This window comes from Flavobacterium sp. LM4 (assembly GCF_002017935.1).
In the GTDB taxonomy this organism is placed as follows: domain Bacteria; phylum Bacteroidota; class Bacteroidia; order Flavobacteriales; family Flavobacteriaceae; genus Flavobacterium; species Flavobacterium chungangense.
In genome coordinates this window covers 1-57,671 of the sequence record NZ_MUFW01000005.1, presented here as the reverse complement: position 1 = coordinate 57,671, position 57,671 = coordinate 1, and the positions used below count along the sequence as shown (strand labels likewise).

58 protein-coding genes and 1 pseudogene (1 of these 59 running past the window's edge) are annotated in these 57,671 nt (G+C 32.1%); 11 read left to right on the top strand and 48 right to left on the bottom strand.

The features are described from left to right. Nucleotides 1–477 carry the 3' portion of a Glu/Leu/Phe/Val dehydrogenase gene (locus BXU10_RS21555; RefSeq protein WP_189328115.1) on the top strand. The gene continues 810 nt to the left of window position 1, outside the view, so 477 of the gene's 1,287 nt are visible here — the last part of the coding sequence; its start codon lies off the left edge, out of view; the stop codon is at nt 475–477. A gap of 139 nt (nt 478–616) precedes the next feature. Continuing rightward, on the top strand, nt 617–1,852 hold the full coding sequence (locus BXU10_RS21550; protein ID WP_078229551.1) for a sterol desaturase family protein: 1,236 nt from the start codon (nt 617–619) through the stop codon (nt 1,850–1,852). Nucleotides 1,853–1,976: 124 nt separating this feature from the next. Here BXU10_RS21550 and BXU10_RS21545 read toward each other — a convergent pair whose 3' ends face one another. The 3 genes from BXU10_RS21545 to BXU10_RS21535 form a co-directional block, all read right to left on the bottom strand. Further along, complete coding sequence (locus BXU10_RS21545; protein WP_078229550.1) at nt 1,977–2,411, bottom strand: DUF6526 family protein; 435 nt, start codon at nt 2,409–2,411, stop codon at nt 1,977–1,979. Nucleotides 2,412–2,491: 80 nt separating this feature from the next. Next, entirely contained in the window at nt 2,492–3,079 is a 588-nt protein-coding gene (locus BXU10_RS21540; protein ID WP_078229549.1) for a DUF4142 domain-containing protein, read from the bottom strand. Nucleotides 3,080–3,171: 92 nt separating this feature from the next. Next, nucleotides 3,172–3,660, bottom strand: coding sequence for a DNA-deoxyinosine glycosylase (locus BXU10_RS21535; RefSeq protein WP_078229548.1), 489 nt, complete (start codon nt 3,658–3,660; stop codon nt 3,172–3,174). Between the two features lie 168 nt (nt 3,661–3,828). On the opposite strand from BXU10_RS21535, the gene BXU10_RS21530 reads away from it, so the two are divergent. Further along, nucleotides 3,829–4,854 carry an AraC family transcriptional regulator gene (locus BXU10_RS21530; protein ID WP_078229547.1) on the top strand — a complete coding sequence of 342 codons (1,026 nt, stop codon included), beginning with the start codon at nt 3,829–3,831 and terminating at the stop codon, nt 4,852–4,854. Nucleotides 4,855–5,145: 291 nt separating this feature from the next. Here the strand turns inward: BXU10_RS21530 and BXU10_RS21525 are convergent, their stop codons facing one another. The 9 genes from BXU10_RS21525 to BXU10_RS21485 form a co-directional block, all read right to left on the bottom strand. Beyond that, the gene (locus BXU10_RS21525; RefSeq protein WP_078229546.1) at nt 5,146–5,919 is read right to left on the bottom strand and encodes a T9SS type A sorting domain-containing protein; all 774 of its coding nucleotides are present in this window, start codon (nt 5,917–5,919) and stop codon (nt 5,146–5,148) included. A gap of 203 nt (nt 5,920–6,122) precedes the next feature. Next, nucleotides 6,123–7,334: a T9SS type A sorting domain-containing protein gene (locus BXU10_RS21520; RefSeq protein WP_123922077.1), complete on the bottom strand. Its 1,212-nt coding sequence runs from the start codon at nt 7,332–7,334 to the stop codon at nt 6,123–6,125. Between the two features lie 309 nt (nt 7,335–7,643). Next, nucleotides 7,644–8,003, bottom strand: a complete 360-nt coding sequence (locus BXU10_RS21515) for a hypothetical protein (protein ID WP_078229544.1) — start codon at nt 8,001–8,003, stop codon at nt 7,644–7,646. Between the two features lie 192 nt (nt 8,004–8,195). Then, nucleotides 8,196–9,395, bottom strand: coding sequence for an FAD-binding oxidoreductase (locus BXU10_RS21510; RefSeq protein ID WP_078229543.1), 1,200 nt, complete (start codon nt 9,393–9,395; stop codon nt 8,196–8,198). A 52-nt stretch (nt 9,396–9,447) separates the two neighbouring features. Beyond that, nucleotides 9,448–12,252 (bottom strand): AsmA family protein, encoded by a 2,805-nt coding sequence (locus tag BXU10_RS21505; protein WP_078229542.1) that lies wholly within the window; start codon nt 12,250–12,252, stop codon nt 9,448–9,450. A 75-nt stretch (nt 12,253–12,327) separates the two neighbouring features. Continuing rightward, the gene (locus tag BXU10_RS21500) at nt 12,328–13,149 is read right to left on the bottom strand and encodes an MlaD family protein (RefSeq protein ID WP_078229541.1); all 822 of its coding nucleotides are present in this window, start codon (nt 13,147–13,149) and stop codon (nt 12,328–12,330) included. A gap of 17 nt (nt 13,150–13,166) precedes the next feature. Beyond that, nucleotides 13,167–13,946: an ABC transporter ATP-binding protein gene (locus BXU10_RS21495; protein WP_078229540.1), complete on the bottom strand. Its 780-nt coding sequence runs from the start codon at nt 13,944–13,946 to the stop codon at nt 13,167–13,169. Nucleotide 13,947: 1 nt separating this feature from the next. Next, nucleotides 13,948–14,706, bottom strand: a complete 759-nt coding sequence (locus tag BXU10_RS21490) for an ABC transporter permease (protein ID WP_078229539.1) — start codon at nt 14,704–14,706, stop codon at nt 13,948–13,950. Nucleotides 14,707–14,946: 240 nt separating this feature from the next. Then, a complete protein-coding gene (locus BXU10_RS21485; RefSeq protein ID WP_078229538.1) occupies nt 14,947–17,217 on the bottom strand; it encodes a glycosyltransferase in 2,271 nt (756 codons plus the stop codon). 447 nt (nt 17,218–17,664) lie between these two features. Here BXU10_RS21485 and BXU10_RS21480 point away from each other — a divergent pair, with 447 nt between their 5' ends. After that, complete coding sequence (locus tag BXU10_RS21480) at nt 17,665–18,756, top strand: DNA topoisomerase IB (protein ID WP_078229537.1); 1,092 nt, start codon at nt 17,665–17,667, stop codon at nt 18,754–18,756. Here the strand turns inward: BXU10_RS21480 and BXU10_RS21475 are convergent. The 12 genes from BXU10_RS21475 to BXU10_RS21420 all read right to left on the bottom strand — a co-directional run bounded on the left by BXU10_RS21475 (nt 18,745) and on the right by BXU10_RS21420 (nt 32,172). Next, nucleotides 18,745–19,212 (bottom strand): DUF1440 domain-containing protein, encoded by a 468-nt coding sequence (locus tag BXU10_RS21475; protein WP_078229536.1) that lies wholly within the window; start codon nt 19,210–19,212, stop codon nt 18,745–18,747. The genes BXU10_RS21480 and BXU10_RS21475 overlap by 12 nt on opposite strands. A gap of 37 nt (nt 19,213–19,249) precedes the next feature. Next, a complete protein-coding gene (locus BXU10_RS21470; protein ID WP_031454761.1) occupies nt 19,250–19,621 on the bottom strand; it encodes a VOC family protein in 372 nt (123 codons plus the stop codon). A gap of 77 nt (nt 19,622–19,698) precedes the next feature. Then, entirely contained in the window at nt 19,699–19,908 is a 210-nt protein-coding gene (locus BXU10_RS21465; RefSeq protein ID WP_078229535.1) for a hypothetical protein, read from the bottom strand. A 10-nt stretch (nt 19,909–19,918) separates the two neighbouring features. Continuing rightward, on the bottom strand, nt 19,919–20,299 hold the full coding sequence (locus BXU10_RS21460) for a DoxX family protein (protein WP_078229534.1): 381 nt from the start codon (nt 20,297–20,299) through the stop codon (nt 19,919–19,921). A 220-nt stretch (nt 20,300–20,519) separates the two neighbouring features. Then, nucleotides 20,520–21,260: a GNAT family N-acetyltransferase gene (locus BXU10_RS21455; protein WP_078229533.1), complete on the bottom strand. Its 741-nt coding sequence runs from the start codon at nt 21,258–21,260 to the stop codon at nt 20,520–20,522. Nucleotides 21,261–21,333: 73 nt separating this feature from the next. Then, nucleotides 21,334–21,939 carry a Crp/Fnr family transcriptional regulator gene (locus tag BXU10_RS21450; RefSeq protein WP_078229532.1) on the bottom strand — a complete coding sequence of 202 codons (606 nt, stop codon included), beginning with the start codon at nt 21,937–21,939 and terminating at the stop codon, nt 21,334–21,336. Between the two features lie 202 nt (nt 21,940–22,141). Next, complete coding sequence (locus BXU10_RS21445; protein WP_123922076.1) at nt 22,142–23,497, bottom strand: hypothetical protein; 1,356 nt, start codon at nt 23,495–23,497, stop codon at nt 22,142–22,144. A 223-nt stretch (nt 23,498–23,720) separates the two neighbouring features. Beyond that, nucleotides 23,721–25,139, bottom strand: a complete 1,419-nt coding sequence (locus BXU10_RS21440) for a TolC family protein (protein ID WP_078229743.1) — start codon at nt 25,137–25,139, stop codon at nt 23,721–23,723. A gap of 129 nt (nt 25,140–25,268) precedes the next feature. After that, nucleotides 25,269–28,433: an efflux RND transporter permease subunit gene (locus tag BXU10_RS21435; RefSeq protein ID WP_078229530.1), complete on the bottom strand. Its 3,165-nt coding sequence runs from the start codon at nt 28,431–28,433 to the stop codon at nt 25,269–25,271. 11 nt (nt 28,434–28,444) lie between these two features. Further along, nucleotides 28,445–29,593 (bottom strand): efflux RND transporter periplasmic adaptor subunit, encoded by a 1,149-nt coding sequence (locus BXU10_RS21430; RefSeq protein ID WP_369803425.1) that lies wholly within the window; start codon nt 29,591–29,593, stop codon nt 28,445–28,447. 309 nt (nt 29,594–29,902) lie between these two features. Next, nucleotides 29,903–30,496 (bottom strand): TetR/AcrR family transcriptional regulator, encoded by a 594-nt coding sequence (locus tag BXU10_RS21425; protein WP_078229528.1) that lies wholly within the window; start codon nt 30,494–30,496, stop codon nt 29,903–29,905. 501 nt (nt 30,497–30,997) lie between these two features. Next, a protein-coding gene (locus BXU10_RS21420; RefSeq protein WP_223255388.1) for an IS3 family transposase occupies nt 30,998–32,172 on the bottom strand; the annotation gives its coding sequence in 2 pieces (ribosomal slippage) (nt 30,998–31,917 and nt 31,917–32,172; 1,176 coding nt in all). Nucleotides 32,173–32,312: 140 nt separating this feature from the next. Between BXU10_RS21420 and BXU10_RS21410 the strand changes: the two genes are divergently transcribed. Continuing rightward, nucleotides 32,313–33,002, top strand: coding sequence for a hypothetical protein (locus tag BXU10_RS21410; protein WP_078229527.1), 690 nt, complete (start codon nt 32,313–32,315; stop codon nt 33,000–33,002). A gap of 251 nt (nt 33,003–33,253) precedes the next feature. On the opposite strand, the gene BXU10_RS21405 is transcribed toward BXU10_RS21410, so the two are convergent. The 4 genes from BXU10_RS21405 to BXU10_RS21390 form a co-directional block, all read right to left on the bottom strand. Continuing rightward, nucleotides 33,254–33,835 carry a YdeI family protein gene (locus tag BXU10_RS21405; RefSeq protein ID WP_078229526.1) on the bottom strand — a complete coding sequence of 194 codons (582 nt, stop codon included), beginning with the start codon at nt 33,833–33,835 and terminating at the stop codon, nt 33,254–33,256. Nucleotides 33,836–34,100: 265 nt separating this feature from the next. Further along, nucleotides 34,101–34,970, bottom strand: a complete 870-nt coding sequence (locus BXU10_RS21400) for a PD40 domain-containing protein (protein WP_078229525.1) — start codon at nt 34,968–34,970, stop codon at nt 34,101–34,103. 362 nt (nt 34,971–35,332) lie between these two features. Then, entirely contained in the window at nt 35,333–35,875 is a 543-nt protein-coding gene (locus BXU10_RS21395; RefSeq protein ID WP_078229524.1) for a hypothetical protein, read from the bottom strand. Nucleotides 35,876–35,925: 50 nt separating this feature from the next. Then, nucleotides 35,926–36,735, bottom strand: coding sequence for a hypothetical protein (locus BXU10_RS21390; protein ID WP_078229523.1), 810 nt, complete (start codon nt 36,733–36,735; stop codon nt 35,926–35,928). A 590-nt stretch (nt 36,736–37,325) separates the two neighbouring features. Between BXU10_RS21390 and BXU10_RS21385 the strand changes: the two genes are divergently transcribed. After that, nucleotides 37,326–38,099 (top strand): T9SS type A sorting domain-containing protein, encoded by a 774-nt coding sequence (locus tag BXU10_RS21385; protein ID WP_078229522.1) that lies wholly within the window; start codon nt 37,326–37,328, stop codon nt 38,097–38,099. 258 nt (nt 38,100–38,357) lie between these two features. Here the strand turns inward: BXU10_RS21385 and BXU10_RS21380 are convergent, their stop codons facing one another. The 3 genes from BXU10_RS21380 to BXU10_RS21370 form a co-directional block, all read right to left on the bottom strand. Beyond that, entirely contained in the window at nt 38,358–38,543 is a 186-nt protein-coding gene (locus BXU10_RS21380) for a hypothetical protein (protein ID WP_189328114.1), read from the bottom strand. Nucleotides 38,544–38,612: 69 nt separating this feature from the next. Beyond that, nucleotides 38,613–39,083, bottom strand: coding sequence for a group II truncated hemoglobin (locus BXU10_RS21375; RefSeq protein WP_078229521.1), 471 nt, complete (start codon nt 39,081–39,083; stop codon nt 38,613–38,615). A 558-nt stretch (nt 39,084–39,641) separates the two neighbouring features. Next, nucleotides 39,642–39,944 (bottom strand): hypothetical protein, encoded by a 303-nt coding sequence (locus tag BXU10_RS21370; RefSeq protein ID WP_369803424.1) that lies wholly within the window; start codon nt 39,942–39,944, stop codon nt 39,642–39,644. A gap of 202 nt (nt 39,945–40,146) precedes the next feature. On the opposite strand from BXU10_RS21370, the gene BXU10_RS21365 reads away from it, so the two are divergent. After that, nucleotides 40,147–40,713 carry a transposase gene (locus BXU10_RS21365; RefSeq protein WP_078229520.1) on the top strand — a complete coding sequence of 189 codons (567 nt, stop codon included), beginning with the start codon at nt 40,147–40,149 and terminating at the stop codon, nt 40,711–40,713. Nucleotides 40,714–41,092: 379 nt separating this feature from the next. Here BXU10_RS21365 and BXU10_RS21360 read toward each other — a convergent pair whose 3' ends face one another. From BXU10_RS21360 to BXU10_RS21325, 7 genes are all read right to left on the bottom strand, one after another. Continuing rightward, on the bottom strand, nt 41,093–41,482 hold the full coding sequence (locus BXU10_RS21360; RefSeq protein ID WP_078229519.1) for an RDD family protein: 390 nt from the start codon (nt 41,480–41,482) through the stop codon (nt 41,093–41,095). Nucleotides 41,483–41,631: 149 nt separating this feature from the next. Continuing rightward, nucleotides 41,632–42,051, bottom strand: a complete 420-nt coding sequence (locus BXU10_RS21355; protein WP_078229518.1) for a hypothetical protein — start codon at nt 42,049–42,051, stop codon at nt 41,632–41,634. Nucleotides 42,052–42,102: 51 nt separating this feature from the next. Further along, nucleotides 42,103–42,717 carry a hypothetical protein gene (locus BXU10_RS21350; protein WP_078229517.1) on the bottom strand — a complete coding sequence of 205 codons (615 nt, stop codon included), beginning with the start codon at nt 42,715–42,717 and terminating at the stop codon, nt 42,103–42,105. A 135-nt stretch (nt 42,718–42,852) separates the two neighbouring features. Continuing rightward, complete coding sequence (locus tag BXU10_RS21345) at nt 42,853–43,182, bottom strand: hypothetical protein (protein WP_189328113.1); 330 nt, start codon at nt 43,180–43,182, stop codon at nt 42,853–42,855. Nucleotides 43,183–43,825: 643 nt separating this feature from the next. Beyond that, nucleotides 43,826–44,236: a helix-turn-helix transcriptional regulator gene (locus tag BXU10_RS21335; RefSeq protein ID WP_078229742.1), complete on the bottom strand. Its 411-nt coding sequence runs from the start codon at nt 44,234–44,236 to the stop codon at nt 43,826–43,828. 201 nt (nt 44,237–44,437) lie between these two features. Further along, on the bottom strand, nt 44,438–44,971 hold the full coding sequence (locus BXU10_RS21330; protein ID WP_123922075.1) for a DUF6252 family protein: 534 nt from the start codon (nt 44,969–44,971) through the stop codon (nt 44,438–44,440). Between the two features lie 89 nt (nt 44,972–45,060). Continuing rightward, the gene (locus BXU10_RS21325) at nt 45,061–45,606 is read right to left on the bottom strand and encodes a hypothetical protein (protein ID WP_123922074.1); all 546 of its coding nucleotides are present in this window, start codon (nt 45,604–45,606) and stop codon (nt 45,061–45,063) included. Nucleotides 45,607–46,072: 466 nt separating this feature from the next. Between BXU10_RS21325 and BXU10_RS21320 the strand changes: the two genes are divergently transcribed. Beyond that, on the top strand, nt 46,073–47,086 hold the full coding sequence (locus BXU10_RS21320; protein WP_078229512.1) for a transposase: 1,014 nt from the start codon (nt 46,073–46,075) through the stop codon (nt 47,084–47,086). Nucleotides 47,087–47,288: 202 nt separating this feature from the next. On the opposite strand, the gene BXU10_RS21315 is transcribed toward BXU10_RS21320, so the two are convergent. The 3 genes from BXU10_RS21315 to BXU10_RS21305 all read right to left on the bottom strand — a co-directional run bounded on the left by BXU10_RS21315 (nt 47,289) and on the right by BXU10_RS21305 (nt 49,640). Next, complete coding sequence (locus tag BXU10_RS21315) at nt 47,289–47,642, bottom strand: hypothetical protein (RefSeq protein WP_078229511.1); 354 nt, start codon at nt 47,640–47,642, stop codon at nt 47,289–47,291. Nucleotides 47,643–47,832: 190 nt separating this feature from the next. Beyond that, the gene (locus tag BXU10_RS21310) at nt 47,833–48,312 is read right to left on the bottom strand and encodes an MlaD family protein (protein ID WP_078229510.1); all 480 of its coding nucleotides are present in this window, start codon (nt 48,310–48,312) and stop codon (nt 47,833–47,835) included. Between the two features lie 875 nt (nt 48,313–49,187). After that, complete coding sequence (locus BXU10_RS21305; protein ID WP_078229509.1) at nt 49,188–49,640, bottom strand: hypothetical protein; 453 nt, start codon at nt 49,638–49,640, stop codon at nt 49,188–49,190. 576 nt (nt 49,641–50,216) lie between these two features. On the opposite strand from BXU10_RS21305, the gene BXU10_RS21295 reads away from it, so the two are divergent. Further along, nucleotides 50,217–51,119, top strand: coding sequence for an IS982 family transposase (locus tag BXU10_RS21295; RefSeq protein WP_078227759.1), 903 nt, complete (start codon nt 50,217–50,219; stop codon nt 51,117–51,119). 23 nt (nt 51,120–51,142) lie between these two features. Here the strand turns inward: BXU10_RS21295 and BXU10_RS21290 are convergent, their stop codons facing one another. From BXU10_RS21290 to BXU10_RS25410, 7 genes and pseudogenes are all read right to left on the bottom strand, one after another. Further along, nucleotides 51,143–51,385 carry a hypothetical protein gene (locus BXU10_RS21290; RefSeq protein ID WP_078229507.1) on the bottom strand — a complete coding sequence of 81 codons (243 nt, stop codon included), beginning with the start codon at nt 51,383–51,385 and terminating at the stop codon, nt 51,143–51,145. Between the two features lie 282 nt (nt 51,386–51,667). Further along, on the bottom strand, nt 51,668–52,360 hold the full coding sequence (locus BXU10_RS21285) for a hypothetical protein (RefSeq protein WP_078229506.1): 693 nt from the start codon (nt 52,358–52,360) through the stop codon (nt 51,668–51,670). A gap of 64 nt (nt 52,361–52,424) precedes the next feature. After that, nucleotides 52,425–52,862, bottom strand: coding sequence for a transposase (locus BXU10_RS25420; protein WP_223255532.1), 438 nt, complete (start codon nt 52,860–52,862; stop codon nt 52,425–52,427). A gap of 30 nt (nt 52,863–52,892) precedes the next feature. Further along, nucleotides 52,893–53,654 (bottom strand): annotated as a pseudogene (locus tag BXU10_RS25415) (transposase); the annotation flags it as partial. Nucleotides 53,655–54,301: 647 nt separating this feature from the next. Continuing rightward, nucleotides 54,302–55,222 (bottom strand): hypothetical protein, encoded by a 921-nt coding sequence (locus BXU10_RS21275; RefSeq protein ID WP_078229505.1) that lies wholly within the window; start codon nt 55,220–55,222, stop codon nt 54,302–54,304. A 424-nt stretch (nt 55,223–55,646) separates the two neighbouring features. Continuing rightward, on the bottom strand, nt 55,647–56,333 hold the full coding sequence (locus BXU10_RS21270; protein ID WP_223255531.1) for a tetratricopeptide repeat protein: 687 nt from the start codon (nt 56,331–56,333) through the stop codon (nt 55,647–55,649). Next, a complete protein-coding gene (locus tag BXU10_RS25410) occupies nt 56,326–56,568 on the bottom strand; it encodes a hypothetical protein (RefSeq protein WP_223255530.1) in 243 nt (80 codons plus the stop codon). Before BXU10_RS25410 ends, BXU10_RS21270 begins: the two co-directional genes overlap by 8 nt. 117 nt (nt 56,569–56,685) lie before the next feature. Between BXU10_RS25410 and BXU10_RS25405 the strand changes: the two genes are divergently transcribed. Both BXU10_RS25405 and BXU10_RS25400 read left to right on the top strand, forming a co-directional pair. Next, complete coding sequence (locus BXU10_RS25405) at nt 56,686–56,859, top strand: hypothetical protein (RefSeq protein WP_223255529.1); 174 nt, start codon at nt 56,686–56,688, stop codon at nt 56,857–56,859. Between the two features lie 13 nt (nt 56,860–56,872). Further along, the gene (locus BXU10_RS25400; protein ID WP_255406216.1) at nt 56,873–57,382 is read left to right on the top strand and encodes a transposase; all 510 of its coding nucleotides are present in this window, start codon (nt 56,873–56,875) and stop codon (nt 57,380–57,382) included. Nucleotides 57,383–57,671 lie beyond the last annotated feature (289 nt).

Genomic DNA, 57,671 nt, shown 5'->3' with positions numbered 1-57,671 from the left:
AGTATCAAAGGCTATCCAAATTCAGTTGCGATCAAACATGAAGAGTTATTGCTTTTGGATGTTGATGTGCTGATTCCTGCTGCGAAAGAAGATGTAATTACACAAAAAAACGCAGGTGATATCAAGGCAAAAATAATAGTAGAAGGTGCTAATGGCCCTGTTTCGTCTGATGCGGATAAAATTCTGCATGATAATAATGTACTGGTTGTTCCGGATATTTTGGCGAATGCAGGTGGGGTAACAGTTTCATACTTCGAATGGCTTCAGAACTCGCTTTTGGAATCCTGGAGAATCCATCAAATTAACAAGCGACTGGAAGATATTTTAGAAAAAGGTTTTGAAACTGTTTTCAGAGTTGCAGCAAAACATAACGTTACGCCTCGTATCGCTGCCTATATTATTGCTTTGCAAAAAGTTGCCGACACACAGTCGGTAAAAGATATAGCCTTAGAAGCGTCAAAATACAAACAGAACTAAGAATTATACATAATAAGAAAAGAATTTTTTATTAATGGAATGTCTGACAGACAGTTAAAATCAATTAATGAAAATTTCTTTTCTTTCATTAACAGAATTGAAAATAAGTTGTTTAGAGTCAAAAAATAATTTTTAAAAAATGGAACATATTAATTTTCTTGCGTTTGCAATGCCTGCGTTTTTCATTTTTTTATTTTTGGAATATAAGCTGATACAGCGCAGAAAAAAACCGGAGATTTTCAATTACGAAAGCTCGGTTTCGAATATTAGTATTGGTATTGCAGAAAGATTAATCAATCTTTTTATTGCTGCAAGTTTTTATCAGTTGTATTATTTTATTTATAACAATTACAGGCTGTTGGATATTCCGAGCAATATTTTTGTATGGTTTGCCTTAATTCTTGCAACTGATTTTGTGTGGTATTGGTATCACAGGCTTGGGCATGAAGTTAATTTTTTCTGGGCGGCACATATTGTACATCACCATAGCGAAGAGTTTAACTTTACTGCTGCTGCCAGAATTACTACTTTTCAGGCTGTCGTAAGAACTGGTTTTTGGTGTGTTCTTCCGCTTGTCGGGTTTCATCCGGCTATGGTTATTACTATGCTGATTGTGCATGGAGCCTATTCATTTTTTACCCATACACAACTTATCGGTAAAATAAAATGGCTGGAATATGTTTTTGTAACACCTTCCATTCACGGAGTACATCACGCCTCTGACGAAAAATATTTAGATAAGAATTACGGAGATATGTTTACTTTTTGGGACCGTATTTTTGGAACTTTTCAAGAGGAGGAGGAGAAACCAAAATACGGTTTAACCCATCCGTTAAAAAGCTATAGTTTTCTGTGGCAGCATACTCATTATTACTTCGAGATTTATGAATTATGGAAACGCTCAAAGGGTTTTAAAGTAAGATGGAAAGCTGTTTTTGGTAGTCCTGCACACATGGATCAGGATATTAGGCCAACATTAGAAAAACGATTTTTGCAGGATAAAAGCAATCCACATCAAAGATTGCGATTTAGAAATTACCTTTATATTCAATTAGGAATCTGTACTTTGATTCTAACTGTTTTTACTTATTATTTTGATCTTTTAGATGGGATTGATAAAGTCTTTGTATTGGCATTTATCCTAATCACATTAGTGAATTGCGGTGCTTTACTGGAACAGCGAAAATGGATGTATTATCTGGAATATGGCCGAATTTTTATTGTAACAACCTATTTTTTATATGAAGAAGACTTAACTTCATTCTTCTTTATTCCATTAGCCATTATGATTTTTGTTGAACAGTTGTTCTCGCTTAGTAAACGTTATCAAAATGTGGTGCTTCAATTGGATAATTCAGAATATGAGGTAGAATAAAAGAAAAAACGAGTCGTTTGATTTACAAAATTAAACGACTCGTTTTTGAAGATTAAAATTATTCGTGCTGAACGCAAAAGTTTTTTATTCTCAATCATACTCAATTAGTAGGTTTCCTGTGTTGTTATACACGATTATAATCCCCCTTCCAATTTACAATAGCTTGTTTGATGGCATCGCCGGATAGATTTTCTGCAAGTGCACGATCAATTAAAGATAGAAACTCAGTATCTGAAGCAAATCGAAAAGCAAAAAGCTGGTCTTCAGTAAATTTATATTCAATAGTTTCAAATCTGGTTCCGGTAAGTACAAAGTAGCGATACCGAAGTTCAAGTTTAACGATTCTGTTTTGTAAAATCAAAGCATAATGCTGGCGCAGCATAAAGGCGAGACAAAAAAGGAATATAAAAATCACGGTTATAAATCCCCATAAAAGTTTCTCAGCAGTTGTAAATGCAAAGTAAATTGCAAAAAGCATGAACATTATCAAAATTGGATAATATACAAAATGATGCGGTGGGTAAAACCGTATATGATTTTTGTAAGATTGTGTTTTCATAATTATTTTCTTGTAAATCTAAAAAAAGCTATCCTAAAATAGAATAGCTTTTAACCTAAATAAATCTAAAGTAACCAATTTTATTTTTTATCTAAATCCTGCTTAAGTTGTTTAGCATGTTGAAGATGTGCAGTCAAAGCGGCAACATTATTTGAAGCCCATGTTTTTATTTCTGGATCGTTTGCTTTTTCTGCGGCTTTAGTGAATTTATTGATTGCTTTTTCGTGACCGTCAATCATCATATCGGCAAATTTTTTATCAAAATCGACACCAGATTTTTCATTTAGTTTATTATATTCTTCTTTTCCTTCTTCAGTAATCGAAGTTGGTAATGAAAAATTTTTGCTGTCTGCAATAGTTTTTACTTCTCCGGCTGACTTTGTATGTTCGTCTACCAGCATTTTACCAAATTTTTTGACTTCGGCATTTGTACTTTTTGATTGAGCAAGTTTTCCAATTTCGATTTCAGCCAGATTTATTTCTGCTGCATCAACTAAAAATTCAGAATCATCTTCTTTTGAATCAATGCTGTCAAATTTAGCTTCATTTTGGTCTTCAGCAACTTCTTTTGGATCTTCTTGTTTTGATTCATTTTTACAAGAATTTAAACTCAATAACAAAATTCCTGTTCCTAAAACTACTTTGCTTATTAAAAGTATCTTTTTCATAATTTATATGTTTAAAATTTATAATGATAAAATTATTTAAACATCTGCCTGATATTTTACATTTTGAATTCATAATGTTATATCATTCAAACCTATATAAATTCTTTGATGGTTTTCCATTCATTGAATTTTGCGTCAAATGATTTGCCGGCGTTGGCAGGACTTGTTGAAGGCATGGTTATAAAATGATAATCATTGATTTTTAATGAAACATGTTTTTTAAAAAAAGCTGCTGCCTTCTGTCCGTTAAAAACAATAGTTTTAATATTGGGGTGCTGCTTAAAAAAAAGTTCAAAATCATTTGTGATTTCATTTTTAATAGCACTGTCCAGACTTCCAATTCTATCACAAAATTGCAAAACATCCCATAAGGCGATTTTATTTTTCAGTAAAAGGGCCTTTCTTATTTTATAATCAGTAGAGAAATCTTCCTCCAAAATTTCAAACATAAATCGCCAGAAATTATTTCTTATATGACCATAATACTGCTGTATTTCAAGTGATTTTGTACCGGGCATTGTTCCTAAAATCAGAATTGTTGCATTGGGTTGAGCAATTGGAGCAAAAGAAAAACTTTTCATATTTAAACGAATAAGAGAATGTTATAGAAGTAATTATAAAACAAAACTCAAAAATTATATAACATAATTAATGGTGTTCTGAACGAATTTTGTAGTTCAGGTTTTTTAATTAAAATAATGGATCTGTTTTGTTGACTAAAGATATATTTAAAATTTAAATCCGCCCAAATGAAAATAGTAACTATACATAACGATAAGATTAAAAATATATTTGAAGAACTAACATTAAGCTTAGGAGGAGAAATAATTTTTGATTCAGATGAATATGGCTTAGAAGTCAGCAATAATTTTGCCAAAGGTAGCATTGTAGGATCCTCTTTCAGTGATTCAGTTTCCTGTTTACAGTTTGATATGACTTTTTCTGAAGATGTAAAAATCAGTATTGGGAATCCGGATATTTTGCCGGTTTATTTTGCTTATTGTTCTAAGGGAAGTTTATCACATAGTTTTGGAATGTCCGGAGTTGAAAGAAAGTTAAAAAAATTTCAGACTGCTATAGTTTCATCAAAGCAAAAAGAAGATAATATTTTATTTTTCGATAAAAACACCAATACCAGAGTTACTTTAATTGTAGTAGGAACTCAAAATACTGATACATCTGAAAATAATTTTTTCAATTTTAAAGTAAAAGAAACTTTCTTTGAAAAAAATAGGGATGGAAATTTTTTCTATCTCGGTTCATATAATTTGAAAATAGCAGAAAAAATAGAACAATTAAATGCTGTTACCCAAACCGGAATTGTTCGGAATTTGTTGAAAGAAGGTATTTTGAAAATTATTCTGGCAATGGAGATTCAGCAGCATTCTGATGATATGAATAATTGTTTGAAAGAAACAAACTGCCTTACTCTAAAGGAAATGGAAGAAATAAAAAAGCTTTCAGATCTTATAAAAGAAACTCCCGAAGAGCAATTTACCATTAAATCGCTTAGCAAGAAATCGGGTTTATCACCAAACAAACTGCAGGAAGGTTTTAAAATGATCCATGACAGAACGGTCAATGATTTTATTACTCATATGCGAATATTAAAAGCCGAAATTTTAATTAAAAATTCAGATTTAAATATTTCCGAAATAGTGTATTGCATTGGTTTTACAAGTAGAAGTTATTTTTCTAAAATCTTCAAGCAAAAATTCAACTGTAGTCCAAAAGAATATAAATTCAATCAAAATCAGGTGGCTATTACGGCATAATTTAAGAACTCTGAGATGCTAAGATTTGGTTATTGATTATTTTTTAACTTTATGTGATGGATAAGTTACTATGTAGATTCTGGTACTACAGCGGGTTTGGGACTAAATTAAGCTCATTATTAGGATTTGCCAGATGAGCGATAGCGTCTTGTGGCTTGTGGCTTGCAGAAGTTGGAGATTTGATCAGCTTAAACTTCGATTAATCAATGAACACAAAAGTACAAAACAATGTGTAAATTCAAGACCAAAGCCCCAATTTTTGCAAACCGCTGTTACCTGATTTTTTTTCTTTTATTTTTTTATAAATCTGTTTGTTTGTCCGTTTAATTTATATGTATAAATACCATTACTTAATTCTGTTACATTCAAATTGATTTCTCCGTTTTCTTCTCCAATTACGTTTTTATTCAAAACTTTTTTTCCATTAATGTCAAAAACTTCTAAAGTTCCATTTTTACCATTTTCTAAATTATTTGTAATTGTTATATTATTTTCTGTTGGATTTGGATATCCTATAAATAAATTTGATTCTCTATTTACTGAAACTGTTCCTAAAGTTGTGCCTGGCAAAGAATATATTTTGTAAATACTATTGTCACCGCCATTTGTATTAATACGATTAGTAGTAACTAGTTTGAAATCATCTGATAAACCTTTAATAATATATGCGTCGTAACATTCTCCAAAATTTTGTAAAACAACACCATTCTGGTCAATTAACACTAACTTATAATCATAATCAATTGTGTTATATGTAAAAACTAAAAATTCAATTGTTGAATTAGTATTAAATAATTTATCTGAAGCACCAATTATGCCATGTAATCTATAATTATTATCTAACGGAATTGATAAGGTATTTGTTAAGTTATGTGAACTATTGTAAATTTTCATTATATTAGTTCCTTCAACAGTATAATAGTTTAATCCAGTTTCTGTTTTAAAAGCATTTGGGAGATCTTTAAATTTGTAATTAGAAGTATATGAATGTTCTAATGTTGCTTGTCCAAATGACAAATTTGAAATTGAAACCGTGGCAATTAAGCCTAAAATAATTTTTCTCATAATTTTCTTTATCCCGACACTATTTGTGTTTTGGCTGTGGGTTTTAATTAGCCGTTAAACGTTATTTTATTCTTTTTTTATTTTTTGCACAATTTTGGTCGAAAATATTAGGTAACAAACAGGCCAGGCAAGTCATCTCAAATACAAAACCAATTTTCTATTAAGCCTATTGCCCAAATCCGCTGTAGCTGTTGTCAGAATATTTAATTTTTAATCAGTTTTTCGTTTGTTTTTTCTCTGTTTTCAGTTTCTATTTGAATGATATAATTCCCTTTTGTTAAACTCTCAATATTTATTTGTTCATTAAATTTAGATTTACCTTTTTTAACAGATCTGCCCGTTATGTCAACAATTTTATATTCAAAATTTGCTTCTGAATTTTTATCGTTCTGTACTGTTATGAAATTGCTTGTAGGATTTGGATATATTTTTAAACTTATATTTTGATTAATTTCTTTTACAGATAGATTTTGTTCTGTTGTGGTTGAAATAATTTCTCCAAAATCAGTAGATGCTTGAGCAGTTATATCAAAACTGCTTTCGGTATTATTAATGAAATCATATTTTACAATTTTATAATCTACAAATGTTACTTGATTTTTTATAATTCCACAAATTTCGTGACTGTCTGCTAAGAATGTTAAACTTTCAATTTTACCATAGTTTATTAAATTTGTTGCGAAAACACGACTGTTGATAACGGATGCATTAGTTGTATTTAGCTCTAATAACGTGTGGACTTGAGGGTTTACACTATAATCTCTCTTTACCACAAAAAGCCTGTTTTCTGCAATAATCATATCTGTATATTCAGTATTTGCATCTATTGGTAATGTTAAAGTAGTTTCTGAACTGGTTAGGATGTTGTACTTATAAATAATATTTCTGGACAAGCCATATATTTCATTTGTGGAACTTGAAAATGATAAATCACGATTGTAAAGTGAAGGAATGCTTGAGTTTAAAGTATATGTACTTATTACATTTCCATTGGTTTGATTGATTTCTTGTAACGAATGAATGTAAGTAGGCGAGTTTGAATAATCCCTTTTAGTTACAAATAATCGATTGTTTGCCATTATTATTCCTCCATAATCTGTTGCTGTTGCTGTTGGTAATGTAAAAGAGGCTTCACTATTGGTGAGGATATTTTTTTTAGTAATGATAACATCCGAGAGACCAAATAGTTCATTTGTTTGAGCATTAAATGTTAAACTTTCGGGAGAATAACTGCTAGGAAAACTTGTTGTAAAATTTTCATTATTTAAAACAGTTCCATTTGATGAATTTAATTTTTGAAGGGAGTGAACATAGGTCGGGGAATTGCTATAATCTCTTTTTGTTACTAATAAATTCTGTGAATAGCTATATAAGCTTACTGTTAATAGAAATACATAAGATAATTTTTTTGTCATACTTTTTTTTGTGTTTATGGTGTAATTTTCAGCCAACGTCTTGGTGTTAGACGTAATTTGTAGCTAAATTAAGCTCTATTTTCGGATTTGCCAAATCTCTCAAATACAAAACCAATTTCCCATTAAGCCTATTGCCTAAATCCGTTGCCGTTATTTTATCTTTCGCATTTTATAGTTTAAGTTTTGATTTCTGAATAATGTTTCCAATTTTAGCCCATCTTTATGAGTTACTAAAAATTCTTATTAATTGATTTTTAGGTATTTAAAACATGAATAATGGTCGCATCCAAAACATAAGTCAATGTATGATCATCTTTTTTCTATATAAATGAATATGGTATGATGTGGCTCAAAACAATAATGACCATCGTATATTAAACTGTCTTTTTTTTGTTTTGAAATAATTTCAATTAGTTCTCCCTTTAATTTCGAATTTAATTGAATTTGTTCTTTTATTATTTTCCTGTTAGGTTTCTCATTTTTTAATAGAGGTCTGATTTTTGTTTTACTGTATCCAGGCTTTTGGATATTCAGCTCAAAATCTTCGTGACTAGTAATTATAACTTTTTCTGAATTTTTTATAAACGTTGTTAAATTTTCATTTGCGTTTTGTGAAAAACTTAAAAGTGAATTTAAAAAGAAATGAAGGATTAATATTTTTTTTATCATAATCTGTAGACAAAAATGGTTCAATAACAGCAAGTTTATTTTAAATATCTAATAAAAAAACTACAATTAAACTACAATTAGATAGATTGTAGTGATTTTTTTCATTTTTTTCAAAAATATTTTTTTGTTATAAATAATGAAACGACATTTTGATAATCCAATTTGTAGGAATTGAGATTTAAACGGATAAAATTACCTTCCAAACCGATAATATTCTAAATCGGGATGCTTTTTTTTGTTGATAGAATCCATAATCGAATTCATTGCCATTATGCTAAAAGTGATGCCGTTACCGCCAAATCCCAAAATATAGTGTTCGTTTTTACCCGGATCCGGTTTCCCAAAATAAGGCAGACCGTCTTTAGTTTCGCCAAATGTTCCAGCCCAGGAGTAATCTATCTTGAAATTGATTCTGGGAAACTTTTTTTGAAATTTATTTAAAAGAAACTTCTCCTTTTTTGGTAGAAATTTGTCTCGCTTTTTTGGGTCTTTAAAATCTTCATCGCCACCGCCCATTATTATTCGATTGTCAGTAGTCGACCTAAAGTATAAATAAGGTTTAGAAGTATCCCAAAAAACAGCATTTTTAAATATACTTGATAAATTAGGAATGCTTTCAGATGCTATAACATACGTACTTTTTAGATTTACGACTTTTTCTGTAAGTGTTTCGGTGCTTTCGTAACCGCTGCAATGTATGATATGATCAGCAACAATATTATATTTATTTTCGGTCTGTGCAATCATCTTACCGTTTAAATCTTTGGTTGAAGTTATATTGGTACGATCAAAAATTTTCATTCCGTTTTCTCTGCAATAAACAAATAAATCCTGCGCAAACCTGTACGGATCCAGAACAGCCGCAGTATTAGATTCGATAGCTGCGATAGCATTTAATCCAAATTTTTCCAAATCCCATCTTTCTAGCCAATTTACATCAAAGCCATACTTTTTTCTTGCAATAAATTCATTTTTTAGAAAAGGAAGGTCTTTTTTAAAAGAACAAAAATAAATACTCTTTTTAAATTCAAATTGGCAGTCACTCTTTATATCATCAATAATGCTTCTTAAATCGAAAATTGCTTTTTTTCCGTTTTTATAACTGTCAACGGCACATTCTAAACCTCTTAAGTTTATTAGCTCATGCAGAGGAACATCAATTTCATATTGAAGCAAGGCAGTACTTGCTGCAGTACTGCCATTAGCTATATCACGTCGGTCGACAAGTACCACCTTTTTTCCTTCATTAATAAGTTTATAAGCGATTAATGCTCCGGTAATTCCACCTCCAATAATTAAAATTTGCGTGTTTATATCTGAATCTATGGATGGATAACTCGTATCCATCGCATGTTTTAGGGGCCAGAAACTTTCTGTTGAACGTAATTTCATGTTTTAGTAGGTTTGACAACGATTTTATATAAATATCTTTTCGTTGATGTTTTTATTTTGCCTTAACTTTTTCTTTCCTGACTACTTTATTGCTTTTTTCATTGTAGACAGCATCTAGTATTTCTTTTCCGGTTTTACTGAATATTTTTATTTTAGGATTCTCATGAGTACCCGTAATGGTAATTGGAAAACCAACAATTCCAAAAGGAGGAAGCCCTAAACGCATTCTAAGATCTAAAAGCCCATCGAAACTGGTCGTTCCTTTTATTGTGGGTTTAAAACTCGCCACGCTAAAAGTAAAAGGAGTAATGTGGATGAGGTTATTATCAATTCTTGATTTGATTTCAATGCCTTGTATATCAGGGTTATTCAATCCATCCTGTCCCGTTTTTGAACTGATTCCGTCAAATAATTTGAGGCCTTTAATTTTTACATCGCGTAAATTTATAGTACCCATTCCTTCAAAAGACTCATAAATAGGACTCATGTTTCCATTTAAATCACCTTTAATTTTATAATCCACAGAGATAATTCCTTCTGCTTTTTCTGCAGCGGTGACCATATCATGAAACATCGGAATTTCTTTGTAGGCTCTTTGAACGCTAAAATCTTTTGCTTTAAAATGAGCATCAAAACGTGCTGCTGTAGGCGATTCATCATTATAGGAAGCATCAACAACCAAGGCACAGTCAATAATATTGAATACAGCATTTTCTAAATAAAAATTTCCTTTAGAAATACCGGTTTTTCCATTAAGTTTATTAAAAACAAGCCCATTGTATTCAATTTTATCAGCATTTGCAGTAAGGTTTACATTTAAGTTTTTTGGTACAATTACTACTCCGCTTAATTTAGGATGATCTTCTTTTGCGTAGGCAACTTCTAAATTCCGATCTTTGTTTTCGCCTTTTCCAAGCGCCATAAATTCGTCAATATTTATAAGTTTGGATTTCATATTGAAATTTCCGCTCAAAGTTCCATTAGATTCTAAAAAATAATTGATTGTATTTATCAGATAACCGTTGATGTCGAAATCGGATTTTCCATAAGAGGCATAAAATTTTTCAAACCACATTTTTTCGTTTTGAAATCTGAAGTTTCCCTGTTTGATAAAAAATGCTTTTGGAAAAAGTTCTGATGTTGTTTTGATATTTTTTAATAAAATAGTGCCCCTGTTATTTAATTTGTCATACTGACCGGATGTAGCGTAACTTTGTTTTCCCTGAAGCGAAAGATCCGCTTTTGCATAACCTGTAACGTTCATTCCTTTTCTGGCAAATACTTTATAAATGTTGCCCACATTAAGTTCACCTTTTACTTTTGCATTATATGCCAGATCATTAAAGTCAGAAAGTGCAGCATTTACATACACTGGATTTCCTTCAAAAACAAAAGAAGCAGGTGCAATAGCTACAATCAGATCCTTATAAGTACCGGCTTTGTTAAGTACATTGGCTACAAAAGTAATGTTAGTAACAGGGTTTGGATAGGAATCCGTTTTTATCCAGCCGTTGTGTAATGCTATTCCGCCTCTTGTTTTAGGAAATAATTTTTTTGAAGCACTAAAAGTACCCTTTGCCTGAATATCAGTTCTCAGGATTCCTTTTAAATCGAGGGAATATAACCCCAAAGCAGCATCAAGTGTAGCGAGATCTAATGCTCCTTTTACACTCGCATCTACATTCATTTCGTTAAAACCTTTGCTTCGTAAATAAGCTGTGAAATAATCTTTTTCGCCAACTTTAAATTTGAAAGTTTTTAAATTGATTAAAAGTTTTTCAATTTCAAGTGAAGGCATAATAGCATTCAGATTCATTTGAAAATCCGTTAATGGGGCAGGAGCATTCTGATAATTAATGGCTCCTTCATTAATTTTCAAATTAAAAGCAAGATCCGGTTTTTGCTTTTTGGCGACATTATAATTTCCTTTAAAAGTAAAAAGTAAATCACTTTTACCTGAAATTTCTGTCTCTTCAAGCCATGTTAAATATTCCGGAGGCATAACCGAGAACAAATCTTTTACAGTTGTATTTTTTGATGCTGCGTTGATATTGATTTTATATCCGTCTCTTAAAATGGTAAATAATCCTGTAAATTCTAAAGGTAATTTGTTGATCTTTAATTCATTTTTTTGAAGAATAAAAGAAAGCGCATGTGTGTTGATTCGGGTAATTAAATCAGCACGCAGTTCTTTTTTTCTAAGATACGCAGTTCTGTCATAATAAAAGTCAATGTTATCAATTTTGGCATCAGTATTCAAGTCGAAAATATCTTCACTTAAATTTCCTTTTCCAATGTAGTTAAAGCCTTTTGCATCTATCAGTATTTTAGCCGAACGATCATTGTATCTTACATGACAGTCTTTTAAATCAATGCGTTCCAACCGAATTGCGGTTCCTTCTTCGGTAGTGCTGGTATCTTTTTTAATGTCCTTTGGGGCGATGTAAATATTATAATTGGCCTGCCCTTTTTGATTTACCATTAAATTTATATCTGCTTTTGAAACATATAGTTTGTTGATTTTTAATTCATTATCAAATAATAATCTTTTAATATTTATTCCAAAAGCAACCTGTTCTGCTTTTAATAAAGTATCCTTTTTAAAAGGTGTTGATCCGGTAAGTGTAACGTCATCGAGGGAGACTGTCAATGATGGAAAATGTGTAAAAAAAGAAAATCTGGATCTTGAAAATTCTATTTTGCTGTCAAGTCTTTCGTTAGCAATTTTTTTAACTTCAGAAGCTACTTTTCCGGGAAAAAGTAACGGAATCAAAAATAGTAACAGCAAAACTGATGCTATTACTATTCCTGAAATTTTGGCAATTTTAAGGCTTATATGTTTCAATTTACTTTGCATATAAAAATTTTTTATTCACTGCTGGGTGAAAAATTATTGAAGCTTGATCTTCATAAGAAGTAGAGTTTAAATCATTTATTTTTTATCTTTTTCTTTTTTGGCTTCTTCAGCCTTTTTTGCTTGCTCCTCTGCTTTTTTCTTTTCTTCTTTTAATTTTTCCTCTTTTTCTTTTTCTTTTTCAAGTTGTTCTTCCTTTTTTTCTTTCGCTTCTTCCAACTTCTCTTCTTTCTCTTTTTCTTTTTTCTTAAAATAACCTTTCAGAAGGAAATTACTTTTAGCTGCTTCCATGTTTTCGCTAAAACCTTTAGTTCCTTTTTCCAGGTTGCTAAGTGTTTTATCCATAGCATTGGCCATTCCCGGATCGCGCATTAGTTTTGCCAAAGCACCATTTCCATTGTTCATGCTATGACTGAAAATAGCCAATTCTTCAGAGATTACGCTTACATTATCCATGCTCTTTTTAACAGTTTTCATGATGTCGTTCATTTCTATTGCACTTAATGAGGCAATTTGTGCATTATTTTCAACTATTTTTTGCGATTTGACGCCAGGTGTGATGGTCAATACTTTATCACCCATTAAACCATCAGAACCAATACTGGCTTTGGCATCTGTTTTAATAAATTCGCGAACATCATCTTTAATTATCATTCCCACTACAACAGTAGAATCGTTTACCAGCTGAATTTCATCTATAGTACCAATGTTGATACCGGAGAATCTTACGTTATTACCAATTTCTAAACCACTCACTGTTTTAAAACTTGATGTAATGCGGAAGGTAGAACCAAAAAGATTTTTTTGTTTTCCGATAAAATAGACCGCCAGTATAAAAATCAGCACACCTATTGTTACAAATATCCCTAATTTCCAAGTATATCCAGATTGCTTCTCCATGATTTTGATTTTATATTTTATTCAAAGAATGAGCGTACCCATTCATCTTCACTTTTTTCTAATTCTTCGTAAGTTCCTTCTGCCTGAATTTTACCTTCTTTTAATACAATTATACGATCTGCAGTCAATTTTGCACAGGCCATATCATGTGTAATAATGATAGAAGTTGTTTTACGTTTGTGTTTGATATCCAGTATCAATTCACTTATTTCTCTTGATGTTATCGTATCCAGACCCGTTGTGGGTTCATCATACAAAATGATTTCGGGCTTTAAAATCAAGGTACGGGCAAGTCCAATTCTTTTGCGCATTCCTCCGGATAATTCTGAAGGCATTTTATCGATTGCCTCACTTAAACCTACATTATCAAGTGCTTCAATAACTTCTTTCTCTACTTCCTCAGGTTTTAAGTCACGTTTGTGTTTTCTTAGTGTAAAAGCCAGATTTTCTCTTACGGTCATGGAATCGTACAAAGCACCACTTTGAAATAAAAAACCAATTTTGACTCTCATTTCGTTCAATTCTGCTTTTGGAAGCTCTAAAATGTTTTCGCCAAATACATTTATTTCACCTTTATCAGGTTGTATTAAACCTACGATACATTTTATCGTCACTGATTTTCCTGAACCGGAACGTCCTAAAACAACTAAATCCTCGCCTTTATAAACAACAAAATCTACCCCTTTTAGAACATGATTATTTTTTCCAAAAGTTTTGTGCAAATCTTTGATTTCTATAATGGCTTGTTTATTGTCTGTATTAGTCGCCTCAGTTGTTATATTTTCTTCTTTTATCATCTTAAAAAAATAAATCGGTTACTTGAACAGCTAACATGTCTATAATAAAAATGCTTAAAGAAGCGGTGACTACAGCAGAATTCGCTGCTTTGCCCACACTTTCTGTACCGTTTGTGGCATTAAAACCTTTGTAGCATCCAATCATTCCAATAAAAAATCCAAAGAAAAAAGTTTTGATTGTCGCCGGAATCAAATCCAGGAACTCAAGTGATTGGAATATTTTGGTGATGTATCTGTAAAAGCTAACATCTCCATGAATATTTATACCCACATATCCACCGAAAATTCCAACAGCATCGGCAAAAAATACCAGAATCGGAACCATTAAAGTGGTAGCTAGGATTCGGGTCACCACTAAATAATTGTAAGGATTAATAGCCGAAACTTCCATGGCATCTATTTGTTCTGTTACTTTCATCGAGCCTAATTCGGCACCTATTCCGGATGATATTTTTCCTGCACAGATCAAAGCAGTAATGACCGGAGCAATTTCACGAATTAAAGAAAGCGCCACCATTCCCGGAAGCCAGGATTCTGCACCAAATTTTACTAACGTTGGCCTTGATTGTAAGGTAAGTACCAAACCCATGATAAAACCTGTTATAGCTACCAGTGGTAAGGATTTATAGCCCATAACATAACATTGTTTCAGAAATTGTCTGGTTTCATAAGGAGGTACAAAAACCTCTCTAAAAAACCTCGTTGCAAATACAGTTGCATTTCCGATTTCTTCGAATGTATTTTTTAAGGTGAGTATCAAAATGTTTCGTGTTTAAAGTTGTGTATAAGCTGAAAATCAGTTTTTTAACAATTTTGGCTTCTCTTTTTATTATAGATGAAAGTTACCTCTATACTTGTTAAAATTCTTTACACAACTTTTAACTAACCTTATATAATTTTCATTCCGTATACTATTTACATTAAAATACCGTTGCACAATTTGCTTAACAAAAAAATCCCTTTTCGTTAAAAAAGGGATTGGTTTACAATGTTTTAGTTTTTATGAATTGATAATCAGATCTGCCTTTGTTTTGATCAAATCAATTACCCGGGATTCAGATTCCTTAAAATTCTCCATCAATAAGCGCGCAGTTAAGAAACAAACTGTCGATTCAGCTCCCTGGTTTAGGTTTACATTTTCTTTTTCAAGACCATCATAACCGCCTCCGCTTATAGGATTGTACATAATTTGATTTAAATGATTTTTTCCTAAAAACCAATTAAAGGCTGTCTTCATATATTCTTTATGCAACGGATTTTTAAAAGCTGTGTAGAAAGAGTTTAAAGTCTGAATAATGTAAGAAACATCAATAGGCTGCTCGCCATACTCCTGTGGTTGAGAATCTTTATGATACCAGCCATTATTTGAAATTACTTTGAAACCTTTTTTAGTAAACATTTTTGAAAGTAAAAATTCAAGCGATTCTAATGCTATTTTTTTATAAATAGGTTTGTTTGTAACCAGATAAGCAAATAACATTGATTCTGGTAAAATACCGTTTCCGTATGTCAGATAATTTTCAAACCATTTCCAGTCTTTTGTTGCATGAATTTCGTAATTGGAAACCAATTTTGAATTCAGTTTATTTATAATTGCAGATACATATAAATTTGGAATTGTGCTGTTGTACAGGTAAAGTCCTTTAGTAGCAAAACCAATTGAACGGGGAGACTGAATGGTTTCAGCCCATTTTAAACTGTTTAAAAAGCTAGTTGAAGCTTTTTGAACGATTCCTTCGGGTAAAATATCTTTTATTGAAATCAAACTTCCCAGAGCCCATACACCTCTTGCATTAGAATCTTCCAGATTTACCTCTGCATTTTGCTCCATATGCTCCCTATTATATTGATCTATATAGTTTGTAAAATCTCCTTCCGGATTTTGACAGCGGATGATAAAATCAAGATAAATTAGTATATAAGGTAAATCGGCTTTGTCGTTTGTCAATTTATAATGCATGCAAAGTGCCACCAATGCTCTGGCGTTGTCATCTAAAGTATAACCTGTTGATAAATCAGGAACAGAAATTTTACTAAACTGAATAATTCCTAAATCGGTTGTCATTTTTTTAACATGAGACAATTCAATAGAAGGGTAGTTAAATTCAATTTCTGATGGGTTAACCATTAGGTTTTTATAGGTTTCCATATGTTTTATGGCAACATTTTCCCAAGATGAAGCTCTGGTTTTACGGAAAGCATTAATACCCATTTCTTCTCTCAGGCTATCATCAGAAAGCAATTTTATAGCAGCTTCTGCAAATTGATCACTATTTCCAATATCAACTAATATTCCGCAATCAGAAGTTAAAACTTCTACAGTATGAGGAATTTTTGATGCCACCAGAGGACATGCACAACTCATTGCATAAGCAAAAGTGCCGCTTACAGCCTGATTAGGATCTTTTGAAGTAAACATGTAAACATCAGTAGCTTTTAGATAGTTTAAAAGTTCGTTGGTATCTAAATATTGATTTATAAATCGAACATTTTTTTCCAGATTTAAATCCTTTACAATACCTTCCAGTTTATCACGATATGCATCTACACCTTCTTCAATCAAATTTGGATGTGTTCTTCCAATGACAAGATATAAAACATTTGGATGGTTTTTGATGATTTTCGGTAATGCGTGTAAACCGGTTTCAATACTTTTACCTTCACCTAAAAGCCCGAAAGTTGACAAAACCATTCTGTCCTGCAAATCAAATTTTGCTTTGGCTTCTTCCGGTTTTTCATAAATTACAATATGGGTTCCATGCGGTACACAAGTAATAATTTCCTTTTGAATGTCATAATCTTTTATCAGAATTTCCTGAGATTTTCTTGTCATTACAAAAACTGAATTACTGTAAGAAAGCAATAGCTTTACAAAAGTCTTTAATTCACTATTTGGATTTTGAATTACACTGTGAAAAGTAAATGTTACCGGCTTTTTTATCACATTTAGAAAATCTAATAAATGATCTCCATAATTACCATCAAATAATCCAAACTCATGTTGAATATGAATCAATTTTACAGCATCATCATTGTTGATTTCATTTGCAACACGTGTATAATCTTCTCTTTTTTTAGTATTTAATGTATAGGCCTGAGTTGGCTTTTCTAAAGGAGATTTTACCAGCTCACAAATTTCACAGGTAATTGAATTTCCGTAAACATCATTAATTCCTTTTATGGTATCCTGCGTGTAAGTAGCTATTCCACATTGTGTAGGTGGAAAAGTAGACATAAAAATTATCTTTGATTTAGCTTGTATCGTTTTCATAGGAATTATTTTTTAGTTCGTTTAATGAATCATTTTGGTTTATACAGAGAGAATTTTACTATTTTAAATACTTAATAAATTTGTCAAATGTTTTGCTAAACTTCCATTTGGATTTCTTTTTAAGTTCAATATTTCGTAGCTAATTTCTTCTTTTAAAAATATTTTCTATAAAATTATTCTACAAATAAGCCTATAATTAATCCAATCGGCTAAAAAATTAACTCAAAAGATTTAATGTGGGAATTATATAATAGAATCAGTGGGTTAAATGAACTTTTATAGTCAATAAAAAATTAAATTAGAATTAAAACAAATCATTTTAATCAATAAAATTTGAGAGACTTAAGAAGCTTTTTTGAGGATAAAATCTTTAATCTCTGTAAGGTACTTAAAATTAGAAGAAGAGTGATAGAAAATGCAAAGTTTCTTATTTAATATAAAAATGTTATGAAAGCAAATATAAAATCTCAGGAAAAATTGATGACCCTTTTAATTACTAAACCTGAATTGGCTATAGAGAAGTTAGATCTGGTTTATATAAGTGATAAATCGATGCCTATAGAAAGATGTAAAGAAGGAGATACTTTTGTTTATAAAAAAAATGGTAGATCTATTAAGCAAAAAAACGAATTAAAACGGATTAATAGTTTGGTGCTTCCACCTGCCTGGGAAAATGTAAGGATTTCAGAATTATCAAACGGACATCTTCAGGCTGTTGGTTTAGATCAAAAAAACAGAAAGCAATATCGGTATCATCCAAGATGGAATTTAATTAGAAACCAGACCAAGTTTTATAAAATAGCAGATTTTGGCACAAGATTACCTGCTATAAGAAAACAAGTAGATGCCGATTTAGAAAAAAAAGAGTGGTCTAAAAATAAGGTTGTAGCACTAGTAATTCGTTTAATGGAGGAAACCCATATCAGGATAGGAAATGAAAAATACGCCAAAGACAATAAATCGTACGGACTTTCTACTTTAAGAAAAAGGCATATTAATATCAATAAAGATGCAATACGTTTTGAATTTATAGGAAAAAAAGGAAAACAGCATTCAATTACGATCAGGAATAAAAAACTGATTAAACTAGTCAGTAAATGCGAGGAGATTCCAGGTTGGGAAGTTTTTAAATATTATGATGAGAATGGGGAGCGAAGAATCCTTGATAGCCATATGGTCAATGTATATCTGCATGAAATATCAGGCGAATATTTTAGTGCCAAAGATTTCAGGACCTGGTCTGCATCTGTGATTTTCTTCGAAACCTTAATGGAATTAGGTATTGCCGAAGATGAAAAAGAAATTAAAAAAAATATTCTTACGGCCTATGATGCTACAGCAGAGGCTTTAGGAAACACAAGAACTGTTTGTCGAAGTTATTATGTACATCCTTTGGTAGTGTCGACATATGAAGACGGATCGATTAAACAGTATTTTGAAAAGGTTAAAAGTTGCCGCAGTAATGAACAATACTTTTCACATACAGAAAGAGCATTTTTAGAATTAATTCAGGATTATCAGCCTGAATTATCTATTTGAAGAATAATATTTTCGTGTTATAAATGCAATAGGAAGTCCGATGCAGAACATCAGAATTAAAATTGATATGATTAAAGGAAAATCCAAATGTTTCTCTGGCAATGCCGGAAATGCAATTGGCAAAACAATAAGATTCATCACAATCCAGACAAAAAATCCGTAAAGCAATCCCGAAATTAAAGTGTTCCTTTTTAAAAACGGCAAATAAGGATAAATTACAAAATAAAACCATGCAAAAGTCATGGCTATTAAGAAGTGCAAACCGAGTCCGTACCAAGCCATTTTTGAGCCGCCTTCGTATGCTTCTTTTTTAAAGATACCACTTGCGATAGACTGAAGGAGTTTTATTGCCGTTGTTTTTTGAAATATAAATGCATAAACCACAATTGCAGCAGTAACATCTAAAGTACCTGCAATTAAACCCGACAAAAAAATAGTTTCGGTTTTTGATTTCATATAAATTTTATTTTACAGATTTTAAAAATCCAATGAATTATACTGATGTAATCCACCACACATTCCCAAACGGATCTGTTACACCGCAAGTTCTGCCGTAATCCTGATCGCTCAGTTTCATTAAAGAAACAGCACCGTTTTCTAATGCTTTTTTATACGTTTCATCTGCATTTGGAACATATACGAATAAATTTGCGGTTTGTTTTGCCCAATCTGTAATTTCATCAGTTACCATTATTGTACTTCCGTTTAGCGTAATTTCGGCATGCATAATAGTTCCGTCTTCCCGAAGTGATTTAGTATTGGTTTCAGTTGCACCAAAAACAATTTTTGTAAAATCGATAAATTTGGAAGCCCCTTGTAAAATTAAATAAGGCATTATTGTCTGATGTTCTGCCGGTATATTCATTTTGTAATATTTTAAAAATTAGTATTCTTAAAATTACAATTTTTATTTTATATTTTGTAAATCAGCTTATTACGGGTTTATAAGAGTACTTCACAATAAAAACCATGCGAATTTAAAAGTTCAATTATTTTATGATTGGAAATAGATGAAGCATGGATCCGCAAAATCTTATCACAATCCTCAAGATCAAAGTTGATAGTGCTGTTTGGAAAATATTCAAGAAGCTCCCCAATAATTATATTGCATTGCTCGGCTTCCTGAATATTTGTTTTGAAAACTTCTACCATGATTTATGGCTTATAAAGCGTTGCTTTTATACCGGCTTATTTTATGATAATAGACATAGGATATTGCTAAAATCACCAGGACAATCAGCGGAAAAAAGCCATCAAAAGTAACTCCGTCAACCACAAAATGACTCATGGAAGCAAAGATAAAATCGAAGCCAAAACCTGCATAAGCCAACTCTTTTACATTCCCGGGAACTTGCGGAATGATTAATGCCAGAACACCTAAAATTTTGAAAACAACTAATGCATTTCCAAAATATTCCGGATAGCCCAAATGTCTGATTCCTTCTTTAGCCATTTCTGATTGTGATGTCAAGGCAGGCATAACGCCTTCAAATAGAAAAATAAGAATTGTTGTGGTCCAAAAAATAATTTTAGCTTTTTTCATGAAATAGTTTTTAATGGTTATCAGTTAATATAATACAAAGTTACACGTTTTGTATTCTGATAAAACGGACATTTCTGACTATTTTAGGGGCATTTGGGACAAGATTATGTGTTGCGTTAACCATAGTTTGTCATCTTCACGAAGGAAGAATCTCCACTAGTACCTCCGTAAAGATTGATTAATTACAAGCAGATATAAACTCTATTGGAAATTGGAATTTTTAAGTATTGGTATTTAAAACATAGTTTTTAATCAAAAATAAATCTTCAAAACCTAATCGCGTATAAATATCTTTTCCCATAGCTGATGCTTGTAAATGTGCAGTTTCAGCATTTAAATCGATACAAAGGTTCATTGCAAATTTCATGATTTCTTCGGCGAATCCTTTTCTGCGCATTTCAGGAATTACGCCAACCCCATGAATACCCATATCTTTTCCGGTTTGGTAAAGCATAAAAGTCCCTATTGGTTTTTTATCTGCAGCAACCAAATAAAAATGCACGTTTTGATAATCCTGAATTAGAATTTCCTTACTGATAACGTAACCAAAAGCATTCGGATAAACATCGGCCCAGATTTTGGCATCTTCTTCAGTAGTAACTTTTTTGAAAGTTAAATTATTTTGAAGCGTGAATTTTTGATTCAGTTTTAAAAACATACCCATTTGTTCGGTTTTGATTTCGAAGCTGTTTTGTTCAAGAAGCTGATTGGAATTACTCTTGAAAATATCCCAATATGGAACTACTAAACCAGGATTTTTATGTACAATTTGAATGATTTTTGAAAGATCTTCAGAAGTAATGTCTTCTTTAAACCATAATTTATTTGGCCAGCCAGAGTTTTCTATTTTACAATACGCAATAGAATCATTTTTACAATAGGCAAGGAAGGGAGTTCCAATGGTTTTCCAGAATCCGGTTAAATTGTCAATATTATCTTTGATGAGGTCTGTGTTTTTCATTTTTGGGAGACGAATTTAAATCATACTGCAAAGATAAATTCAGCCTTTCTGAAAAGCCTTTACATATGTTGATTTACAAATCTTTTTCGAGACTTTTTCTGATTCGGCTTAACTGCGTAGGCGTAATGCCTAAATGTGATGCAATATGCAAGAGCGGAACGCGGTCTGCAATTTCGGGATGTTTTTCAAGAAGTTTAACATATCTTTCAGTGGCGTTTTGCATAACGAGCGCTACTTCTCTTTGTTCTTTTTCAATAATCCAGGTTTTTTCTAAATGAGCAATATAGAAGTTTTTTAGATCGTCATTTTTGTTAATCAACTCCATATATTTTTTATAGCTGATGTTGATTAAAACACAGTCCTCCAGAGCTTCAATTGCAAAATTCGAAGGTGTCTGCAGCATTAATGAAACTTTAGACCCTGCAAATGAATTTTCAAGAAAGAGGTTTTTATTGTAAAAATTTCCCTGCTGGTCTGTAATGAATGCTCTCAGAATTCCTTTTGCTATAAAATGAAGGTTTTTAGCAATTTCTCCATTTTGTAATAGTGTTTCTCCTTTTTTAAGGGTTTGAAATTCTGTGATGTTTTGAATTAGTTTCCATGATTGCTCAGAAATTGGATAATAACTTTCAATAGTTAGTTTTAGATTGTTGAGGTATGTTTCTTTATTGAATGTCATTTTTGTTTTATTGAGTAAATATATGAAATTATAAAAAAGGACATACTGTGAGGAGTTTCTTGTGAAGATCCTTCTTACGTCAGGATGACAAAGCGGATTGCTTCGCCAATTCAGCGTTGCTTCATGTGCAGGACACAGCTCCTAAAAAAAAACGCCATGAAGCTAATGTCTCACAGCGTTTAAAAGTTTTTGTCAGAATGTATTATTCATAACAGGTATAATCTATTTTGATCGTTTTAGCAGTACCATCTTTGGTGAAATTGAAGGAATCTACTAAATTGAAGTCATCTAAATGAAATGTTCCCCATAGTTTGTAATTATCATTTTGATCGGCGCGTTTTGCTTCAGAGTAATATTTATCATAGGTTCTATCGTTTTTTTTCTCTATTTTGGATTTTCTGAACTGCAGAACTTCTTTGTTCTGATAAGAGGTGTAGGTATGAATATACGGAAATTTGTTATTTGGACCACCACAATTATACGACCAGACAACATTATTAATAGAATAGGAGATACAGTTGTTTTCGAATTTTTCTTCTGTAAAAGTATTCATGTATGAAAACTTGTCATCTGTCATTAGGGTATATGATTTTTGTAATAATTTACTATTTTCAAGCCAAAAAACAGTTGTTTCATTGGCATCCCCGATGTTCTCAGTAAATATCATTTTGTTATCATCATAATTAATATAGGAGGCTGTCTGATCCGCTTTTATGATTTTTGTAAGCATGCCATCTTTGTAGATTAATTCTTGTTTACTCTTTTTCTTTCCTTCATCCTCATAGTAAGTTATAATCAAAGGAAAGCCTTCATTGTTGAAAGAAACGCTTTTTAGAGGAACCCGGACTCCTTTCTTTTTAAGAAAATAGGATTCCAGCGTTTTTAATTTTGCAGTTCCCTGCTGAAAAACAGGTACGTTATCTCCTTCAATATCTGGAAAAGGCAACGAATAACCGCTTAACAGTTCTTTCATCACTTCTTTAGATTTTGAAGTGACCTTGTTTTTACCTAATAATGAAGCAACTTCTTTTTTGTATTTTCGAGTATTGATAACATATGAAGATTCTTTTTTTGTTTTCAACTGTTCCGCAACAAATTCAGTAGCCATTCTTTTGCCTTCTTTAATCTGTACTTTATCATCTATTTTTCCGCTCCAGTAAGCAAAAGCCTGAAAAGAATTCCCGTTTCCGGTAATATCTAATGTTTGTTTGTTTTCGAAAAGGACGTAGGTATATTTATTAATGGTTATGATTTCGAGGTTCTCTTTTGGAAAATTGCGTTTCAATTCGGCTTTTTCAGAGTTATCATCATTGCCAGCTTCAACAGTATTTCCTTGTCCGGAAAACTCGCTCACATCGACTAAAAAGACATACTTTTTCCCTTTTTCTATTTGTAGGGTATCCGGCATTATCTTTTCATCTTTCATTTCTATTGTTGGAGTCCCTTCCTGAACTGCAGTAATTTTAGTTTTAGGTATTGGTTTTTTTTTGCCTTTTTTTTGAGAATATCCCTGAAATGAGAATGTTAGAATAAGAAGGATGCTTAATAAGTGTTTCATTTTTAACAAGTTGATATTTTTTATTTATAATTTCTTACAAATATAATTGTTTTAAATGTTAAAAATAATCATTTTCTTATATTTTAAATTATCGGATTCATAGAGAGAAAGATTTTACTTATAATCACTAAAAATGTTTTCTTCCGTTATTTATAGAAATCAGAAAACGCCATGATACCTAAGTTTCACAGCGCTTTCAGAAATAAATAATTAAAAACGGGTATTATCTCCAACCTCCGCCTAATGCACGATATAACTCAGTATTAGCAGATAATTGTTCTCTTTTTATGTTGGCCAGTTCCAGCTCGCTTTGCAATAAATTTGCCTGTGCAGTTATTACTTCCAGATATTCAGCCATTCCGTTTTTGAATAACAAATTCGAATTTTTAATGGCTTGCTGCAAAGTTTTGACTCTTTCTTTAAGGAAACCTTCCTGAAGTTGTAATTTTTCTACTTTTACCAAAGCATCTGAAACTTCGCTAACGGCTACCAAAACCGATTGTCTGAAACTTAAAACTGCTTTTTCCCTTTCGGCAACCGCAATATTATATTGCGTTCTTACTCTTTTATTGTTCAGTAAAGGTTGTGTTAAACCTCCTGCAACCGTTCCGAATAATGAAGCTGGAATGTTAAACCAGTTACTGGTTTCAAAAGAATTTACGCCACCTTGTGCTGTAATTTTAAGCGAAGGATATAAGTCTGCTTTTGTAATTCCAACATTAGCGTTCGCCACTTTCAAAGCCAATTCAGCATTTTTTACATCAGGTCTTCTGCTTACTAAAGAAGAAGGGATTCCGATTGCAGTATTGTTTTTTACCTCAATTGAACTTAACTGAATGCTTCTTTGTTTTGAATTTGGAAAAGAGCCTGTCAAAACACTCAAAGCATTTTCCTGAATGGCAATATTTTGTTCTAGTAATGGAATCAATTGCGCTGAACTTAGCCTTTGTGCTTCAGATTGTTGAATTCCCAAAGAAGTAACTTGTCCGGCATCAAACTTTAACTTGATGATATTGGTTGTACTGTCGTTTAATTGTACATTTTTCTTTGCGATATCCAATTGTGCATCTAACATTAAAAGATTGTAATATCCTTTCGAAACATTCGCAACAATAGTAGTCTGCAATGCTTTTTTTACTTCTTCAGACTGAAGGTAACCGGCATACGCCCCTTTTTTCTGATTGCGGATTTTTCCCCAAATATCAGCTTCCCAGGAAAGTGATGCCCCGGCAGAATAATCATCTATATGTTTTTGACCCAGGGCCTGATTGAGGTTCATTCCGGTAAAACTGTTGTCAGACGGATTGCTTGTACTTGCATTCACAAACAAATTGACCTGAGGAACATTTCCCCATTTAGATTGTGTGAATCTGTATTGTGCAATTTCGATGTTTTTAGTAGCGATTTGTAAATCGTTATTTCTGGCCACCGCGCTGTCAATTAATTGAATAATATCTTTTTCTGTAAAGAAATTTTTCCACTCCAAATCTCCAATACTAGCCGTATCTGTTGAAACCGATGCACTCCTGAAATTTTCAGGAAATGCATCTTTTGGAGTTTCAATATCCTTAGAAACTTTACAGGATATTACTGTGGAGATCAAAATAGCGACCATCACGATTTTGGTTATATATTTTTTCATTTTATAAGATGTCATTAAATTTCTGTACAAGTATCTTTTTTAGCTTCAAGATCTTTTGAGATTCTGTACGATATATAGCCGATGCCCAATAGTATGGTCACCAGAATTGTCGTTATATAATTTTCCATATTATTTTTCTTCGTTATGAATTACAGCTACCGGTTTTCCGGAAACTTTTTCTTGTAAATGCTGGAATACGATAAATAAAACCGGGATGATCAATAACCCAAGAATTACTCCGGAAACCATTCCTCCGGCAGCACCAATACTAATTGAGTGGTTACCCTGAGCCGATGGACCTTTTGCACTCATCATTGGTATTAAACCAACAACGAAAGCCAGTGACGTCATGATAATTGGACGTAAACGTAATTTAGCGGCATCAATAGAAGCTTTGACTAAGGCCTGTCCGGATTTTCGTTTTTGGACGGCGAACTCTACAATCAGAATCGCATTTTTGGCAAGCAATCCGATAAGCATTACCAGTGCAACCTGTACATAAATATTGTTTTCGATTCCGGTTAAACCAATCGCAACAAATACTCCAAATATACCTGCAGGAATCGATAAGATTACAGCCAGAGGCAAAATGTAACTTTCGTACTGTGCAGCAAGTAAGAAATAGATAAAGATCAGACACAGTAAGAAAATAGTTGCCGATTGCCCTCCGGAAGAAATTTCTTCACGGGTTTGTCCTGAGAATTCGTAACTATAGCCTGCAGGTAATTGTTGGGCAGCCACTTCTTCGATTGCTTTAATGGCATCTCCGGAACTAAATCCAGGTTTCGGAATCGCATTAATCGAAATCGAGTTGAACAAATTATATCTTGAAGCAGTTTCAGAACCATAAATACGGCTTAGCTTTACCAAAGTATTTATCGGAACCATTTCGCCATTTTTGTTTTTTACAAACACACGGTCAATTGCTGTCGGATCTGCTCTGTCGGCAATATCAGCCTGAACAACCACTCTGTAATATTTCCCAAATCGATTAAAATCTGATGCCTGTGCACTACCAAAATAAGCCTGCATGGTTTGCAGAATGTCTTTTACTTTGACACCTAACTGATCTGCTTTTTCGTCGTTGATATCCAGTTGTAATTGAGGATAATCGGCTTTAAAACTGGTAAAAGCTACCGCAATTTCAGGGCGTTTCATTAATTCACCAATAAATTGCTGAGAAATTCCACTAAACTTATCCAGTTTACCTCCGGTTTTATCCTGAAGAACCATATCTAAAGCCTCAACGTTACTAAATCCGGGAACAGTTGGGAAACTAAATACGAAGAAACTTCCACCTGAAATCGCACCTAATTTTCCGCGGACTTCATTCATAATTTCGTCAATATTTTTAACGTCTCCACGCTCTTCGTTTGGTTTAAGCAATACGAAAACTACCGCAGATGAGGGGCTAGTAGAGTTTGTCAGCAAGTTGAAACCTGAAATTGCAGTTACAAATCGGGAAGAACTTAAACCTCTTAACGTATTTTCAGCTTCGGTCATTACTTTTTGAGTTCCGTCAAGAGATGTTCCGGATGGCGTATTAACCGCAATTGCGATAAATCCCTGATCTTCTGTTGGAATAAATCCGGCAGGAGTAGTTTTTACCATTACAATCGTAGCGAAAGCAATTAAGGCCAAACCTCCTAAACTTACCCATTTATTACGGATTAAGAATTTTAATCCGCCAACATAACGGTTGGTCAAATTCTCAAAACTGTTATTAAATCCGTTAAAGAACTTTTGTTTAAAACCTTGTTTTACGTATGGAGTTTCACCATTGTGTGCGCCGTGATTATCTTTTAAGAATAAAGCGGCAAGGGCAGGGCTTAAAGTCAAAGCATTTACAGCCGAAATAACAATTGCAATTGCCATGGTGAAAGCAAACTGGCGATAGAAAACTCCAGTCGAACCTTCCATAAAACCAACCGGCAGGAATACAGCAGCCATTACCAGCGTAATCGAGATAATAGCACCCGTTATTTCGTGCATTGCTTCATGTGTGGCTATTTTTGGAGACAAATGTTTATGCTCCATTTTTGCGTGTACGGCCTCGACGACCACAATCGCATCATCGACCACAATACCAATCGCCAGAATTAATGCGAAAAGTGTTAGCAAGTTGATCGAGAATCCAAATAACTGCATGAAGAAGAACGTTCCTAAAATTGCTACAGGTACAGCAATAGCCGGGATTAATGTTGATCTGAAATCTTGCAGGAAGATAAATACCACGATGAAAACTAATATAAAAGCTTCCAGTAAGGTATGTTCAACCTGTTCGATAGATTGGTCTAAAGATACTTTTGTACTATAGAAAATATTGTGTTTTATACCAGATGGAAAATCTTTAGAAGCTTTTTCCATCATTTTATTGATCGCAATCTGAATATCATTTGAGTTAGAACCCGCTAACTGGATAACGCCAATTACAATTCCTTTTTTACCATTTAAACGAGTTAAACTGTTATAAGAATATGCACCCAATTCAACTCTTGCAACGTCTTTTAAGCGAAGTACAGAACCATCAGCATTAGAGCGAATAGCAATGTTTTGATAATCCTCAGGCTTTGTTAGTTTTCCTTTGTATTTGATTACATATTCAAAAACTTCTTTACTTCTTTCTCCAAATTTACCGGGAGCAGCTTCTAAACTTTTGTCCTGGATTGCTGCCATAACTTCATTTGGCGTAACATTATGAGTTGACATTTGTGTAGGGTTTAACCAAACACGCATAGAGTAATCCTTTACACCACCAAAAATACTGGCAGAACCCACACCCGGAATACGTTTTAGTTCCGGAATAATATTAATCTGGGCATAATTGGCAACAAAAGTCTGATCGTATTTTGACTCATCTTCGGTATACATACCGATTGCCATAATAAAACTGTTTTGTTGTTTCGCTGTAATTACCCCCTGCTGCACAACCTCTGTAGGTAGCTGACTTGTCGCCTGAGCGACCCTGTTCTGAACGTTTACAGCAGCCTGATCGGCATCTGTACCTAATTTAAAGAAAACTGTAATCGCTAACGTACCATCGTTACTGGCAGTAGAGCTCATATAAGTCATGTTTTCAACACCATTTATAGATTCTTCCAGAGAAGGTGCCACAGAACGTAAAACCGTTTCTGCGTTTGCTCCCGGGTAAACCGCCGTTACCAAAACTGATGGCGGCGCAATATCAGGAAACTGTTGTAAAGGCAATTTCGTAAGTCCAAGTACTCCCAGAATCACCAGTAAGATGGAGATTACGGTTGCCAGTACGGGTCTTTGTATAAATATTTTGAACATTTTCGTAAAAATTATTTTTTGTTAGTTATTTGAGCAACCTTAGCAGCTTTCTCAGGCTGGATTACTTGTCCTTCCTGAAGTTTGTCAATACCACTTAATACGATTTGGTCACCGGATTTTACACCGTCTTTTATAAGATAGTTTGTACCGCTTTTACCCACTACAGTAATTGGCATTTTTGTAACCTTGTTGTTTTTATCTACCGTAAAGACAAAAACTTTATCCTGCATTTCAATCGTAGCCGATTGCGGAACCAGAATAGCATCATCATGCTGTAATCCTAAACGGATTCTACCTGTGTTTCCTGAACGTAAAGTTCCGTTTGCATTAGGAAAAGTAGCTCTCAGCGTAATAGCACCTGTAGTTTTATCAAACTGACCGTCAACCATATCAATTTTTCCTGTTTGCGGATAGGCGTTGTTATCAGCCAATATCAAAGAAACCGGAGGTAATTTTTTGATTTTGTCTCCAATGCTGTTTCCAGAATATTGAGATTTAAAATTGATAAAATCTGTTTCTCCCAAAGAGAAATAAGCAAAAACTTCATGTACATCCGAAAGTGTAGTTAAAGGTTCAACATCTATTGCAGAAACTAAACTTCCTTGTTTTTTAGGCAATCTTCCGATATATCCGCTAACAGGAGCCGTAACATTCGTATATCCTAAATTAATTTTAGCAGAAGCGACCATTGCTTTTGCCTGCTCGATATTGGCAGCAGCAATTTTTTGAGAAGCTTTCGCTGTTTTTAACTGATAATCAGAAACCACTTTGTTTTGCACTAAAGGAGTTAATTTATCTACTTCTAACTGAGCGTTGATCAAAGCAGCTTCAGCAGCATGAAGACTTGCCAAAGCATTGTTTAATTGCTCACGGAAAGTACGTTCGTTTATTTTGAATAAAGTTTGGCCTTTGCTTACATAAGCGCCTTCATCTACCAAAACACGGTCAAGGTTTCCGCTTACCTGTGGACGGATCTCTACATCTACAGTTCCTTGTATCGAAGCCGGATATTCATTATCAGTAGTTGTATTTTCGCTTGTTATAGCTGCAACAGGTAAAACAGGAGGTGGTGGTGGAGCTGGTACCTGTGATTTATCTGCGCAACTGCTTAGTACAAGTGCCAAAATAAAGCTGGTTATAATTACATTTTTCATTTTCATATTGGTTTTAATTTGTTGGACATTCTCGTTTTTAAAATTTTTATTTTTGGTATGCTTTAGATTCATTTTACGGGTATTAAATTTTCTAACATTGTTAAGTTGATTGATACAAAAAATTAAATAATTGTGTTTTCAGTCTGTTTTATAATCAGTATTAAATTATTTATCAGTGTTAAGTAACGAGCTAAAAAAAAGCCTTTTTTATGTTAATTAAATTATTTATCACTGTTAAGTAAAAGGGTAAAAAAAAGGATTTGCTAAATTAACTATTAAATCATTTACCACTGTTAAGTAAAAATGAAATTTTTTTTATTGAATTGATTTTGTAATGCCACCAATTGCATCTTTCAGAATCTGATTATTGATTGTTTCCATTATATCACTCTTGTTAATGATATTGATTGCAATCAATCCATGAATTACTGAAAAGAAAGTGAAATATTTTTGTTTGATAACTTCTTCAGTTGGGTTATTGTTTTTCATAATCTCTGCAATAACTCCAGTAAATAGTTTATAAGGCGTTTTTGCAGCATCACATTGTTCCGTACAACAATTCATCTGAACACCAAACATTACCTGGTACATCTCAGTATCCGTAAAGGCAAAATCCCAATATGCCATCCACATAGCTTCTATTTGATCTTCAGGTCTTTCAAATTTAGATTTAGCATTTTCCAGCTCTTTTCCCAATTTGATAAAACCTTTACCGGTTAATTCTCTTAGTATTGCATCTTTATTTGAAAAATATTCATATATAATAGGAGCAGTATATTCGATTCTGTCGGCAATTTTACGCATACTCAAACCATTCCAGCCTTCTTCTTTTACGATATCATAAGCAGCGCCAAGAATATTATTTCTTGTCTCTTCTTTTTGTCTTAAAATACGATCTCTACTAGCCATTTTACATAAGTATTAAATTGTTTAACACTGTTAGGCAAATGTAGGGCGATTTTTCGAATTACGCCATAATTTTATCATAATATTTTCTTATCGTACAATAAGCGTGTATAAAATATCTTTGTGGTACCTTGATTTATCTCAATTTTTAGGGTTTTATTTTTTTTTACACCAGAATATTTTTGTGTTTTTAAGGCGTTTTGTCCTGCTCTCCATTATATCTTTTGCGGTTAACCCCACCACAAAAGGATGCCATTTCGATCAGGGCTAGGCGAGAAGCTCTCATTTTTTATAATTTTTAATCCAGATTCTTCTAAGGATATTTCCACATAATAAAGAAAAATTTTGATAGGAATTATAAATTAAATTGAACCGACAAATGAGTTCCATACGAGCAGGATATGTTTAACCGGAAATGAATATGCTTCGATACTACGGATCTTTTTCATATGCTGTTTCTTTATAACCGGATTATGGATATGCAAACAAAAAGTAGAGAAAAAGTTAAGCTACATTTTTGTAATTAGTTAATTTATTAAATTCTTCAATAGTTTTATAGTTCAAAGCAGAGTGCCTTCTTTTTTTATTGTACCAAATTTCGATGTATTCAAAAATTTCAAGTTCCATTTGTTCTTTAGTAATTAGTTTATTCCCATAAATTAATTCTGTTTTTAGTGATTTGAAAAAACTTTCTGCAACAGCATTATCCCAGCAATCTCCTTTACGGCTCATACTTCTAGTGACAGTTTTAAAAGAGTCAAGCATATTAGTAAAGCTTTTATTAGCATATTGAATTCCTCTGTCGGAGTGGAATATTAATTCATTTGTAATTTTTCGATTTTTAAGTGCCATTTTCCAAGCTGTTAATGTAGTTTGTTTAGTACTCAAACCATTGCTTAGACTCCAGCCAATTATTTTTCTGTCGAACAAATCCAAAATAATTGTGAGATACAAAAATCCGTCCTTTGTTTGAATATATGTTATATCTGAAACCCAAGCTTTAGATGGTTCCTTCACCGTAAATTCTCTTTTTAAGATATTTGGAACAACAAAATGATTATGTTTTGAATTGGTTGTTACTTTAAATTTTTTACTCAATTTACTGTACAAACCTAATTGCTTCATGTATTTAGCGACTGTTATTCTAGATATTTGATATCCTATATTTTGAAGTTCTAAAGTAATTCTTGGACTTCCATATCGCTGTTTGGTATTAAAATATATTGAAGTTATTGCTTCTTTTATTAAAATCACTCGTTTTTGCCTTTCTGAAACAATCTGTTTTTTCCATTTATAGTAACTGCTGTTGCTTACTGCTAAAACTTTGCACATCTTTTCAATCGAATATATTTTTTCATGGTCTTTTATGAAAAGATAAATCATCGACCTCCCTTGGAAAAGATGCTTATTGCCTTTTTTAAGATATCACGTTCTAATTCTGCTTCTTTTAATTTTTTTTCAAGTTCATGAATTTTTTCTTGTTCGGGACTTAGTTTTAAATTGCCTTTTCCAGGAAAACTTCCCGTTCCAAATTCTTGATAATCTTGGCGCCATTTATAAAGCAAAGCAGCTGTAATACCAAGTTCCTTGGCAAGTAGAGAGATATTATCTCTTTCATAACTTAATTGGACTGCTTTCTCTTTGAAAATGCGGTCGTAATTTTTACGATTTTCTTTCATAGTCTAAAGTTAAGATTTTGTCCTTAACTAGAACTCCACGCTAAGTTAGCACATCCACTAAACTAAAAATACTCATAAATAGTGATTTTTAATATAATACTAATCTGTATTTTTGTGTTTTGAAATATAAAAAATAACTTATGAAAAAAATTACAATTTCGATTGTATTGCTTTTTACAGCAATCTTTTTTGTTGCATGTAGTGATGATTCTTCAGATTCTACCGCGGATTCTACTGGTGATTACTGGCCAACAAGTGTAGGGAATAACTGGGTTTACACTAAGGATGGTACTGATGCTTCGGCTAAAATAACAGGAGTACAAGAAATAAATGGTACTAAGTATTACGAATTTAATCAATTACCTATATTTAGAACTGGAATTTTTAATGATGGTACAACTTTGTTTATTAAGAAGAATAAAGGCGATTATTATATTAAAGCTGATGAAATCAATAAAACCTACGAAGGTGTTACTACTAAAATCACCGCATATGAATTCCCTTTTTTTAAAGATTATTTAGACGTTAATCAAACCTGGGGAGGAACTTATACTTTTATAGAAACCAGAAGCTCTTCTGATCCCCTTGTTATGGAAACAGAGGTAACCTATACGGGAGAGATTTTAGAAAAAGGAGTTTCATTGACTGTAAACGGAATCGTTTTTAAGGATGTAGTACGATTTAGATTTTCACAAATGATTGACAACAAATATGACGCCTGGCCTACCTGGGATTATACAGCTGATTATTGGATTGCAAAAGATGTTGGTATTATAAAATTTTCAAATGATGACAATATTGGGGAATACAAATCACATGTAATAAAATAACAGGATTAAAAATTTCAATTAAGGGCTCAAATTTTTTTTGGGCTTTTTAATTTTAGAAAAAATCCTAATTGGCTTTTAGGTCATTTGTCGTAAATAAGTTTGTTACACTTGTAAAAGGCTTTAATTCTATACTATTCTTAAAAAATATGGTTATCTACACAAAGCAGTAGTTAAAAAAGTAAACCTTGTCTAAAAACTATATTTTTTATAAAGTCTTACTGTAGCTGACCTTGCTTGTCGTATATACTTTTTTATCGCAAGTGTTTTGGTTTAAGATGCTGTTCTGTATTCTTTACAATTTCGTCAATTCGGTTTTGTCGGGTTTCTTGTCGTTTGGCAACTACAATCCAGCTTAATATTATTTTCCTTGACGATTTACTCAAACTTAGAAAATAGTCTTTTGAACCATTGTGTTTCCGGAATGCATCTTCGAGGTCATTCGGTATTATCAGTTCTTCGACTTCGTCCAAAATAGTCCACGATCCGTTTTGTTTTGCAGTTTCGATACTTTTGTAACCCGCTTTTGTCATTCGTCCGCTATCAATGAGTTGTTTAACTTTTTCTTTGTTAATTTTCGACCAGGTACTATTAGGTTTACGTTTGCTAAAAAACTGAATAAACGACGAATCGTCAATCGTTTTTTTTGTGCTGTCAATCCAGCCAAAGCAAAGTGCTTCCTCAACTGCTTCACTCCAGTTAATTGTTGGAATATTCGACTTTTTTGTATAATAAACAAGCCATACAGACTTTTTTGACTGGTGATTTTTTTCCAGCCATTTTCGCCAGTCAGTTTGGCATTCAGGGCAATATGTTTCTGTTTCTTTTGCAGTCATACTTAATTTCGTAACAGTTTTATGATTTATGACGCAAATGTATATCTGACATGTGACAACCCTATGTCAGGAGTCAAAAAAAATTAGTGACAGTCCCCAAACTATTCTGATAAAGTAATTTTGTGTGATGGAATTTGCTGGCAACTTGAATTTGGCTGGCAATGTTGAAAAAGATTTAAAACTGAAAATCTCAATAGTATTAGTAGTATTTTTTCATGACGAAGATTGTTAATACTCATTTTATTACTTCGTAAAGATTACAGTTTTATTTGTATTTGTTACTGTCAAAGTCAATGAAATATAGATTTTCTTTAAATCGATCGCCGACTTTTTCTTGTCTTGAAAAATAAAGTCTATTCTCTTTTTCGTGAACAAATGGGCAAAATTCTGCAAATTTTGAGTTAATCGGAATGCCTAAATTTTTTGGAGCCGTCCATTTATTTTTTCTGTTAAAAGAAATGTAGAGGTCTACTTCTCCAAATCCCGAATTATCGGAAGAAAAATAGATGATGTATTTTCCATTTGGCGAAATATATGGGTTTGATTCTCTTTCGTTTGTATTAATAGGTAAACCAATATTTTGAGGTTTCTGGTATTTTCCATCCTTTAATATCGAATAATAGATATCAGACAGTCCAGTCTTGTTGTCGTTCTCTTTCATGAAATAAATGGTGCGGTCTTTTGTCATTGAGGCATATGACTCAGAAGCTTCCGAATTAATATTGCCTTCCAGTCTGTAAGGTTCTGACCAGCCTGCATCGGTAAGATGTACTGCCCAAATATCAAAATCTTTCCTGTCAGATGCTCTGTTGGTGTTTCTGTTTGATTGAAAAAGTACCGTTTTGCCATCAGGAGAAAATATAGGATCAATATCTTTCCATTGCCCTGCTGCTGCTGAAAAAGAAGCAATACGGGCTTTAGTCCATTGTCCATTTTCTTTTACAGATTCCATTATGGTCAATGTATCTCTTTTTCCTTTTGACAAAACCCATAGCGCTATTTTGGAATCCGGTGAAATCGTTAAACCAAATACACCATTATTTGAAATGGTATTGGGTTCAAATAGAGTAGGGGTTTGCTGTGCATGTATGTAAAGCGTCAAAAATAGTAGTATAAAAGAAAATGTGATTTTCATATTGTTTTCTATTTATTAAGTATCGTGTCGCTAATTTAAAAAATAATAAATATTAACGTCTTGTGGATTTTCTCAATAGGATGATTTTAATATTTACTTCTAAACATAACCAAAATTCAGCTTATTAATCATAACTAATTGTAATAATAGATTCCCGCGTTTGGATATCTTTAATTTTCGATCCAACTATAGAATTTGATGTTGTTCCAACCGTAAATAGAAATACTGACGCCAGAATTTTTTTAGACATTAATGTCTATTGAATATTGATCGATTTTATCTCAGTTCTTTCCGTTTCGTGTATTTTGTCTAATTTTTTCATTATTGATTGATTTTGATATTTGTAAGAGTGGGAGGTTAGCTTACCCATACCAAAAAAAAACTTTTTCGTATTTCTTTTCCTCAAAACATTTTAAGCTTGATATTATTATTTCTAAATGTTTCTTCAAATCTTCACTTATGTATTTTTTCCATTTTTCAAGATTCTTGGTAGAGTTCTGAGAAACTTTGTCAATATAACTTTCTAATTCAGTAATCAAACTAATTAATTTGCTTGTTGATTGAAGATTTGTTGGTATCCATTCTTCATCATCATTTAAATAAACAATGTTTGTCAAAGGCTGAATATCGATTTTGGAATCAATGGAAATTTGATATAGGCATGATTCTATTTTTGTTTCAAAAAGATACTCTGAAATTAAATTATAATAAGATCGGTCTAAAAAGATGTCACAAGAGATATCTATCTGATTATTCTTGTCAATTGCTCCAATTCCTATATTGAATCCCATAGTTGTTTTTAGTTTAATGCATATCCACCAACGTTCTGGTATTGCAGTAGGTTTGGTAAAATTAAACTCATTATTTGGATTTGACAAATCATTCCAATATAACTCTGGCACCATAAAATACAATTCTCTGTTAACGCTGAGTACATTCTCCCGTTTGGATATCTTTAATTTTCAATCCAACTATAGAATTTGATGTTGTTCCAACCGTAAATAGAAATACTGACACCAGAATTTTTTTCAATATTAGCAGAATAATTATTTAAAGTAGTCGCCAGATTCTTAAATTCCTGAACATTCTTATATTTAAAAAATCTTGAAGGATGATTGACCCAATTTCCGGTAGTTGTTTTAGGATAAGGTATTCTTCCTTCGCCCTCAAATTCAAATTCTGTAAAATCCGCGTTTTGCTTTATCAACGCATAAAAATCAGTATAAATTTGCGTATTATTTTTATTCGTTCCGCACAGATAGGCAAATGAATTTGTCGGAATTCTAAAAGTTTTATTGTATAATGAGCTTGTGAAGTGCTTTTCAATGGTTGCGATAGCTATTTTCTGGTCATTAATGTCTATTGAATAGTGATCGATTTTATCTCCGTTTATAAACGTTATTTTCTCTGTGTTTTCCGGTAAGTCGATGTAAGAGATTGCCGGTCCAATTGCAGTAAAACAGCCACCCGGTTCTGCTATTTTGTCGAATCGCACGATTAGTTCGTTTCCTTTTGAAAACTGAGTAGTGTTTATACCATAATTAATGCATGGAAATTCTTCTTCGGTAATTAGTTTTAATTTTAAAACTGTTGATTTTGAGGCGTCTGCACCAGGATATATTTCTTCCGGCATAAAATTAATAGCTGAGACAATAGACTTTTTGACAATGTAGTCGTCATAGTTGAAGCTATTGTTCTTGTCATCATCAGAACTGCAGGCATTCATCATAAATCCAATCATGATTAGTACTATAATTTTTTTCATAACAGCTGTTTTATTTATATAGATGATTATTTTACAGAAGGTTGCGTAAAATGGCTAAAGTATAAAATTGAAATATAACTTTTTTGCTGGCCTCTTATTTTATTAGAAATACAATTCGCTCTTAAAAGTGTTCTTAGCACTCTAAATGTCTCAATCTGTTGCTCATTTGCAACGAGTATACATTGTATTTATAAAAACTAAATAAAGCGTTTGAAAAAGAGGTTTTTTAGATAGATTGTCTACATAAATATAAAAACTTTTGTTTTAATAACCGTTTTACAAACGCTGGAATTTATCTTTTAATTCACCTAGGTACTCGCTACAAAGGTGTATCAAAGATTCAATCAAATATTTTTTTAATCTTGCACAGATTTTTAAAAAAAAATAAAATACTTTTCCTATTTTAGCGCGAATAATTTTGAAGTGAATCCAAGACAGCATGTACCCTGACAAAGTTTTTGTCATCAGAAATGGAAAAAATATATGATGTATTGATTATTAGTGTAATAGTTCGATATAACGTTAAGTCGGAAAACTGAAACAGCGACTTTAAAAGATCTGAAAGTAGGGCAATTATACAATTTTAATTCATGAAGAAAATTACTTTTTTATTATTAATCAACTTTTTTTTTAACAGTTATTCTTATTCACAGTTAACTTTAGAACATTCGTATAGTTCTGGTATACAAAAATCAAATATGTCAGATGTTCTGGGAATTAATACAGCTAACGGATTAAAGTATTACACATTCAACAGAACGACAAACATTGTAGAAATTTACAGCCAGTCTCATGTCCTTGAAACTTCTTTTACAATTCCTTTAGATGCAGGGCATTTTCTTTCAGAAATTATTTTCATAACAGACAAACTTTTCAATAGTGATAACCAAATTGAGTTTTTGTACAAATCATATAAGATTGGCGACTCTAATAATAGAAAATTATACTTATGTAATGATAGCGGAGTTCTTTTGCAAAATTTCCCCGGTAAGTACTATGCCGGAGTAGTTAAGGATAATTCGAACAATTATAAATTGATTATTACGGGTTCAGAGCAAAATCCTGCCACAAATGCATACGATTATGATGTGTATGGGTTAACAGGAACATTATCAGCTGAGCAACAGGATATTTTAACGAAAAAAGCTTTTGTATTCCCTAACCCGAGTAACAATGTAATCAATATTTCGAACACAAGCAGTACAGGAAAAGCTGCAACACTACAAATATTTTCTGTTGAGGGTAAAAAAATATTAGAAGAAAACCATTCAGAAGAAGAAATTAAAATAGATGTTACCGGATTTCAAAACGGAGTTTACATTTACAAACTTGGGAACAAGTCCGGAAAATTTATAAAAAATTAAATCTGTTGTAATATTGAGTCACTCAAACAGGTTGAGAGGCTTAATATAAAAATCCTGATTGCATATATTGTAGTCGGGATTTTTATTTTTAGTAGTAGATAAGAATCATAAATGACTAACGTACATCTTTTTTTCTTCAAACATCTTCCCATGCGCTCCTGCACGTATGGATTTGTGCGGGAGCGAGGCAGTTTTCATGAGAACACTTAGTAGAGCAGGCGTAGTTATTGCTTTACGGCTATTGCTACTCTATAAAACTCATATACTGATATATTTTCTAATAATAGCATATTTAGACATACGTGATGCAAATCGCAATTTAGCTTCAAGAAAATGTATTGCATATTCGTCAGAAAATAATTTATCATTTGAATTGCGTTTTGTTTCCAATGCTCTGAATAGAGCCATATATTGAGCTGTTCGGCTTGTTTTGTGTGTTTTCATTTTTATATTGCTAAACTATTACCGTTAATGTTCTTGTTATCTAAATGCAGTTCTGTAAAATTATATTTTTTAATTTACATAAGGTCCGCCTGTTGCACCCCAGTCCCATTTTGGCATAGGTTCGTTTGAGTTTATTGGATTTTCTGTTAGCTGAGAATTTATAACAGCCAGACGAGTGCCCCATTCGATATACCCAACAAAAGCCGAACGAAATTCGGGGTCGCTTTTTAATCCAATTTCATCTGAAGTTTGCAGCAGTAAATGAACCCAGCGCTGTCTCATTTCTTCTGTCAGCATTTTGCCAATATGTTTTCCAATCATTTTTGCATGGCTGCCATTGTCATTGGAAGTGTATAATTTTTCACCGCCAAAAACCTCAGCAACAAAATGCGCTACATGTTCAACATGCTCAGGTGACATATTTTTGAAGACCTCACCCAATATTTCGTCATTCAGTACTTTTTCGTAAAATTTTGAAAATAAAGTCTCGAAGGTCTGCATATCGCCTGCCCATTCATACAATGTTGGTATATTTTTCATTCTTTTATATTTTACAATAGCTGATGGATAATTGTTTTATGTTAAAGAGAATAAATGAAATACTTGTTTGATTTACAGTGTGTTATTTTAACTCAAAAATATAAAAAAATAATTACAAAATGATGTTTACTTTTCATAAGAACACTTTGTAGAGCACGTCCAAAAGCCCAGACGAAACGATTCGTACGGGAGCGGGTTATTCTCGTTTAAAAACGTTTTGTAAAAAGGCGGGAGACTTTTGAGAGATTTAGGATTATAACAACATTAAAAAAATTGCTCAAAGTCTAGAGACATTTGCCTTTTCATTAGAGCACTTCGTAGAGTAGAGTGTTTTTATATTCTAAGTAGAACTTCGGATTTTCTCCACTCAATCCGATAGCGCAGAATTGCATTCTGTGCCCGCAAAGGAAAGCAAAAATAATTTGTCTTTAATTTGTGAAAGCTCAAAACAAATCTAAGAATACCACATCTAAATCATTTTCTAAATCCGATAGCGCAGAATTGTATTCTGTGCCCGCAAAGTAGATAAAAATAGATGCCTTATAATTTGTGAAAATATCAAAACAAATCTAACAATACTACCTCTAAATCATTTTCTAAACCTGCATAATTTCGTGCTGAACTAAAATAATAATCTTCAGCTAAAGTCACAATTTTGTTTTTCAGAGGATTGTTGTGAATGTAATCTATTTTTTGCCTGATAAAAGTGTTACTGTAAATATGTTCTGCGTGATAGCCATTTTGCCAAACTTTGTAAGTTTGATTCTTTTTTAAATGCTCACAGGCTTTTTGAAAATAATCCAGCATCCATTGGCTTCGCTGAACCACTTCGTTAGGTTTCTCTTCTGCTCTCCGGTTCATCAACTATTGTCTGAATTATTTTCTTTGATGTGAATTTTTTGAAATCCCTAATAATATCAGACAATATAAAACCTTCTGTTCTCCGCGCTCCCGCACGAATCCTTTCGTGTGGCTTTTGAAACCTAATTTTATGTAATGATTGTTTTCATGCTTAAAGCTAATAATTTATATATTTACAGAATAATCTTATTTTTTTTCATCAATGAGCAGAAATTACAAATTTCATAATCCTGAAGGCCTCTATTTTATAAGTTTTGCAGTAGTAGGTTGGTTAGATGTGTTTACCCGAAATGAATATAAAGATTTATTTATTGAAAGCATTCTTTATTGTCAGAAAAACAAAGGATTAGAAATTCATGCATGGTGTATTATGAGTAATCATGTGCATTTGGTTTTTCGTAGTATAAAAGGACAAAAACCTGAGTTATTAGTGGGTGACTTAAAAAGGTTTACCAGTAATTCCATAGTAAAAAGCATACAGGAAAATCCAAAAGAAAGCCGAAAAGAATTTCTGTTGGATTTTTTCAGAAAAGAAGCCCAAAAGAGTTCAAATGTAAAACATTACCAATTTTGGCGTCATGATAACAAACCAATAGAGTTGTGGAGCAATAAAGTGATTCAGCAAAAAATAGATTATGTTCATAATAATCCGGTTGAAGCGGGCTTAGTATATAAACCTGAAGATTATGTGTACAGTAGTGCTATAGATTATTCAGGACAGCAAGGTCTTATTGATGATATAGTTGTATTTAGAATGTTTGAGGTATAAGAAACTCTGGTTTTAAAAGCACTGCTCCCGCACGAATCCTTTCGTGGCTTTGAAACCTAAATTTTATCATAAGCAGAAAAATTAGTTTCATAATGGCTTTTAGTCCCGCTGTCCTTCCAATCTTTTATTTTTTAAAGGAAAATAAAAGGATTTTACCTTCCATCAGGGCTAGATAAGATTTTTTTTTTTTCGCCTTATGCTATTTAATATGAAGGATAACAAGTTCTTTTGATGCTAAGGCTTTATTAGAAAGTTTGAAATATAAGAAATTCTGGTTCCAAAGCCCACACGAAAGGATTCGTGAGGGAGCGGGGTAGATTTGCGAGATCGTGTTGTTGTGGATGTGATCTATTTTGTCTGATAAAAAGTTTTGCTATGATTACATTTTTTTAAAGTTACTATCCTCTATTACTTTCGTTTTAGAAAGAGTATCGTGCCAAGCTTCGGCATCACTTCCAAGAGCTAATGAAGCAAATTCAAAAGGAATCCATCTACATATATATCTTATTATGGCTGTTCTGAAACTTATTTTACTTCCGTCGACGTTTACAACCTTGGTATTAGTGAAATATTTTCCTATTGTTTTTCCAAATAGATATTCCATCGAAACATAGTAACCAAAAACAATTATAATTCTAATATTTTTGATAAGTGTTTTATAATCTACAATTTCTTCAATTCTAAAAGTGATTTCCATTAAAACACCAATTGTAATAATGTCAACAATAAAATTTATAAATCTTTTTTTTCTTCCAGCTTCTTTTTGCATGTGTATAAATAAAAGGTAAATTTTTCGACAGCTCAGAATTACTTCGTCAGTTCGCTATCGCTCGTGTGCATTCTGTGATTACGAAGTGTTTTTCTTTACGCAAATGTCTTTTTTTTTAGCTATTTGATAGGAAAAAATCAAGGTTATTATTAGAGAGCCTTATAAAAATCTTCTCTTGAAGAAGGCATAAAATAAGAATAGCTAGTAACACATTTATCATCCGGAAAACTATTTTTGAGTTTTAACTCATATTCTTCTGTATGATCTAAATCAATAACACTTAGAACTAAACATATAGAACCATCAATATTGACTTGAATTGCTGCTTTTGGGCAAAATATTTTATTTGTGTTTTCAAAATAAAAAGTAAAAGATCTGCCTTGTTCATCCAAAATATAATTCCACATTTCCAGAAAGTTTTCTGTCTCAAAAAGAACTGGCGAACTATATTTTGGTGATTCATAAAATTCATCAGAAGAAATATACCCTTCAAGAAACTCTTCTTTAAAATATACTAATTTGTCTTTTGAGAATGAAGGTATAAATACCATTACATCAATTAACTCCATTATTTTTAATTCGATATTTTAGTTTTTCTGAAGATAAGAATTTCTCACTGATTAGGTTAAAAATTGTTGGAGTTTGAATTTGTTTTGTAGTATTAATTGTTCTAAATTTTCTTTCCAGCTTTTGCATATTGAACCGCCGGCGTCATTGTCATGAGTGTCGTTAACAATATCATTTATGAGATAATCTAATGAAGCAATAATTTTCTTCTCGGCTATATTTCTCGGCGTACCGCCTCTGAAAACGTGATGTTCTATTTCAGGCAAATCAGAATAATTTATTTTTAAACCTTCACTTAGTATTTTTTTACTTTTTTCTTTGAATTCAATGTCTGTCAATGATAATGCTACCATAATTTGTGGACTAACCCATGAGCCTTTATTAATCCTTTCCCAAAAATAAGGGGTTAAATTTTCTCGTGTTGTTTGCCTTAGAGTTAATAATGTCATAGAAGCAATCAAATGTAATCTCCAGTCTTCATGTGAAAGTATAAGTTTAATACTTTCTTTAATCGATTCTTCGGAATTATTTTCAAGAATAAATTCAAGTTTAGAGATACTAAGGTTTAAGTTAAACTCTTTTGGTTCGTCAGCATAACTTCTCAGGCTTAAAAAAGGTAGATGATTCGGTTGTCCGTCCCAAAATTTTTTGAAAATTCCTAATTCCATTCTAATTATATTTAGTTATATACAATGTTCTTGAATATGTCAGCTTTTAAAACTTATGTATTCCAAATAGTGCAGAATTAATTCTGTGCCCATAAAGTAAAGAAAATAAGTATTCTTATAATTTGTGAAACTCATTTATTTATAGGTCTCTTTATATGAATCTACAAGCTCAAAAAACATATTTAGTGATTTGATTTCGTCAAATTGATTCTTCTCTAAAATCATATTTCTATAACCTGAAGTTGATTCTGTGTATTCGAGTTTTAAAGCTACAAAATCATGAAATCCTTTCCATTCAGGTTTAATGTTTTCTTCGATATTATGAACCCAGCATGATAAATTGAATCCATTTATATTGAAATATAAAGCAGTTAATGATTTTTCGCCAATATATAACTCTGGTTTTTCACGAATGAAATCTAAAAAATCGAAAAGGTTTGTTGGCTTGCTTTTTTTTATACTCATTTTATTCCCTTTTGCTGGCTCGAGCATCATGCTCGTGTAATTATGGTCTTTTTATATTTTTAAAACTTTGTAATTAAATATTGATTTGGATTGTGTTCACGACGGGAGCGGGGGCATATCAATGTGTTGCCATATAAATATCACGAGAAATTGTCGAAAGTATACCTACTGTTATAAAATCTACAGCTAGAATACATATAATAGTTATTTTTTGTTTTCGTGAAATTGAATATTGAATAGCCCAGTTATAATCTCTTTCATTAAGTAATATATTAAAAAGAACCAGAAATGAGGTAGCTAATCCTAAAATAAAATATTTACTTGGTGAAAATATAAACGACATTATTAATTGTAAATTAATCATGGCTATTGTTGACATAATAATAATTGGGAAGATTTTCCAATAATCCTTTTTTTCTTTATAAAAAAAAAATATAAATTTTAGAAAAGAAAACAAAAGTAAGTTCTATCATTCTAACGTATCATTTTTTTGTATTAATTTCTTACCCGAGTATTATCCTTTGCTGGCGTGAGCATTTTGCTCGTGCAATTCTTCGCTATCGTGGTCCATTAAAAAAGCTCAACTAAACGGTTGAGCCTTTTATCCTATGAAAAAGTAATACTTTCAAATTACTTCTATTTTCTATTTGTTAATAAGCCTTTCCAGCTTAGCCATCATCTCTTCTTTTTCTTTCAGCATACGTTCGTAAAGAGCAATCTTTTCATCATAAAGTTGAATGACTTTATCTATTGGATTAAAAGTTGGGTGAAAATTATAAGCTATCCCTGTTGAACTGTCGTTATTTGTAAAAGTATTAGATATAATATTTACCGCTTGCTCCTCATCAAAATTCTGGAATGCTTCAACAGGAATTTTCAATGCATTTGATATTTGTCTGAGCATATCATCTTCGATTACATCTTTTTGCTCCAACAAAGAAATTTTCTTCTGATTCCAGTCGTTACCCAAATCAAAAGCCAATGCTTCTTGTTTGATGCCCAACATTTCCCTGAATCGTTTTACATTTCTTCCCTGATGTATTTTTTGTTCCATAATATCAATTTTCTGAAGGCTCGAAGCCATTTGCATTAAAAAGTCTTAATTTCAAAGGTAAAAAAATATTCAGTATAATATCATATCTGATATAGAGTTTCCTCTTTTTAGAATAGAATAAAATTCTGTTCGATCGGGGTTCAAAATCCACACGAAAGGATTCGTGCGGGAGCGGGGGGAATAACTATTTTGCTAGACTTTTTACCTTTTTAAGTCAAATTTTCCATTTTTAACTTTTACATTTTCTCCTTTGCTATTTATTGCATCAAACCAAAATGTTCCTCCTAGTATGTTCTTTTGTTTATCATAGAAAAGAATTTTTAATTCGCCATTATTTATATCGTCAGTTTTGTATTTATTAGGTACTCCATTATTATAAAATTCATAGTTCGCATAGCTTTCTTGATTTGTTTCGTTTTTCAGGCTAAAGACCTTTCCAACTAAATCACTTTCATAAGAAGCATCCAAAGCAACTAAACGAATTGATTTAAAATCATATCCTGAATTATTTGTAAAACTTACAGACAATGTTGGAATATTATTTATATCCTTACCAAAATCAAATCCTTTGTTATTATAGAGTATTGCAGTACTTGGTTTTAAAACTACGCCATTTACCTCGCAAGATATTCCACCTCTTCCATCATAAATATCATCATTTAGTTGTTTGTCATCATTTTGAGTACAACTGATCATTAATAATAACATTAAAACTGTAATTGAATTTTTCATCATATATTTTTAGTTATGTTTAATCTGATTTTTTTCAGGATTAGACAGGATTGTGTTCACGAGCGGGACGTTCGCGCCAGCGTGGGGGCCTGTTAGCGGTAGTACTTTTTGGTTATTTTTTTCTTGTCGTAATTATTTATATCAATTTGGACGTAATTATTAGTTACTTTTTTAATTTTTAAAACATCGCATAAATCGCTAACCATACAATCAATTTCTTTAGAATCACTTAATCTTTCTATTAAAAAGTCTTTCTCTTTTTCTACGTCGTAAAGCATTATTGAATCATATCCTTTAGCATATAATAAAAAATCAGGGTCATTATAGCTATCAATTATAAAACCTGTTTTCACAGTTTTACCATCTAATTTTTTTATTAATCTATATTCATGTGGATTTCCACTTCCAAACGAATTTACAAAAGCAAAATATTTGTCAAAATCAGCACCAATATAGCCTAAATTTTTATGAGGAGCTCCGTATCCCATAATGTTTAGCGTGTCAATGATTTTTTCTTTTCTCTTAAGAGTTAAGCACATCTTTATAACGCTATCCTTATGTTTTTGAAAATAAGAAAACTCAAGCTTAAAGCCATTTCTTAATTTAGTATCGTAATCATAAGGATTGTATTTGTACAAATACTCTATTGTTATAGTGTCTTTTTCTAAGATTTTTTTTTCTTTTGATTGAGATATAGATATCGATTTATTTGGTTTAGCTTCTTTTTTTTAGTTTTTTCTTTTTCTTGGCAAGAAAACACAATAAAACATATTATAATTATTTTTAAAAAATTAATATTCATGTGTTTCTATTTAGTTTTTTTGTTCATTTCGAGTAGTATTAACGCTAACTTGTTTATATGTGAATAAATTTAGCCTATTTTATCATAGAATGCCTTTACTTTGTAAAGCATAAATTTTGTAAATTTCTCAAAGGAAAGCAGAAGTGAACTACGCGCTTGGCCAGACTCATGATCCATACCTCGCATTAGTCTTCTGCTCCTCCTTGAGTTTTGTTGAATGGCTTCAAATAGAATGATAGACAACGGGTCTAATAAAGGCTTTAAAGCAAATTCAACTTTTTATTTCACTTAAAATCAAATGTATGAAAAAGTATTTATTTTTTGTAGGGATTGATGTTTCTAAGTCAAAATTAGACGTCACTTTTCTTGAGAAGCCATTAGGAAAGAAAATAGTTCACTTTGTGGTAAGTAACGACAACAAAGGAATTAAAGAGATTGTAAAGCAGCTAAACAATCGAAAAATTGCTTTAGAAGAGGTGTTGATCAGCTTTGAAGATACGGGTGTTTATTCACTTCCTTTGGGATGTTATTTGACACGGTACAAGATCGATTATTGGATGATTCCCGCCATTGAAATCAAACGCAGCAAAGGAATCTCCAGAGGGAAAACTGATAAAAATGACTCTAAAGATATTGCATTTTATACCTTAACACATTTGCACAAGTTGCGATTAACACAGCTTCCAGAGTTATCATTAATGGAACTTAAATTACTTTTTACAGAACGTGAAAAACTACTTAAAAGCTTGCGTATCATTGGAAGTACCAGTGAAGGAATCGGTTATATTCCCAAAGAAGCTATGGGTGATGTTTTAAAAATTAATAAAGTAGTTATTAAACAACTTCAAAAAGCAATCGAAAAAGTAGAAAGGAAAATGAAAGAAATCATTCAATCCAATGAGCAGCTCAAATTGCAGAACGAGCTCATTCAAAGTATTCCAGGGGTTGGGCCACAAACTGCCTTGTATATTATCTTAGTTACCAAATCGTTTCAATCCTTCGAAAACTGGCGACAAGTGGCTTGTTATGCTGGAGTGGCTCCATTTCAATACAGTTCTGGAAGTTCTATAAAAGGAAGGACAAAGGTCAATCATCTAGCAGATAAAAAACTAAAATCGTTACTGAATATGTGTGCTTTAAATAGCAAAAAACACGACGCGGAACTCAAACAATATTATGCACGGAAAGTAGGCGAAGGGAAATCGAAAATGTTGGTTTTAAATAATATAAGATGCAAACTATTGGGGCGAATTTTTGCAACTATTAACCGCGGAACACCTTATGTAAACATTCAAAAATTTGCAGCATACTTTTAGCGTTTTTTACTTGGATTTTGCCATAGAATGCGAGTTTGGGGATTAAAGATGCGAGATTTTTCGGTTAAACACAAATTTTCCAAATACAAAACAAGCTTTACATGAAGCCTAAAACCCCAATCGCGCCAAACGCTTGTTATAGCCAGTGTTTATTTTTAAATCCCGATTCATTTTAAATTTTAGTAAGTCATTGAATAGTTTATTAATCTTTTAAAAATTCCGAATTGAGGTCTCTAAAGATTACTATTCTGGGTTTACTGAAAAACATCCTTCGATAGAAATAAGTACTATAACCCTCATTGTTAAATTTAAAATCGATAGTTGTCCCATTTAAACCATGTTCTAATTCCCATGTTCCATGTCCCCATGAATCTCCTCTAAAAGTCCCGTCTGAATTAATTTCTAGTTTTTTGTTATTGTCAATTCCATCAATAGCAAATTGGTCAACAACGTTACTTGTGTATGTTCCAGTTATAAGCCATGAAGGATAGTAATTGTTAAATATGAATATTAATCCAATTGTCAATATAACAGCATATCTCTTTTTGATTTTCATTAGTTTAGTTTAAATATTCTGTACTATGTTTTATTTAAATCCTGAGGTTTTCTCTAACATTGGCTATAACGTTCCGCCGCTTCTCGTCAGTTGCGAAGTTCGGAACTTTTTATTTTCTGTTAAAGATAAAAATTCTTGCGAAACGTAAACGTGAACTTACCACAAAATTCACAATTGCGAGAAACGGCTGTTAGCCGTTCGGTTTTTTCTTCTCAAGATTTTTGTTTAATCTTCTCAATTCTATTAAAATTGAGTCATTTTTATCCTTTCCGCTAATTTGATTTATTACTTTTTCAATGTTAACTTTCAATGAGTCATTTATAAAAGTTTCGTTTTGTTTTTTCAGCATTAAAATACTTTTCTCATTAAGTCGCTCGTTGCTTTTCCCAACTTTAACAGCTATAATTTTTCCGCCAACAAATCCTTCATCTTCAATTCTAAATTCTGTGTCGATTGGAAGTTTTATTTCTGATTTTAGATTGGCTGTAATTAACACTTTTCCATTTTCATTAAGTTGGACATCTTCAATTTTTCCAATTTCGAATCCATTAACTTTTAGTTTAGTTTCATTGGTGATTCCTTCGGCATTTTCCGTTTGAAGAATTAAGGTTCTTGTTTTCGAACAAGAAAATATTGTAAATGCTAATGTTATTAAAATGATTTTCTTCATTGTCGATTTTTTTTTTGAGTTCCGTAAAACTGACGGCTAACGTCAGGCTGTGAAAAAACTAAAATCAACGTCTTGAGAATCTCATATTTGAGATTTTTCTCCGGTAGCTCTCCGAATACTTTCTAAATTTGAAGAGGTTTTTTCACAGACTGACGTTCTCGCGCTACACGCGGTTTGGGACTAAATTAGCGTTAATTTTCGGATTTGCCAAATCTTCCAAATACAAGACCATTTTCAAATTAAACCAAATCCCCAAATCGCTTGTAGCGTGTGTTAGGGTGTGTAGCTTGACGATGCTGAGCACGAACGATTAGACTTTCCAATTTTCTATTCCAATTTCGGTAACTTTTCCGCCTTCCGATTTCCGTTCTAAATAGTTTCCGTTTTTGAACTTCAAACTTCAATTAAACCTCAATTAAAATCGACAAAAAAATTCCGCTTTCGGTTTTCCATAAAGCAGTTCACGTTTCTTTGTCCGTAACAATTAAGGTTCAGATTTCGGTTCGAATTTCGGTTCAGATTTGAGTTCAGATTTCGGCCAGCTCGGTTTCTGCTTCGTTATGTATTTTCCGAAGTAAAGTTTCTGGTTAAAATCGACTGTTGATCGTCAACAGCTATACACCCTAACGTCAGTCTGTGAAAAAACCTCTTCAAATTTAGAAAGTATTCGGAGAGCTACCGGAGAAAAATCTCAAATATGAGATTCTCAAGACGTTGATTTTAGTTTTTTCACAGCCTGACGTTCCCGCGCTACAAGCAGTTTGGGACTAAATTAAGCCCATTCTTCGGATTTGCCAAATCTTCCAAATACAAACCAATTTTAAATTAAGCCTAATACCCAAATTGCTTGTAGCGTGTGTTGTAGGCAGGTTTTTTTATTCGGGCGCTAGAGAATTCAACACTTTAAACTCCACTTTTTTGTTTTCGTCTATTTTATAACTGTAAATTGTTCGTCCAGAAACATGTCCGTCACTATAATCTGCGATCAGCCATTTGTCTGTTAGCAATTGAATGTTTTCAAACATTATCTTTCCGCCTAAAGTTGATTTCAAAGGAATTAATTCTGGTTTTTCACGTAAAGAATTTTCAATAAACTTTTCAGGATTTTTTATTCCCTTATTTACCAAATCCGTTCCCTCAAATTCTGCATCAAACCAATAATTTTTTTTCAGCTTCGCTTTTTTCAGTTCTCCATTTAGACTGTCGATTCTTTTCTCTAGAAGTTTGTTTTCTGATTGAAGTTTTTCTTCCGCCAAATTTGATTCGGGATTTTGTCTTCCACAACTTAAGATTGAGAATAAGAAAAGAAATAAAATTGATGTTTTCATTATGTTTTATCTTCTGATATACTTCGGTTTTAAACTTGCCTACAACGTCAGTCTGTGAAAAAACCTCTTCAAATTTAGAAAGTATTCGGAGAGCTACCGGAGAAAAATCTCAAATATGAGATTCTCAAGACGTTGATTTTAGTTTTTTCACAGCCTGACGTTCTCGCGCTACAAGCAGTTTGGGATTAAGGAAGCGTTATCTTTCGGATTTGCCAAATCTTTCAAATACAAACCAATTTTTCCATTAAGCCAAATGCCCAAATTGCTTGTAGCGTGTGTTATAGGCAGGCTTTTTATTTTTCATGAAATTTTATAATTTTCCAAAAGTTAAACACCTTTTGAATATTTTTTGAATTTAGCAACACTAAACTTTTTTTATTTCTTTTTTCAATTTTAAGAACCACTGTATCTTGTAAGCCTACAGCAATCAGATATTCTCCAACTATACGATTGTTTTTTTTGCTTTGGTAAATAACGTGAGTTCGACATAAAAAAGGAAGGATATATTTGAAAAATAGAGATGGTTTATGTATATTAAAGCCTGACAAACAATTAATTACATTTAAAACCACCTCTATGTTAGATGCGAATAAAATTACTGAAATTTACTTTCTTATAGACGAATTCTGTAAAGAATTTGATAAAACTATAGCTGCTCATAGCTTAAAAGAAAAAGAGGCTCCAAAGAAAAGAAACCGAAAATTTATTATGTCAGATAGTGAAGTTATAACCATTTTAGTGCTATTTCACACTATGGGTTTCAAAAACTTAAAACATTTTTACTTGTTTTATATAGGAAAACATTTGAATAACGAATTTCCAAACCTTGTGTCTTACAATAGATTTGTGGAACTTCAAAAAAGAACCGCTGTACCAATGGCCCTATTTTTGAAAACCTGCTGTTTAGGTCAATGCACAGGAATTTCTATAATTGACTCTACCCCTTTGAGAGCATGCCATATTAGACGGGAAAAACAGCATAAAACATTCAAAGATTTAGCGACAAAAGGGCATACTTCAACGGGATGGTTCTTTGGGTTTAAATTACACTTAATTATAAATGATAAGGGAGAAATTCTTGATTTTATCTTTACTCAAGCCAATGTTGATGATAGAGAACCTTTAAAAAGCAATAACTTTCACAAAAGAATTTTTGGAAAACTTTTTGGTGACAAAGGATATATTGGAAAAGATTTGTTTGAACAGCTTTTTATAGATGGTGTGCATTTGATTACTAAAATCAAAAAGAACATGAAAAATAGTATGATGCTTTTACAAGATAAAATTATGCTAAGAAAGCGCTCATTAATTGAAACTGTTTATGATCAATTGAAAAATATTTGTCAAATAGAACATACAAGACACAGAAGTTTTGATAACTTTATAACTAATTTATTATCAGCACTAATAGCCTATTCTTTCTTCCCTAAAAAGCCTTCTATAAATATTGATTTTGAAAACAACAGGCTTGTAGCTTAATTATTGTTTACATCGAACTCACGTTAAATAGAATCGATGATGTAATATTCGCGTACTTGGTCACCTGAAAATTCCATATTCTTAAAAAATGCAATTCTATTTCCACGGATACTGATTCCATTTAATGTGTCAGAAGAATCTAACCATTCGCCATTTCCAAGTGATTGATTTGAACTTAATTTGGATATTTTTTGAACTTTTTCTTCACAACTAGCTAAGAGAAAAATAGTTGTAAGTAATGTAAATTTAATTGTCAATTTTTTCATTTTCAGAACTATTTGATTTAAGCTTGCCTATAACGTCAGTCTGTGAAAAAACCTCTTCAAATTTAGAAAGTATTCGGAGAGCTACCGGAGAAAAATCTCAAATATGAGATTCTCAAGACGTTGATTTTAGTTTTTTCACAGCCTGACGTTCCCACGCTTGGCGTCAGTTGCGAACTTCGGAACTGATTACTTTCTGTTAAAGATAAAATTTCTTGCGAAATGTGAACGTGAATTTACCACAAAATTCGCAATTGCGCCAAACGTGTGTTGGCAGTAGTGTTTTTACTTTCCTTTTTGAGTATCCCAAGATTTTTGCGCAACTTCCATAATTGCGTATGGTTTGCTAACAAAAACATCTTCTTGATATTCCACTTCTCCACCAACTAAAATTGAATAGTCTTCTTTCATTTTTGTCAAAACTATTTCGACACCTTCTAAAACTTGGTTTATTTCATCTTTCAGTTGTGCTAAAAATTCTATTTCAAAATATTTATAATAATCAACAGCGATAATTAGTTTGTATTTATCAATAAATTTTTCATCAACTTTAAAAAACTCTCTTTTATGCACATAGATTGATTCAGGAATATGTAGCGACCAATTTCTCAACTTATTAAATTCTCCAATTATTAATTCTTCTTCTTGACTTAAACTACTAATTTCTATGTTAAGGATTCGTTTGTTTTTATAAAGTAACTTTCTGAATTTTCTATATGAAACTGCTTGTTTAGTTTCATCTCCAATTAAATTAAAGATGTATTGGAATAATCGACTTGTTTTATCACTAATTGACTCGAAAAATTCAGTTTCAACTAACTTTTTGTCTGCATTGTTTTTCAATATGAGTTCTATTTCATCTTCATATTTTTTAAGCCTTTTGCTTTTCTGAATAGTGTCAATTATTAATTCTGATAAGTAGAAAATATAATCTTCCTTGACTTTAAACATATAAATTTTGGAAGTGTTATTTCTCATTTTTGGTTGTGTTTTTTGAGCGGTTTCGTAACATTCTAACTAACGTTTTATAGATATCTAAAAACTAAATGGTTATAAAGTTAAAATCATCGACTTTGAATTGATGTTTTTCCATTTGTTTTTGTATTCTTTTTTGTACCGCTAGTTTTCTTTTTTCGTCTAAATATAAGTAATTTTCTGGATTATAGTATGAGGTATTTTTGACAATCATATTCCAAATGATTATACCTAATTTTCTTGCTGTTGCACTTATGGCAGACACTCTTCCTTTTCTAAAATTAATTCGATGAAAAAAGTCTCTCAGAGGTGTTGATTCTTTTAAATTCCCGATGGCATTGGCAGCATTTCGTAAGGCTATTTTCAAGCGATTACTCCCTTTTGGCACGCGACTGCTGAGTACTTTTCCACCGCTTATTTTATTGTTTGGAGTAAGTCTGAGCCAACTTGCAAATTGCTTGGCTGTGCCGAATTTTTTGATCCCTTCTAAACCTACTTCGCTCATTAATGTAAGTAAGGTTTGATGGCTAAATCCTTATATTTTTAACAAATCTACTCCTTCGAAGTATTGATAACCCATCAGGTTTAAATCAATATTTTTAGGTGTGTTTTTATTGACTCTTTTGTGAATTTTCGGATCCGTGTAATGTTGCTTTTTATTGTTGTTGCTATCAATCTGGTCTTGAAGTAATTTTTTTATTTCTATATCGCAGTCTTTGATCTGATTTTGCAGATTTTGATACATCTGGTATTCCTGCTTTAGAGCAAATAGATAATCTTTACGGCCATTGCTTTGGAGTGCTTTTTGCATTTCTGCTTCACTTTTTTTACAGTTTCCGTTTCTTAAAGAGGCTAATTTCTGGGCATCAGTTTCTCCATTGCAAATGGCTTCTATCATCTTAAGTCCCGTCAAACCACAAATATCTTTAACAATTATATCCAATCGAAGATTGAGTAAACGAAGGTATTTTTGCATTTTCTTGCTTGTGTCAGCAGCAAGATCAATTAAACCAGCTCTGTGTCGGCAATAAGTTCGCAGTTGTTCAGTTTGTAAATCCGGCAAAAAACTTCCAGATAATAGACCGATGGAATGTAATTTTTGTATCCATTGGCAGTCTTGTACATCGGTTTTCTTTCCTTTGATGTTTTTGGTAAATTTTCCATTGCACAATATCACTTGAAAACCATCGCTGAGCAAAACAGCATATAATGCTTGCCAATAAGTGCCTGTACTTTCCATTGCTACGGTTTGGATGCCATTTTCTTTAAGCCAATTTGATATTGCTTTGAGGTCGTCATTATAAACACCAAACTCTCTTACGTGTTCTTCTTTTTGACCAACAGCTACAAAATGACTCCTGCTACCGGATGTCTATTCCTGCAGTTTTAGGATTGACAATCTCCATCGAAATTTGATTTTGTTCTTTCATTCTGATTCTGAACATTTAAATTTTAAAAAACACTCAAAGAGGAAGTTCTTTCGGATAAATAGAATATTCTAATCGGGGTTACAAAAAAATGTACCACCACTGGAGGTATCACACACTTCCCAACCAGGATTACACTCGTGCTATTATGCAACAGTTTACAAATCGGCCTTGCAATGAGTGTAGCTAATTTATGGATTTTTTTATGCAATGGCCGTTAGCTTCGGGAGGTAAGGCACGCGGACTATGGGGGATTACTGCCAACGTCAGTCTGTGAAAAAACCTCTTCAAATTTAGAAAGTATTCGGAGAGCTACCGGAGAAAAATCTCAAATATGAGATTCTCAAGACGTTGATTTTAGTTTTTTCACAGCCTGACGTTCCCGCGCTACAAGTAGTTTGGGACTAAATTAAGCCCTATTTTCGGATTTGCCAAATATTCCCAAATACAAAACCAATTTCAAATTAAGCCTAATACCCAAATTGCTTGTAGCGTGTGTTGGCAGACGTTTATTTTTTTATTCAAATAGTTTCTCAAATTCTTTTTCGCTAATTTCTTTAAAATCAATAGTTTCTTTTGATTTTTCACCAGTAATAAATTTCGATTTATAAACAAATATCTTATTGTTAATTACTGAAACTGCAATTAGTTCAACATTTAAACCTATAGGAATATTGTCAAATTCCTGTTCATCCTTATATTTTTTGTTTTCATCATAGTAAACATTGTGTACAACAGAATTTATGTCTCTAAAAACTAAATATAAATTCGAACAGATTAAATTTTTATTTTCAATAAATTCATATTCAATTTTTGTCTTATTATCTATTTGATAAAATTTATCACAATTAATCCAACCAAAATTCTTTAATTGTACAGAATTATAAATTCTGTCATTAAGTTTTGAGTTTTTAATTATTACTCGGTTTATTTTTCTCTCTTCTTTTGTTAAAGGTTTTGTCTCGCTTACATCTTCTTCAACTGGATATTCGGTTAAACTATCTTTAACAATTTCTGTTACTAATTTTGGGGTTGTAAATTTAGTTTTTGTGTTTTCCCAATTCATAATTCCTAAACTATCTTTTTTACCATAGAATAGAAACATTTCATTTTCTGTTAACTTTGGAAAATCAACTTTTAAAAATTTATTATTTTTTAACTTGAGCTGTTTTCCGTTAGATTTCATATTTATGAAATAAGCTCCACCAGAAACAAGTAATTTTCCGTTTGAAATAGTTTGTGCATTTGATTTTAAAAGTTCTTTTTGATTTGTAAGTTCTTTTAATTCAATTTCTATATTTTCTCCAATATTTGTACCGTCAATATTTTCAAGTTCTTCAGGATTTACATAAATAGTTGTTCCTAATTTACTTTTAACTTTGGTTTGTTTTTTTGATGAAATAATAAATATTTGAGATTTAACTTCAAATTTTTTCAATTCAGAATTTAATTTTTCTATTTCATTAGCTAAATTCAGAATAGCATGATTTTCCGTTTTTGTAGTTTGAAGTTCTTCTACTTTATTTTCATTTTTACAATTTGTAAAAACAAAATCATTGTGATTAAAAGCAATATTTTTCTTTTCATTCCGGATTTTTTTTAAATGTCTGCCAACGTCAGTCTGTGAAAAACCTCTTCAAATTTAGAAAGTATTCGGAGAGCTACCGGAGAAAAATCTCAAATATGAGATTCTCAAGACGTTGATTTTAGTTTTTTCACAGCCTGACGTTCCCACGCTACAAGTAGTTTGGGACTAAATTAAGCCCTATTTTCGGATTTGCCAAATCTTCCAAATACAAACCAATTTTTCCATTAAGCCAAATCCCCAAATTGCTTGTAGCGTGTGTTATGGGCAGTTTTTTTTATTTACAATGTTCGGCAATTCGTTCTTTTGCATATTCTGCACCATTTTCAAGTGCTTTACTCCAATTTTCACAAGCTTTCTTTTTGTCTTTTAAATTGAAATAAGTATTTCCTAAGTTAAAATATGCTTGCTGTTTTTCTTCTTGCTCCAATTTTTCAAGTTTCAAAACTGTTTCATACTCAGTAATTGCTCCTTGATAATCTCCGTTTTGGTCCTTAAGACCGCCTCGGTTTATTAATGCACTAACAAATTTTGGTGCAATTTCAATTGCTTTGTCATAATCTTTAAGTGCAGATTTCCAAGTGTAAAGTTCGTTTTTGACAATTGCTCTTGAATAATAAGCATTTGGTTCTTTTGAATCTACTTCTATTGCCAAAGTCCAATTAAATATTGAACCGCTTAAATCCCCTTTGTTATAACATTCTAAACCTTTGTCAAAATAATAATCAGTTTTTGTAGGGTCCAAAATTGGAAATTTTGCTGTTTTTGAATCAGCAAGTCCACCATAAGCGTCAATTGTAGCGTCAAATTCATAACCTCGCTTGTACATATCTAATGCCCAATATAGTAAATTGTCCGCTGTCATTGGAAACTCATTTGTTTCTCCATTTATTTCCCAAAGTTTATCAAATCTTTTTACCTCTTTAACTGAATATGGATAATGAGCTTTAAGAAATTCACCCAACTTTATTAGATTTTCTTTTTTTGTCTGAAACAAAAGTAAAATCCATTTTTGTCATTGTGTTGTTTTTAAGTCCATTCTTAGCCATATTATTAAAAACATCTTCGGCAGAAACCATTTCTTTACCAAATCCATCAACGAAGTCGTCCCAAGTAATATATTTATTATCCATTTTTTTCTGTCCGAAAGCTGTTAATGTTGATAGTGAAAATAAAATTATTAATAGTTTGTTTTTCATTCGAGGTTTCTGTTTCAAAATTGCCCATAACGTCAGTCTGTGAAAAAAACTTCCGTTTTGTTGTAAACAAATATAGGGAAGTATTGTTTAAAAACAGGATTTTTCGTATTTTTCGTAATGCAACATATACAAGGAATTTCCCGCCAACAAATGCGTTTTTCAAGTTTAGAAGATGCAATATCTGCCGATAATCAGGTTCGTTTTATAGATGCTTTTGTAACCTTTTTAGATTTGGAAAAACTTGGTTTTGCAGTTACTTCTATTAAAATCAGAAGGTCGACCGAGCTATAATATCAAAGTGTTTTTGAAAATCTATTTATACGGCTATCTCAATGGATTAAGAAGTAGCCGCAAACTGGAAAAAGAATGTTTTAGAAACATTGAAATGCAGTGGTTGTTAGAAGACATTCGACCGAACTACCACAGCATATCTGATTTTAGAAAGAACAATCCTGCAGCATTAAAAAACTTGTTCAAACTCTTTGTCGTTTTCTTGAAAGATGCCGATTTAATAGCAGGGGAAACCATTGCTATTGATGGAACTAAAAGCCGAGCGCACAATAGCCGTAAAGCTAATTTCAATCAAAAGAAAATAGATAAACATTTAGAGTATATCGAAATCAAAACCCAGCAATACCTTGATGCTTTGGAAGAAAATGATGCAAAGCATAACCCTGAAAAAATCAAAAACATCAAGCAGAAAATTGAACGTTTAAAACAAAACAAAATCCGCTATGAATTACTGGAAGAAAAACTAGAAGCAAGTGGCGAACCTCAAATAAGCACCACGATAGTGATGCCAGAGCCCTATTAGTGCAAGGGCAAGTGGTTGAAATCTCATTTAATATGCAGGCTGCAGTCGATGCCAAACACAATCTTGTGGTAGCCACTCATACGATCAACAAGAACGATCGTAGCGCTTTATCTGCATTGCCATAGAAGCCAAAGAAAATTTAGGAATTGAAACTTATACTGGCATTAGTGGACAAAGGCTATCATAATGGCAAACAAATAGAAATCTGCAAAAAAGCGAACATCACTACAATTGTAGCACAGCCCGAACAGGGGAAAAATAAAGAAAGGATAGCTGAGGGTTATTTGAT

What these genes read in the sequence shown, in the direction of transcription:
- BXU10_RS21350 (WP_078229517.1), bottom strand. Translation starts at nt 42,717, where the DNA reads ATGGAATTAGGAATTTTCAAAAAATTTTGGGACGGACAACCGAATCAT.
- BXU10_RS21450 (WP_078229532.1), bottom strand. Translation starts at nt 21,939, where the DNA reads ATGACATTCAATAAAGAAACATACCTCAACAATCTAAAACTAACTATT.
- BXU10_RS21500 (WP_078229541.1), bottom strand. Translation starts at nt 13,149, where the DNA reads ATGGAGAAGCAATCTGGATATACTTGGAAATTAGGGATATTTGTAACA.
- BXU10_RS25410 (WP_223255530.1), bottom strand. Translation starts at nt 56,568, where the DNA reads ATGAAAAACAAACTATTAATAATTTTATTTTCACTATCAACATTAACA.
- BXU10_RS21295 (WP_078227759.1), top strand. Translation starts at nt 50,217, where the DNA reads ATGTTAGATGCGAATAAAATTACTGAAATTTACTTTCTTATAGACGAA.
- BXU10_RS21400 (WP_078229525.1), bottom strand. Translation starts at nt 34,970, where the DNA reads ATGAAAATCACATTTTCTTTTATACTACTATTTTTGACGCTTTACATA.
- BXU10_RS21475 (WP_078229536.1), bottom strand. Translation starts at nt 19,212, where the DNA reads ATGAAATCAAAAACCGAAACTATTTTTTTGTCGGGTTTAATTGCAGGT.
- BXU10_RS21435 (WP_078229530.1), bottom strand. Translation starts at nt 28,433, where the DNA reads ATGTTCAAAATATTTATACAAAGACCCGTACTGGCAACCGTAATCTCC.
- BXU10_RS21395 (WP_078229524.1), bottom strand. Translation starts at nt 35,875, where the DNA reads ATGGTGCCAGAGTTATATTGGAATGATTTGTCAAATCCAAATAATGAG.
- BXU10_RS21550 (WP_078229551.1), top strand. Translation starts at nt 617, where the DNA reads ATGGAACATATTAATTTTCTTGCGTTTGCAATGCCTGCGTTTTTCATT.
- BXU10_RS25420 (WP_223255532.1), bottom strand. Translation starts at nt 52,862, where the DNA reads ATGAGCGAAGTAGGTTTAGAAGGGATCAAAAAATTCGGCACAGCCAAG.
- BXU10_RS21535 (WP_078229548.1), bottom strand. Translation starts at nt 3,660, where the DNA reads ATGAAAAGTTTTTCTTTTGCTCCAATTGCTCAACCCAATGCAACAATT.
- BXU10_RS21310 (WP_078229510.1), bottom strand. Translation starts at nt 48,312, where the DNA reads ATGAAGAAAATCATTTTAATAACATTAGCATTTACAATATTTTCTTGT.
- BXU10_RS21440 (WP_078229743.1), bottom strand. Translation starts at nt 25,139, where the DNA reads ATGAAAAAATATATAACCAAAATCGTGATGGTCGCTATTTTGATCTCC.
- BXU10_RS21315 (WP_078229511.1), bottom strand. Translation starts at nt 47,642, where the DNA reads ATGAAAATCAAAAAGAGATATGCTGTTATATTGACAATTGGATTAATA.
- BXU10_RS21530 (WP_078229547.1), top strand. Translation starts at nt 3,829, where the DNA reads ATGAAAATAGTAACTATACATAACGATAAGATTAAAAATATATTTGAA.
- BXU10_RS21410 (WP_078229527.1), top strand. Translation starts at nt 32,313, where the DNA reads ATGAAAAAAATTACAATTTCGATTGTATTGCTTTTTACAGCAATCTTT.
- BXU10_RS21520 (WP_123922077.1), bottom strand. Translation starts at nt 7,334, where the DNA reads ATGACAAAAAAATTATCTTATGTATTTCTATTAACAGTAAGCTTATAT.
- BXU10_RS21375 (WP_078229521.1), bottom strand. Translation starts at nt 39,083, where the DNA reads ATGAAAAATATACCAACATTGTATGAATGGGCAGGCGATATGCAGACC.
- BXU10_RS21425 (WP_078229528.1), bottom strand. Translation starts at nt 30,496, where the DNA reads ATGGCTAGTAGAGATCGTATTTTAAGACAAAAAGAAGAGACAAGAAAT.
- BXU10_RS21510 (WP_078229543.1), bottom strand. Translation starts at nt 9,395, where the DNA reads ATGAAATTACGTTCAACAGAAAGTTTCTGGCCCCTAAAACATGCGATG.
- BXU10_RS21430 (WP_369803425.1), bottom strand. Translation starts at nt 29,593, where the DNA reads ATGAAAATGAAAAATGTAATTATAACCAGCTTTATTTTGGCACTTGTA.
- BXU10_RS21525 (WP_078229546.1), bottom strand. Translation starts at nt 5,919, where the DNA reads ATGAGAAAAATTATTTTAGGCTTAATTGCCACGGTTTCAATTTCAAAT.
- BXU10_RS21505 (WP_078229542.1), bottom strand. Translation starts at nt 12,252, where the DNA reads ATGCAAAGTAAATTGAAACATATAAGCCTTAAAATTGCCAAAATTTCA.
- BXU10_RS21385 (WP_078229522.1), top strand. Translation starts at nt 37,326, where the DNA reads ATGAAGAAAATTACTTTTTTATTATTAATCAACTTTTTTTTTAACAGT.
- BXU10_RS21345 (WP_189328113.1), bottom strand. Translation starts at nt 43,182, where the DNA reads ATGAGTATAAAAAAAAGCAAGCCAACAAACCTTTTCGATTTTTTAGAT.
- BXU10_RS21335 (WP_078229742.1), bottom strand. Translation starts at nt 44,236, where the DNA reads ATGGAACAAAAAATACATCAGGGAAGAAATGTAAAACGATTCAGGGAA.
- BXU10_RS21455 (WP_078229533.1), bottom strand. Translation starts at nt 21,260, where the DNA reads ATGAAAAACACAGACCTCATCAAAGATAATATTGACAATTTAACCGGA.
- BXU10_RS21380 (WP_189328114.1), bottom strand. Translation starts at nt 38,543, where the DNA reads ATGAAAACACACAAAACAAGCCGAACAGCTCAATATATGGCTCTATTC.
- BXU10_RS21285 (WP_078229506.1), bottom strand. Translation starts at nt 52,360, where the DNA reads ATGAGAAATAACACTTCCAAAATTTATATGTTTAAAGTCAAGGAAGAT.
- BXU10_RS21470 (WP_031454761.1), bottom strand. Translation starts at nt 19,621, where the DNA reads ATGAATATACCGGCAGAACATCAGACAATAATGCCTTATTTAATTTTA.
- BXU10_RS21320 (WP_078229512.1), top strand. Translation starts at nt 46,073, where the DNA reads ATGAAAAAGTATTTATTTTTTGTAGGGATTGATGTTTCTAAGTCAAAA.
- BXU10_RS21390 (WP_078229523.1), bottom strand. Translation starts at nt 36,735, where the DNA reads ATGAAAAAAATTATAGTACTAATCATGATTGGATTTATGATGAATGCC.
- BXU10_RS21330 (WP_123922075.1), bottom strand. Translation starts at nt 44,971, where the DNA reads ATGATGAAAAATTCAATTACAGTTTTAATGTTATTATTAATGATCAGT.
- BXU10_RS21515 (WP_078229544.1), bottom strand. Translation starts at nt 8,003, where the DNA reads ATGATAAAAAAAATATTAATCCTTCATTTCTTTTTAAATTCACTTTTA.
- BXU10_RS21480 (WP_078229537.1), top strand. Translation starts at nt 17,665, where the DNA reads ATGAAAGCAAATATAAAATCTCAGGAAAAATTGATGACCCTTTTAATT.
- BXU10_RS21545 (WP_078229550.1), bottom strand. Translation starts at nt 2,411, where the DNA reads ATGAAAACACAATCTTACAAAAATCATATACGGTTTTACCCACCGCAT.
- BXU10_RS25405 (WP_223255529.1), top strand. Translation starts at nt 56,686, where the DNA reads ATGCAACATATACAAGGAATTTCCCGCCAACAAATGCGTTTTTCAAGT.
- BXU10_RS21540 (WP_078229549.1), bottom strand. Translation starts at nt 3,079, where the DNA reads ATGAAAAAGATACTTTTAATAAGCAAAGTAGTTTTAGGAACAGGAATT.
- BXU10_RS21365 (WP_078229520.1), top strand. Translation starts at nt 40,147, where the DNA reads ATGAGCAGAAATTACAAATTTCATAATCCTGAAGGCCTCTATTTTATA.
- BXU10_RS21360 (WP_078229519.1), bottom strand. Translation starts at nt 41,482, where the DNA reads ATGCAAAAAGAAGCTGGAAGAAAAAAAAGATTTATAAATTTTATTGTT.
- BXU10_RS21445 (WP_123922076.1), bottom strand. Translation starts at nt 23,497, where the DNA reads ATGAAACACTTATTAAGCATCCTTCTTATTCTAACATTCTCATTTCAG.
- BXU10_RS21485 (WP_078229538.1), bottom strand. Translation starts at nt 17,217, where the DNA reads ATGAAAACGATACAAGCTAAATCAAAGATAATTTTTATGTCTACTTTT.
- BXU10_RS21405 (WP_078229526.1), bottom strand. Translation starts at nt 33,835, where the DNA reads ATGACTGCAAAAGAAACAGAAACATATTGCCCTGAATGCCAAACTGAC.
- BXU10_RS21460 (WP_078229534.1), bottom strand. Translation starts at nt 20,299, where the DNA reads ATGAAAAAAGCTAAAATTATTTTTTGGACCACAACAATTCTTATTTTT.
- BXU10_RS21370 (WP_369803424.1), bottom strand. Translation starts at nt 39,944, where the DNA reads ATGAACCGGAGAGCAGAAGAGAAACCTAACGAAGTGGTTCAGCGAAGC.
- BXU10_RS21355 (WP_078229518.1), bottom strand. Translation starts at nt 42,051, where the DNA reads ATGGAGTTAATTGATGTAATGGTATTTATACCTTCATTCTCAAAAGAC.
- BXU10_RS21305 (WP_078229509.1), bottom strand. Translation starts at nt 49,640, where the DNA reads ATGAAAACATCAATTTTATTTCTTTTCTTATTCTCAATCTTAAGTTGT.
- BXU10_RS21465 (WP_078229535.1), bottom strand. Translation starts at nt 19,908, where the DNA reads ATGGTAGAAGTTTTCAAAACAAATATTCAGGAAGCCGAGCAATGCAAT.
- BXU10_RS21495 (WP_078229540.1), bottom strand. Translation starts at nt 13,946, where the DNA reads ATGATAAAAGAAGAAAATATAACAACTGAGGCGACTAATACAGACAAT.
- BXU10_RS21290 (WP_078229507.1), bottom strand. Translation starts at nt 51,385, where the DNA reads ATGAAAAAATTGACAATTAAATTTACATTACTTACAACTATTTTTCTC.